This window comes from Bacteroides sp. AR20, assembly GCF_964250605.1.
GTDB classification, from domain to species: Bacteria; Bacteroidota; Bacteroidia; order Bacteroidales; family Bacteroidaceae; genus Bacteroides; species Bacteroides uniformis.
Genome location: NZ_CAXUGK010000032.1, coordinates 1 through 56603 on the forward strand (window position 1 = coordinate 1; position 56603 = coordinate 56603).

The window sequence follows — 56603 nt, forward strand, 5'->3', positions numbered from 1 at the left end:
TTCCTCTCTGAAAAATAAATGTTTTTATTGCTTATTATCCGCACCCAAAAAGTTGCATTTATAAGTTGAACTCAAGATTTCATACTTGTAGACAACATAGTCATTGATTGATGGCAGAGAGATTTCCAGCCTTCCTTTCTTTCCGGTTACTGCTGTCATAGCTTTGCCGTGTCCCATCAGTGGGATACATCTTACTGTGACACTTTCTGGCAGCCAGGTTTCGACTTCTGTAGTCCCTTCTGGATGATTTTCACGGTACACAATCAAGTATCCTCTATCTTTCTTTAGAGACTGGAAGCCGGTCCAAGAGCGTCCCGACGGTTCATCTCCTATGGGTAGGATAGTGCCGGAATGCATGTCATGCTGAAATTTCTTGTAGGCTTCTGTATGTTCTCGTAATGTAAATGCTTCCTCGGGTAGATTGGTACCTTCCATCCAGGCAAGCGGCTGTCCTGCTAAAGTCGTAGCAAACAGATATTCAAATGAATAGTTTTCCGGAGCGAAGACTTCTCCTTTATATTTATCCGTATTTCTCCATTTGTTCAGGAACTCTATTTGCAGCTTTTCTGCCGGAACATATTTGGAAAGCATCCAGAGGTTACGCAAAGTCCAGTAAGGATAGTAGTTCTGCCAGTCGGTATAACGGTTTTCCAGAAAGATATTTCCATATTCATTGAACATGTGGTAGCCTCCGCGGCGGCTGGCTGTCGCATCAAGGTTGAAAATCACTTCCTCGTCCGTCTCTTCCAGCACTTTGTTGAATAAGCGGTGCAGGTTTGTTTCGGCTTCTTTACTGGGAATGGTGAGCCCGTCTATCTTGAATACTTTGATGCCGTATTCGCGATAAAGGCTGATGAGTGCTTGCGCATCTTTCTGCCAATCGGCAAAATCATTTTGTATGCTGGGATTGAACCAAAGACCGATTTCAATACCTAATTCCTTGCCACGTTTTACGATGGGATGCAAACCACGTGGATACTTTTGCGGGTCGGGTTTCCAGTAGTCTTTATTGTCCCAAATGTTCTTGAATGAACCGCGGGCTACAGCTGAATTAGGGCTTTTACCTATTTGCCAGCCATCATCAATCTGGAAATGGGTGATTCCCAGACGGGCGGCGCGTTCCAGTTCTTTCAAACAGAAGGATTCGTTTACTTTTGAGTCCTGGCTACGGTCTCCCCAGGTGTTCATCATAATCATCTCGTCGCGGTCGGCCCGGTAAGTACGTATATTCTTCTGATATGAACGAAGCGTTTGTAGTCGGCTCAGTTCACCTTCTCCGTATATTCCCAATACGCATCCGTATGTTTGGGTCCAACGGTCGGGAGTCACGTCTTTCTCGGTAATGCCCAGGCCAGTTACTGTAAACTTTCCGAAATCAGTCAGAAAATCCTTTCCTTGATAGGCTAATTGTACCGAAGAGCAGGGAGCCTCTTTTAAAAAGAAGATGCCACAGTTGTCCTCGCCATTAAAGGCAAACAGCAGATTGCCGCGATATCCCAGTTTGCGATAGGAAATAATCTCTTTCTCGAAAAACAGGTTGTTGTGCCAGTCGGTCACATCGGAAAATTCCACGCTGCGAGCGTGCCAATGTTGTCCTTGGAAATGGAACTGGTCTAGTACAGCGGTTACTTCTTTAGATTTCATGTCTTCGGCGAATTCAATATTCTTCCGGTCGGCTGCACTAACTTCTCTGCCTCCGAAAATACTGTTTACTGTTCCTCTTAAATAGGTGTCGCAGGCTATGGCTGGACAATCATCATAAATACGATATACCCGTTTTATATCTAGCTTCTCCAGGCTGAAAGAAACTTCTACTTTCAGATAAGCGGGAAATATTTTAGTCTCTTTTACGGGAACTACTTTGAGTGAACCGTTTGATGGTTGCGGCAAATTTTTCGTTACTCTGAAATCTGGAGTAAGGCTGTGGTTCTTCCATGATTTTCCATTACTCTTGTCGGTCAGGCGGTAAGTTATGATATTTCCCCCGTTCCACAAAAAGGTACGTTCGACCAAATTGTTTCCGATGGTTAAAGTGTCATTTCTCAGAAGGCCGTAGCAGGTATCTTGTGCGTGTAACGAATATCCTCCGAAAAGGACAAATAATAATGTTAGAATATTTTTCATGATATGCGTGTTTTATTAATACTTAAATTGTAGTATCAACGTGTTTCTTACTTCTTGTTTTTTTCAATGACAAATATACGAGGCTTTTTTAATAATTTTTGTTCATTGAACTTCTGATTATCGGGAATCCCTTCTTTTTTTCCTACTCCCTCTTTCATCAGTGCTTTCAATTCCGGTAGGTGTTTCTGATATACTCCTCTCGGAGTGGTGTTGTACTTTTTACATAAGGAAGCTGCCATCCCGACAACTTCGCCCATCATTCCGGTGGTACGCATTACGCGGACAGTGCCCAGTGCCACATGGGTAACACTGATATTGCGGCCCGCCATAAAAAGATTCTCGATATTTCTGGAATATAGGCAGCGATAGGGCACTGCATAAGGATATATATGGATGTGTTTGGTTGCTGCTTTGAAAGGCGCATCAGGAAAGTGTGATGCATTGAGCGAATCCGGGAAATGCAGGTCGATGCTCCAGGTTGTGACGAAGGAGGCATCTTCGTGATAGACATTTTTATCTATATCATCTTGCTTTAGAATATAATCGCCCAACAATCGGCGTGACTCGCGTTTTCCGGCAATATAGGCTACCCAGTCCAATGCGCGGTTCTTATATTTCTTGTTGTCCTTTAATTCATTTTTCAGAAAACTCCAATTAGAATAGATGACCATTAAGCCATAATCACGTATACGTTCGAAGTCGTCGATTTGATTGAAGTTCATGCCGGTTTCCCATTTCCATTCACCCATCGTCACTTTTTCGCAATTTTTTTCATTGAATTGCAGACCGTACGAGAAAATAGGGAAACGGGTAGGTTTACCTTTGTCTGCAGAGTACCATTGTACGGATGAACCCATTGTCATTTTGTCCGGTTGAATCGGTGCCAGCTCTTCTCCGTATTCGGCACGGGATTCGCGTCCCATGTTGTAGTCTGCACCGGCCAGATACCCGATGGTGCCGTCTCCGGTACAGTCGGAGAACAATGGTGCTTTCAGTTCCACTTCTTTTCCATTCTCTATATGCTTGATGATGACAGATTCTATTCTGTTGCCATCGGGCTTTACAGATATGGCCCGGTAGTTGGCATAAAGGGTGATATTCTTTTCATTGGCGATAAAAAGCTCCTTCTTTTCATCTTCATAGTTTGCGGCAGGTTTGGCATTTCCTTCTTTAGAATGTCCGAATTCTCTTATCATACGTCCCAGTCCGGAATTGGGGCCTACTCCGATATTGCCCCCTAAGTGAACCCTGACTTCAGAGCTATTATTGCCGCCAAGTACTGGGCGGTCGTTGATTAATGCCACTTTGCATCCCAATCTGGAAGCGGTTGCGGCTGCACACATACCGGCTATACCGCCACCAGTTACAATCACATCATAGGAGTATTGCTCCGGTTCGGCTGGAATATCCAGCATCTTTTTACGGAAATCTGTCAGTTGTGTGGCCTGAGCGGGAGGGAGCTGCCCTTTTTCCGTAGTAAAATAAATGGCATCGCAACGGCCATTAAAACCGGTCAAATCTTTTAATGTCAGACTAGAGCTTCCTGCTTTTACAGAGACTGTTCCGGCAGGTTGCCACATCCATTGTTTGCCCTCGTCCCCTAAAACCACTGGCAACTTTTTATTGTCGACGGCTAAAGTGAATTTTCCCGGTCCTTTACCATCATACCAGGGAGAAGTCCAGTTGTAGGTGCGTACAAATACATAATATGTACCGTCTTCAGGAAAAGAAATGGTAGTGGAGGCATCCTCAACCGGGACTCCCATTCCATGAGCCATCAGATAAGGTGAACCCATGAGGTCCATGAATTGCTGGTCTACTACCCATCCCCCCTTTCTGTCAAAGCTTTCTGCTTCCACCAATAACTTGCTGGGTACTTGTTTCCTATTGCCTGAGGGCTTGTTGGCTTGTTGAAATAGTAGAACCTGCTTGTTGGGTTTTATTTCGAAAGTAATTTTGGTCCCTTTGAACAATTCCTTTAGGGTGGCTTCAAGTGGGGCATTGGATACCAGCAAATCTTTTCGGGTATCAAGATTGGGCAGTTTGTCGGTATAGAATACATTGTAGCCGCTAGTCTTTTCAATTTGAGGTATAATCTGCTTGATAGTCTGCTGGTTTATAGATAAACTGATTTGGGCAAAGTTATTTCCCCAGAAGAACAGCACTCCCAGTAATATTGAAAATCGCGTAATTATTTTATTTTGTCTCATGTCTTATCATATCAGGTTAATTACTTTTTTACTTTAAGGAAGGTACGACAAAGGCTAACCCTAATTAAGCTATTAGAGTATATTAAAACTATATTTCTCGAATGTTTAAATTTTATTGTCGCTGCCAGAAGTAGGTCATTGTGTCTGAGGTAAAAATCCTATAAAATCTATTCCATATACTTTTTGTTTTAGTTAATATAAAGGGCTATTTTACACTACTAATATATTATAATCGTATTGTCAGATTCTATCTTGTAATTAATGCCGCCAGCTTGGCTGATGTATTCCAATACATTGTTTAAACTGCCGTTTTTAATGATGCCATGATAAGTATATTGTTTGGCTTTCTCGTTTTTGAATATAAATTTGCAATTATACATTCGAGTAAGCATGGTACAAATTTCTTCAAAGGATTCACCATAGAGTGCCAGTTCGTTGCTTCTCCACAGTAAGTTGCTTGCATTAGGATGAAGCTCGCTTTTTTCGAACTGTCCATTGGTCAGGTTGCAAACGAGCCTTTCGTTTGGCTTCATATATGCCTCGTGTCTGCCGTCGTCTACTTTAACCTTTCCACTTATCAGGATTACAGCTACTGATTTATCGTCTTTATGTGCACGTATATTGAAGCTTGTACCTAACGCTTGTACATTGATGCCATTTGCTTTCACGATGAAAGGCTTTTCCTTGTCCTTTGCAACTTCAAAATAGGCCTCTCCTTCCAGGGAGACCATACGTGTTTTCTTGTTGTAAGTGTTGTCATATACAATTCTTGAATCGGAATTGATGTAGACCTTTGTGCCGTCAGCCAAAATGATGTCGGCCTTCTGCCCGTTGGATACGGACATGGTGACTTCTGTATTGGCGTCATCGGCCGGTCGTTTGACTCCTGCATAATAGGCTCCGCTTCCCACTGCCAATATGATGCAGGCAACTGCAGCATAGCGCCCAATCTGACGCAGGAAACGGTTCCTTGTTTTCAGGACCTTCGTTTCCGTGGTGGAACTTGCGTCTATCTGGCTTAAAAGTTCGGTGAACATTTCATTTTGTACGGCTTTGTCCATCGTGTCCGGAGCCAGTGCCCAGCATTGCTGATAGTATGCGGAAAATTTCTGTTGAAAATCCGGTTGCTTAATCCATGATTTCAACTGTACATCTTCTTCAGGGCTGGTCAGTCCTCGAAAGAAACGATCCAAAAGTTCAATATGACTGTCTTTTTTATCCATGTTCTGTAGTATATATCTGTATGCCTGCCAAAACACTCACGGATTTTCGTGCTTTAACAATTATTTAGAAAGTAGAAGGAGAGGAAAAGCATGATGAATTTGCGTAATTCTTCTTTCAGTAGTTTCATAGTACGGTAGAAATGAGCCTCTACGGCACGTTCCGTCAAATCTAGCTGTGAGGCGATTTCCTTGTTGGACAGTTTTCCTGCTCTTTTCAGCTGAAAGACTTCCCGTGAAACTTCTGGCAGGCTTTGCAGAAGTTGCTCTATCTGTTTTTCAATGATGGAGACGTCCATATCCATCGTATCTTCCTCGATAGCCTCTGCTTCTGTTTTCAGCTTGTTTTCTACAAATTTGTTGTGTAATAATCTTCGTTCGGTTTCTTTGTATACCATGTTGCGTGCGATGGTGCATAGATATGCCGGAAAACTTTTCTCGGTATCCAGATTACTGCGTTTTTCCCATATCGTCATGAAGCTGCTTTGGGTGATGTCTTTGGCTAATGATTTGTCATATACGAGAAGGACGATGGTGTTGTACAGCCTGGCACTGTATTTTTCGTACAATGCTTCAAAGGCAAATTTATTGCCTTCTCTCAACTTGGCTACCAATAAAGTATCATTTTCTTTCTGCATATTGATTCATCTTACATTTACGCATTCTGAATGGTAGTGTCTTTGTATAGTAAAGTACTATTCCACATAGACTCTGAAAGAATGAACTACAAAGGTGGTGTTTTTATTATTTATTTAAAAGTTTTTTGCTGAAAATATACTTTGTGTGATTATTATTTAATTCTATATTCCACGATGAAGGAGGATGGCAGAAATAGTCATTTGCAGTATAAGAAGTGGTAAACTGATGGATGGGTTTAGGGGCTTATTGTCAATACATTACATTTACAGCGTTGTTACATCCTTATGTAAAAGACGTTACATGCCGGGGAAAGACTCTTTACACACCGGGGTAAAGGCCGTTACATATCGGGGTAAAGGTAGTTACATCCTGGGGTAAATGGAGTTCCCCACTGAGGTAAATAAGTTATCCTGCTGGAGTGAATGAAGTGATATAGGCTTATCTGATGTCCGCCCCCCACATTAGTTTATTGCGAAGGGTATCAAAGAAAATATGGTTGAACCGTTTCACTACCTTTATGCTATAGTCGGCACGTGAGATGTGCAACTGGGTCGTTTCTTTGCAGGACTCGCTACGGCCGTCGATGGCAACCAAGAAGTTGTGGCTGCGGCTTTCCACATCAAGTGTAATTTCCCAGTCGTCACAAATGACGATGGGACGGACGTTGAGGCTGTGTGGAGCCACCGGGGTGATGGCGATGGTTTTACTGTGGGGCACAATGACCGGACCGCCGACGCTGAGTGAGTAGGCGGTGGAACCGGTAGGTGTGGAGACAACCAGGCCGTCAGCTTGATAGGTGGTCAACGGAGCGCCATTGATGGCGGCGTGGATACTGATCATGGACGAACTGTCCCGCTTCAATACGGCTATCTCATTGAGGGCGTAAGGGGATTGCATCAAGCGTTCATCGTCGCACCTCAGTTGCAGTACACTACGCTCTTCCACCTTATAGTGATTATTGTAGATTTCATCGAAGGTCTCTTCCATCTCTTCCGGTGAGATGTCGGCAAGGAAACCCAGCCGGCCGGTATTGATGCCCAATATGGGGATATTCTTCTTTCCTACACGGCTGGCTGCTTTCAGGAAAGTGCCGTCGCCACCGATGCTGATAACCATGTCGGCACAGAAATCATCTCCGTCAAACAATTCGGCGTCAGGTATGTTTAAATGTAAATCGGCAGTCAGGAAGTGATGGAATTCCCGGCAGATGCAGAGCTGTGCATTATGCTGTCCGAGCAACCGGAAGAGGTTTTCTGCATGCGAGGATTTCTTTGCTTGGTAGGTATTTCCGAATATGGCAAATTTCATAATCAATTCTGTTGGATTGAAGTGCAAAGATGCTATTTTTTTCTCAGAATGCTGCCAATATATAACTATTATTTGTACTTTTGTCCCAAACTATAAACCGAATTATGACTAGATTAAGCGTTAATATAAATAAGGTGGCAACGCTGCGCAATGCCCGTGGAGGTGATGTCCCGAATGTTGTGAAGGTAGCGCTGGATTGTGAAGACTTTGGTGCTGATGGCATTACGGTGCATCCCCGTCCTGACGAGAGGCATATCCGCCGTAAGGATGTATATGATTTGCGGCCGTTGCTGCGGACAGAGTTCAATATCGAGGGGTATCCTGCACCCGAATTTATGGATTTGGTCTTGAAGGTGAAACCGCATCAGGTAACTTTGGTGCCCGACAGCCCTACACAGCTGACTTCAAACGCAGGCTGGGATACCAAGACCCATTTTGACTTCTTGAACGAAGTGTTGGATGAGTTCAACAATGCTGGTATCCGTACTTCCGTATTTGTTTCCACCGATACCGAAATGATAGAATATGCTGCCAAAGCCGGTGCCGACCGCGTGGAGCTATATACGGAACCTTATGCTACGGCTTATCCCAAAGGACGGGAAGCGGCTGTAGCTCCTTTTGTCGAGGCTGCCAAGGTGGCCCGCAGCTTAGGCCTGGGGCTGAATGCCGGACATGACCTGAGCCTGGTGAATCTGAATTATTTTTATCAAAACATTCCGTGGCTGGACGAGGTGTCCATCGGGCATGCGCTGATTAGTGACGCGTTGTATCTGGGATTGGAGCGTACGGTCAAGGAATATAAAAACTGTCTTCGCTGATGAATGTAATGTTGTTATTGGCCCAAGTGGCTCCGGCACTGACTGACTCTATTGCAGGTGCCAATCCGGTACTGACACAAGTAAACGCTTCCGACGAAATGAATTTATGGAGCATGGCCATCAAAGGTGGCTGGATTATGATTGTCTTGGGTTTGATGTCCGTACTTTGTTTCTACATCTTGTTTGAACGTAATTATGTTATCCGGAAGGCGGGGAAAGAAGACCCTCAGTTCATGGATAAAATAAAGGATTATATTTTGGGTGGGGAATTGAAAGCTGCCATTGCTTATTGTCGCAGTGTGGATACTCCCTCGGCCCGTATGATTGAAAAGGGTATCAGCCGTTTGGGACGCCCGGTGAACGATGTGCAGGCTGCCATCGAGAATGTGGGTAATATTGAGGTTGCCAAACTGGAGAAGGGAATGACGATTATGGCCACGATTTCCGGTGGCGCTCCTATGCTAGGCTTCCTTGGCACGGTGACGGGTATGGTACGTGCATTTTGGCAAATGGCAAATGCCGGAAATAATATTGATATAACGTTGCTTTCCGGTGGTATTTATGAGGCGATGATTACTACGGTGGGCGGTTTGATAGTCGGTATCATAGCTATGTTTGCCTACAATTACCTGGTGACATTGATAGATGGCGTGGTCAACAAGATGGAAGCCAAGACAATGGCATTCATGGATTTGTTGAACGAACCGGCGAAATGATTAATTAAAGAATTAAGAATTAAAACTTAAAGGCGTGTTAAAACGTAGAGCTAAAATATCACCCAATTTCAGTATGGCGTCCATGACGGACCTGATTTTCCTGCTGCTGATTTTCTTTATGATAACATCTACCATGGTATCGCCCAATGCTATCAAGGTACTGCTGCCGCAGGGAAAGCAACAGACTTCTGCAAAGCCTTTGACGAGAGTCATCATAGATAAGAATCTGAATTATTATGCTGCTTTCGGAAATGACAAGGAACAGACGTTGACGCTTGAAGAGCTGACTCCTTTCCTGCAATCGTGTGCAGCGAAAGAGCCTGAAATGTATATAGCTTTGTATGCTGACGAAACAGTGCCTTACCGGGAAATCGTGAAGGTGCTGAACATTGCAAACGAGAATAAATTCAAGATGGTGCTGGCTACACGACCACCGGAAAACTAAATCGTACATTGTACATGGCTAAATTGTAAATGCAATGGTGAATCAGAAGAAGAAAGGAAAATATATAGGTATGGCAGGTGCACTTGTGGTGCATGTTGCCATTATTGCCCTTCTGATACTGGTAGGATTCACACTGCCGGAACCCTCGGAAGAAGGCGGTGTACCCGTTATGCTGGGAGAGGTGCCCGATGCACTGGGCGCTGCCGACCCTTCTTTAGTAAAGGTGGATGTCATGCCGGAGGAAACTGCTCCTCAGGTGCAGGAAACGGTGGAGCAGGACATCATTACGCAGGAAACTGAAGAAACCGTTGCCATAAAGCCCAAAGCCGAACCCAAGAAAAAGGAGGAGGTGAAGAAACCGGAAAAGACGGAAGCCGAAAAAGCGGAAGAGGCCCGCAAACTGGCAGCGGCAAAAGCCGAACGGGAACGTAAGGAAGCCGAGGAAGCTGCCCGTAAACGGGTAGCTGGCGCTTTTGGCAAAGGTGCCCAAATGGGTAGTAAAGGCGATACGGAAGGCGAAGGTATTCAAGGAAGTCCTACGGGAAATGCTCCGTCCGGAGCCACTTCGGGTACGGGAGGCTACGGCTCGTTTAATTTGGGCGGACGTTCTCTTGGTGAGGGCGGATTGCCGCGGCCGGTATATAATGTGCAGGATGAAGGTAGGGTTGTGGTGACCATCATAGTGAACCCTGCCGGACATGTGATAGCAACCAGCATCAACCGCCAGACCAATACCGTCAATCCCGCATTGCGGAAAGCGGCAGAGGATGCTGCCAAGAAAGCCCGTTTCAATGCGGTAAGCGGCTTGAACAATCAGACGGGAACAATAACGTATTATTTTAATCTAAAATAAGAGGAGGAACAATTATGGGTACAGTTTATGTTTTTTTTGCCGACGGATTTGAAGAAATAGAAGCTTTTACTTCTGTGGATGTGATGAGACGCGCCGGACTGAACGTAGAAATGGTGACGGTAACCCCTGATGAAATAGTGACGGGAGCACACGATGTTCCGGTCTTGTGCGATAAGAATGTAGTGAACTGCGACTTCTTTGATGCAGAGCTTGTATTATTGCCTGGCGGTATGCCGGGTGCGTCCACTTTGGAGAAGTGTGGAGAACTGCGTAATCTGGTACTGCGTTTTGCCCAAGAGCAGAAACCGATTGCTGCTATTTGTGCGGCTCCTATGGTATTGGGTAAGCTGGGATTGCTGAAAGGCAAGAAGGCTACTTGCTATCCCGGCTTTGAACAGTATTTGGAAGGTGCCGAATGTACGGGTGCTCCGGTAGAAAGAGACGGCAATATCATCACTGGTAAAGGACCGGGCGCTGCCATGGAGTTTGCATTGGCCGTAGTGGAGCTGTTGCAAGGCAAAGAGAAGGTGCAGGAACTGAAAGAAGCTATGTGCGTAACGGATTTATGATTTAAAATCATAAATCATAAATCATAAATCATAAATCATAAATGGTTCAGTATGCTCTGATTGTTGCCGGTGGCAAGGGCTTGCGCATGGGGACCGAACTCCCCAAACAGTTTCTCCCGATAGGGGGGAAACCTGTTTTGATGCGCACTCTGGAGGCGTTTTATGACTACAATGCTGAGATACGGATAATATTGGTGCTTCCCCACAGCCAGCAGGATTACTGGAGGCAGCTGTGCAGGGAGTACTGTTTTTCATTGCCGCATGCCATTGCAGATGGAGGGGAGACGCGGTTCCACTCCGTAAAGAACGGTTTGGCTTTGGTCAAGACACCTGCTTTGGTCGGTGTGCACGATGGGGTACGTCCATTCGTAGCCCGGGAAGTGATTGCACGCTGTTATGACTTGGCTGCCGGGAAAAAGGCTGTGGTTCCGGTAATAGGTGTGGTGGAGACCGTTCGCCGTATGGGAGGGAAAGGCAGTGTGACTGTCGGCAGGGATGATTATAGATTGGTGCAGACTCCCCAGGTTTTTGATGCGGAACTGCTGAAAGCGGCATACGAGCAGCCCTATACACCCCATTTTACCGATGATGCTTCTGTGGTGGAGGCATTGGGTGTATCTGTCTTTTTGACGCCGGGAAACCGGGAAAACATTAAAATAACCACTCCTTTTGATTTAAAAATAGCCACAGCTCTGATAGGTTCATGTTCGATTTAGCCACGCGTGACATAAAATATTTGTCGGGCGTCGGGCCGCAGCGTGCTTCGGTGCTCAATAAGGAATTGGGCATTTACTCCTTGCACGATTTGCTATATTACTTTCCATATAAATATGTAGACCGCAGTCGGATTTATTATATTCAGGAGATCGATGGGACGATGCCCTATATTCAGCTGAAAGGTGAAATACTAAGTTTTGAGACGGCTGGAGAAGGGCGCCAGCGCAGGCTGATAGCTCATTTCTCGGACGGTACGGGGGTAGTGGACCTGGTTTGGTTCCAGGGCATCAAATATTTGGTAGGGAAGTATAAAGTGCATCAGGAATATATTGTGTTCGGAAAACCGACCTTCTTCAATGGTAGAATAAATATGGCTCATCCGGATATAGACTCTGCTTCGGATTTGAAATTGTCGTCCATGGGGTTACAACCTTATTATAATACGACTGAAAAGATGAAACGGAGTTCTCTCAATTCGCATGCCATCGAGAAGATGATGAATACGGTGGTGCAGCAGTTGCGTGAGCCGTTGCCCGAGACCCTTTCTCCCGCTATACTTGCCGAGCATCATCTGATGCCGTTGACGGAAGCTTTGGTCAATATACACTTTCCCGCTAATCCGGATTTATTGCGTAAGGCACAGTATCGCCTGAAGTTTGAGGAGCTTTTTTACGTACAGTTGAATATCCTGAGGTATGCAAAAGACCGTCAGCGGAAATATCGCGGTTATATTTTTGAAAGGGTGGGCGAAGTGTTTAATACTTTCTACTCCCGTAATCTTCCTTTTGAACTGACCAATGCACAGAAGCGGGTATTGAAGGAAATCCGTAAGGATGTAGGCTCAGGAAAGCAGATGAACCGCTTGCTGCAAGGGGATGTGGGAAGTGGAAAGACGCTTGTCGCACTGATGAGTATGTTGATGGCGCTCGATAATGGCTTTCAGGCATGCATGATGGCACCTACCGAGATTTTGGCAAACCAGCACTATGAAACCATCCGTGAGCTGCTGTATGGAATGGAGGTACGTGTGGAACTGTTGACCGGTTCTGTTAAGGGCAAGCGGCGCGAAGCTATCCTTGCCGGTTTGTTGACGGGAGACATACATATACTGATAGGTACCCATGCCGTCATTGAAGATACGGTGAATTTTGCTTCGCTCGGTTTGGTTGTGATTGACGAGCAGCATCGTTTCGGTGTGGCCCAACGGGCACGGTTGTGGACAAAGAATGTGCAGCCTCCCCATGTATTGGTGATGACGGCAACCCCGATTCCCCGTACATTGGCAATGACGCTTTATGGCGATTTGGATGTGTCTGTCATCGATGAATTGCCTCCCGGACGTAAACCGATTGTCACTCTTCATCAGTTTGATAGCCGTCGGATAAGCTTGTATCAGTCCATGCACAAGCAGATTGCCGAAGGCCGGCAGGTCTATATTGTCTACCCGCTGATTAAGGAAAGCGAAAAGATTGACTTGAAGAATCTTGAAGAAGGGTATCTGCATGTTTGTGAAGAGTTTCCCGAGTGTAGGGTTTGCAAGGTACATGGAAAGATGAAACCTGCTGAAAAGGATGCTCAGATGCAATTGTTCGTATCCGGCGAGGCACAGATAATGGTGGCTACCACCGTGATTGAGGTAGGTGTAAATGTGCCCAATGCTTCGGTGATGGTGATTGAGAACGCCGAGCGTTTCGGGCTGTCCCAGCTTCATCAGCTTCGGGGACGTGTAGGACGTGGAGCTGACCAGTCCTATTGTATCCTGGTTACCGGCTACAAGTTGGCGGAGGATACAAGGAAGCGTTTGGAGATAATGGTGCGGACTAATGACGGCTTTGAAATAGCGGAAGCAGACTTGAAACTACGTGGTCCTGGAGATTTGGAAGGGACACAGCAGAGCGGCATTGCTTTCGATCTGAAGATTGCCGATATAGCCCGTGACGGACAACTGCTGCAATATGTCCGTGAAGTAGCGCAAACGGTGGTGGATGCAGATCCACATGGCATGTTGCCTGAGAACGAGGTCTTGTGGCGACAACTGAAAGCGTTGAGAAAAACGAACGTTAATTGGGCTGCCATTAGCTGAAAAAACGGTTAAACATGCACTTTTATTGCATTTTATGTTGTAAAACATGTTTGCTTGTAAATCTCCTATCTATAGGGGATTAAGACATCTTTGCGAGCTTTACAGTTTCCTCCTCTTCGAAAAAATAGTTAATGACTGATGTCGTTTTTCAGAGAGAAATGTTACCTTTGGGAGAATTTTTGAAAATCAATCTGGATATTCGCGTAGAACAAGTGGTGTTTGATTTGCCGAGATGCTTGCAACGGATATCAAAATGAATGACGAAACGGATGAATTTTAATTGGATAAAAACTGCTTTATTGGCTGCGACGGCAATGGTTAGCTTGAATTCTTTCTCGCAAGACCTGATTGCCCGCCAGGCCCCCATCGACAGAAAACTTAAGAGTGTAGATTCACTGGCTTTGCAAAAACAGATACGTGCGGAACAATCATTGTATCCGGGTTTGGATTTGTATCCCAACTGGAATAACGAATTCGTACAAGCCTATGGCAATGCGATTGTGCCTGAGAGCTATACATTTGATTTGACCGGTTTTTGTATGCCTACTCCCAATACCCGTATCACAGATGTATTCGGTTACCGTCCCCGGAGAAGAAGAGCTCATTATGGTTTGGATATCAAGGTGTATGTAGGCGATACAATCCGTGCGGCTTTTGATGGAAAAGTACGCGTTGTCAAGAATCAAGGTCGTCGTGGATACGGCAAATACGTCGTTATTCGTCACGACAATGGCTTGGAAACAGTTTACGGACACTTGTCTAAACAATTAGTTGATACAAACCAGTTGGTAAAAGCCGGCGAACCGATTGCATTGGGAGGAAATACCGGACGTTCTACCGGTTCACACCTTCACTTTGAAACCCGTTTCTTGGGTATTCCCATCAATCCTGCGCTTATGTTTGATTTTGAAAAGCAGGATATCGTAGCTGATTCCTATACTTTCCATAAGACAAAAGGCTCTTCCGGTACGGCGTGTAGCATGGCATCGGGTGAAGGTCTGTTCTATAAGGTAAAGAAGGGAGACACATTGGGACGGATTGCAGCACGTCAGGGAACCTCCATTGACAAGCTTTGCAAACTGAACAGAATTACGCGTAAAACAATCCTGAGGCCGGGACAAGTATTGCGCTGCTCATAAAAACGTAAACAATCTCTATAGAGGAGGGTACTTTAATAGATTTTAGAGTGCCCTCTTTTTCTTTTTCTTTAATTATTCCTATCTTTGCAGCGCACTGTGAAAAAAGGAAATGAAAGATACCAAGCAACAATTTGAACATGTCATTGCGGTTTGCCGTGACTTGTTCTCTAAAAAACTTCATGATTACGGTCCGGCGTGGCGCATTCTTCGTCCGTCTTCCGTAACAGATCAGATATTCATCAAAGCCAACCGTATCAGAAGTATTGAAACGAAAGGGGTGACTTTGGTAGACGAAGGCATCCGTTCTGAATTCATAGCTATTGTCAACTATGGAATTGTAGGGCTGATACAGTTGGAACTTGGTTATGCCGAAGCTGCCGATATGACCAATGAAGAGGCATTGGTGCTGTATGACAAATATGCCAAAACCTCTTTGGAGTTGATGCTTGCCAAAAATCATGATTATGATGAGGCTTGGCGTAGTATGCGTATCAGTTCGTATACGGATTTAATATTGATGAAGATTTACCGGACAAAGCAGATTGAAAGCTTGTCCGGGGAGACTTTGGTTTCGGAAGGTATTGATGCCAATTATATGGATATGATTAACTATTCCGTATTCGGCTTAATTAAGATTGAATTTGGAGATTGACAAGAAACATATTGTCGGGAAAGTTTGGGTGAACCTCTGCCGTTTTCTGCTGGGGGCTTTGTTCATATTTTCCGGATTTGTGAAAGCTGTTGATCCGTTGGGTTTCTTCTATAAAATTCAGGATTACCTGACGGCTTTCGGCATGATTTCCTGGTTTCCTTCTTATGCGCCCTTGCTGGTAGGGATAGTGTTGTCTGCCATAGAGTTCAGTGTAGGTGTTTTCTTGTTTTTGGGTATACGCCGGAAGGTGGCATCTGCATTGGCATTATTGCTGATGGTTGTAATGACTCCGCTGACACTTTATCTGGCTTTGGCGAATCCGGTATCCGACTGCGGATGCTTCGGTGATGCGTGGATATTGACCAATTGGCAGACTTTCGGCAAGAACGTAGTATTGTTGGTGGCGGCAGTATCTGTATTCAAGTGGCAGGATTTACTGGTACGTTTCATTACTCCGAAGATGGAGTGGATGATTTCCATGTATACGTTTCTATTTGTGTTTGCGTTGTCCTTCTATTGCCTGGAGAATTTGCCGATACTTGATTTCCGACCTTACGGAATTGGAGCGAATATCAAGGCGGGCATGGAAATTCCGGAAGGTGCTAAACCAAGCGTGTTTGAAAGCCGGTTCATTTTGGAAAAAGGAGGAAAGCGTCAGGAATTTACATTGGATAACTATCCGGACAGTACATGGACGTTTGTAGAATCGCGTACGATACTGAAGGAAAAAGGTTATGAACCTCCCATTCACGATTTTTCCATGATGAGTCTGGATACATGGGAAGATATAACGGACAGCGTACTGTCGGATAAAGGATATACGTTTCTGCTGGTTGCCCATCGGATAGAAGGAGCGGACGACAGTAACATCGACCTTATCAATGAAATATACGATTACAGTGTGGAGCATGGTTATGGCTTTTATGCCTTGACTTCATCTCCGGAAGACGAGATAGAATTGTGGCGTGACAAGACTGGAGCAGAATACCCTTTCTGCCAGACAGATGATATTACGCTGAAGACCATTATCCGTTCAAATCCCGGTTTGCTGTTGGTAAAGGACGGAACAATTTTGAATAAGTGGAGTGACAACCGGCTGCCTGATGAATATGTGCTGACCGATAGCCTGGACAAGTTGGAATTGGGCAAGCAGAAGCAGGAAAGTGACTTACAAACAATAGGCTATGTGTTGCTGTGGTTCATCCTTCCTCTGATGATGGTGCTTTGTGTCGATATTTTAGTCGTAAGGCGCCGGGAGAAACAACGCCTCAGACAACAATAGTATCAAATAGTAAATAGTAAATTGTCAAATAGTAAATACATTAACCCTTTTAATAATAAAACAAAATGAGAAAAAACATTGTTGCAGGAAACTGGAAAATGAACAAAACCCTCCAAGAGGGTATTGCTCTTGCAAAAGAACTGAATGAAACATTGGCTAACGAAAAGCCTAACTGTGATGTAATCATCTGTACTCCGTTTATCCACCTGGCATCTGTTACTCCTTTGGTAGACGCTGCCAAGATTGGTGTAGGTGCAGAAAACTGTGCAGACAAGGAGTCAGGCGCATATACCGGCGAAGTATCAGCTGCTATGGTTACTTCTACTGGTGCAAAATATGTCATTCTGGGTCACTCTGAACGTCGTGCTTACTATGGTGAAACAGTTGCTATTCTGGAAGAAAAAGTAAAATTGGCTTTGGCTAACGGTCTGACTCCGATTTTCTGTATCGGTGAGGTATTGGAAGAACGTGAAGCAAACAAGCAGAATGAAGTGGTAGCCGCTCAGCTGGCTTCTGTATTCTCTTTGTCTGCCGAAGATTTCTCTAAGATTATTTTGGCTTACGAGCCGGTTTGGGCTATCGGTACCGGTAAGACTGCTACTGCAGAACAAGCACAGGAAATCCACGCTTTCATCCGTTCCTTGATTGCTGAAAAGTATGGTAAGGAAATTGCTGACAACTGCTCTATCCTTTATGGTGGCAGCTGTAAGCCTTCTAATGCAAAGGAACTGTTTGCCAACCCGGATGTTGACGGCGGTCTGATTGGTGGTGCTGCCTTGAAGGTTTCTGACTTCAAGGGTATCATCGATGCCTTTAATTAAATAGTTGAAAGCTGAAAGTTGAAAATGGATTGCATGTCGTATCTGCATAACTGTTTTCCATTTTCAGCTTTCCATTTTCCGTTATATAAAGATATTGACTCATGAAAAAGCTTGGTTTACTTTTGGTTGCATGTTTCGCTTTTGCAACGATTTCTGTAGCGCAGAATAATATTGTGAAAAGCCTGGAACGTAATGTGCCGGGACAAGGCAAGGTGACTATCCATCAAGATGCACGCATTGCGGCATTGATAGGTTCGGAGTATGTTCCTGCCGGTTCGGATGAGCAGAAAGTGATTAAAAGTTCGGGTTACCGCATACAAGTTTATGCAGGGAATAATACCCGTCAGGCCAAGAACGAAGCTTATGCGGTAGCTACCCGCATCAAGGAACATTTTCCCGAACTTACAGTTTATACCTCTTTCAATCCCCCCCGTTGGCTGTGCCGTGCAGGAGATTTCCGCAGTATCGAAGAAGCGGATGCCATGATGCGTCAGTTGCGGGCTACTGGTGTATTCAAGGAAGTTTCTATCGTGAAAGAGCAGATAAACATCCCCTTATAAAGAATTATCATGTTAGGAAAAGAAGAAATTGTATCTCCTTCATTAGATGAATTGAAGGAACATTATCACCGCATCCTTACTCTGTTGGGTGAAGATGCCGGACGTGAAGGTTTGCAGAAGACACCTGAACGGGTGGCGAAGGCCATGTTGTCGTTGACGAAAGGGTATCATATGGACCCGCACGAGGTACTCCGTTCAGCCAAGTTTCAAGAAGAATACAGTCAGATGGTGATTGTGAAAGACATTGATTTCTTCTCGCTTTGCGAACATCACATGCTTCCCTTCTACGGAAAGGCACATGTGGCATATATTCCTAACGGCTACATTACCGGACTGAGCAAGATAGCCCGCGTAGTGGATATTTTCTCTCACCGCCTGCAAGTGCAGGAACGTATGACTCTCCAAATAAAAGAGTGTATTCAGGAGACGCTGAATCCGCTGGGGGTTATGGTTGTTGTGGAAGCCAAACACATGTGCATGCAGATGCGCGGAGTAGAGAAACAGAACTCCATTACCACTACATCCGATTTTACCGGAGCATTCAACCAAGCGAAGACCCGCGAGGAATTTATGAATTTAATCAGGCATAATTCTTGACGGAGAACTCCCCGAATTGAATTTAAAAATTCAGGATGACTCTGTCTCCCAGCCGCTTTGCCATGATGCTTTTTACTTTGTTCAATTCGTTGTAGCGCTCCATGATGCTGTTACACTGGGTTTCATCATTGGCTATGGCAGGGTTCTGTAACGCAAATAGGGTATGCTTCAATTCTTCGCAGACGATGGCATATTTGAAGTTTATCATTAACCGTGGAATTAGCTCATAGAGGCGTTCTTCGTCCGTCACCATTTGTTCTATCTGTGATTTCCTTAACTGATAGCGGTTGCTGATAAGCTCCACGCTCAGCTTGCTGATGACGGGGTCGGGATGCGCCACAAAATACCGTTCGGCGGTAAAACCCTCATTGTGGATACGTTCGGCAGCCTCTGTCAGGATTTGCCGGTGAAGCGGATTGTGGAAGGCAAGTTCGTCTTCTTTTAAATCATTGACTATATATTCAGTTACAGTGATAGGGGTTTCCTGCCCCTCTTCATTGGTGACATTGCACATCACCCGCTCACCATAGAGCACTACCATCTTCAGAATAAGTCGTTCGTATTTATAGAACTCCTGGCCCTCCTTGCCCTCCTGTGGGATGAAGGATACATATTCTTCCTCGGGTGGAAAAGGTGGAGGTGTTTCGGAAGGGAGACCGGCAGGCAGTGATTGGGACGGATAGCCAGCTTGTTGTGCGTCGGGGCTGGTAGCTGTAGCTGCAGTATGACTGCCATTGACACCTGCTTCTGCATTGGCTCTTGCGGCATTGGCCGACCGACGCTCGCGTTCTGCTCGCTCAGCTTGTTGCTCGGCTTGCTTTTCGCGACGCTTGGCAACCTCAGAAACCAGCAGTTTATCTTCTACGTGCAATAATTGGGCGCACTCCTTGATATAGACATCACGCACAATGGCTTCGGGAATGATGGAAATGCTCTGCACAAGGTTTCCGATAAACTCGGCACGCTTGATGGGGTCTTTTCCTGCATCTTCCAGCAACAGATTGGTTTTGAAGCGGATAAAGTCCGTTTCATTCTCTTGTATGAAGGCCTGGAACTCCGTCGCATTGTGTTTGCGTGCAAAGGAGTCCGGGTCGTCACCGTCGGGCAGGAGGCAGACTTTGACGTTCATGCCTTCTTCCAGCAACATATCAATACCTCGGATAGAGGCCTTTATACCGGCAGCGTCACCGTCGTAGAGCACTGTCATATTGTTGGTGAAACGATGAATCATCCGGATTTGTCCGGGTGTCAATGCCGTGCCCGAAGAGGCAACCACATTCTCTATGCCCGATTGGTGCATGGAAATGACATCCGTATAACCTTCGACCAGAAAGCAACGGTCTTGTTTCACAATGGCTTGTTTGGCAAAATATATGCCATACAGTTCATTGCTTTTATGATAAATTTCCGATTCAGGCGAGTTGACGTACTTCACCTTGACGCCTTTGGTGGCGCCGGCAAGCACACGTCCCCCGAAAGCCACCACCTTGCCGGAGAGAGTGTGTACCGGAAAGATGACCCGCCCCCAGAAGCGGTCGCGCAGTCGGTGGTCGTCCGTCTCGTAGCAGAGGCCGGTCTTGACAAGATAATCCTTTTTATAGCCTTTTTTCAAAGCTTCCTGGGCAAGGGCATCGTGGCTCTCGGTACAATAGCCCAACTGGAACTTCTCGATGATGTCATCCCGGAAGCCGCGGCTGCGGAAATAGGCCATGCCGATACTCTGTCCGTCTACGTGGTTCTTTAGGATATTCTGGAAGTAGTCACGGGCAAAGTTGTTCACAATGAAGAGGCTTTCCCGTTCGCTCTGTGCTATCTTCTCCTCGCTGGATAGTTCGCGTTCTTTGATTTCAATGCCGTATTTTTTTGCGAGATATTTCAGCGCCTCAGGATAAGACATCTGTTCGTGCTCCATGATGAAATGCACTGCATTTCCTCCTTTTCCGCAGGCAAAGCACTTGCAGAGCCCTTTGGCGGGGGATACATAGAAAGAAGGGGTTTTGTCATCGTGGAAGGGACACAGTCCTACATAATTCACGCCGCGTTTGCGCAGGGTAACGAAGTCCGATACGACATCGTATATTTGTGCGGCATCGAGAATTCTGTCTATAGTGGGTTGGTCTATCATGAAAGCGGTTCTATTAACAGTGCAAAGATAAAAAAAATCCCTCGTTGAGGACGAGGGAACCTGATGTTTTCACAATGGACATTTTTTCTATTTAATCTTTTCTCTGATTTTGGTCAGATACTTCTTCATGCCTTCCGCATCCTTGTTGTTGATGATTTCCAGCAGATTCTTCAGTTCCAGGCGGATGTTCTCCACTTGTGAGGGAGTGCGCGGGTTGAAGAGAATTTCTTGGAGCAAGTAGTCATCTTCACTCAGCAGTCCTTTGGCAATAGCCATGTGCTTCTTGAATGTAGTGCCTGGAGCTTCCTGGTGTTTCATTACCGCTGCAAACACGAAGGTGGATACAAACGGAATGGACAGCGAATAGGCTACAGTCTCATCATGCTCGTCGAATGTATATTCGAAGATGTTCAGTTTCATTGTCTGGTAGAGGTCCTTGAAGAAGATTTTTCCCAAGTGGTCACCTTCGCTGATGATGATCGCATTCTCTGTATTCAGATTGCTGAGACTGGCAAAAGTAGGGCCGAACATGGGATGTGTCGATACATATCGGAAACCGCTTTCTTCGTAAAATTTCTTCAATCCGGTCTTTACCGAAGCAATGTCACTGATGATGCAGTCCTTAGGCAGTACTGGCAGCACTTGGCGGAAGGCGTCCAGTGTGTATTTCACCGTAGCGGCATTGATGACCAGTTCCGGCTCGAACTCCTTGATTTCCTCCAATGTAGTGAAGCGGTAGGTGTTGTAGACAAAACGCAGTTGGTGCGGGTTGACATCGAACACAGCCGTCTCGTGCTGGAAACTCAATATATCTGTAAAGAAAGAGCCCATTTTTCCGGCCCCAAGTATAAGTATTCTCATGATGTTTAATGTGCTAATGTGCTAATGTGCTTATTGCCATGCGGCATCACTGCGCAGCCAATAAGCACATTGGCACATTAAATAATTACTTATTTATAATTTCCATTTGTTGCCTCACACTTTCTTCGTGTATCGCCTCAAATACCTTTTTGATGAATTCAGCATCCATGCCACACAATGCGCCTTGCGAGCCGCGTTTCTCGAGGATTTCGTTGTAGCGTCCGGTTTGCAGGATGGTCATGTCATGCTCTTTTTTGTATGTACCGATTTCACGTGCCACACGCATCCGTTTGGCCAGCTCCTGAATAAGATTGTTGTCGCATTCGTCTATCTGCTTGCGCAATTCGCTGAGGTTCTCGGTGCTTTGTGTTTCCTTGCGGATGACCAGCAGGTTGAGGATGTAATCCAGCACATCCGGGGTGACTTGCTGGGCTGCATCGCTCCAGGCACAGTCCGGGTTGCAGTGGCTCTCGATAATCAGTCCGTTGAAGCCCAAATCCATAGCTTGCTGGCAGAGTGGAGCAACCAGTTCGCGCTTTCCACCTATGTGGCTGGGGTCACAGATAATAGGAAGGTTGGGAATTCGGCGGCGCAGCTCAATGGGGATATGCCATTGGGGCAAGTTACGGTAGAGCTTTTTGTCATAGCTGCTGAATCCGCGGTGGATGGCACCCAGGCGTTTCAAGCCTGCATTGTTGATACGTTCCAAAGCTCCAATCCACAGCTCCAGGTCAGGATTTACCGGATTCTTCACCAGTACCGGGATATCTACGCCTTTCAGTGCATCGGCAATTTCCTGTACGGCGAAAGGATTGGCGGTGGTACGTGCACCTACCCAAAGAAGGTCAATTCCGGCTTTCAGGCATTCGTATACATGTTTGGCGGTAGCAACTTCTGTTGAAACGTACATGCCGGTTTCTTTCTTTACCTCCTTCAGCCATGCAAGGCCGTCTACGCCTACTCCTTCGAAGCCGCCCGGTTTGGTGCGCGGTTTCCAGATGCCGGCACGGAATAGCTTGAGGCCTTTGTCTGCCAATTGTTTGGCGGTGCTCATTACTTGTTCTTCGGTTTCGGCACTGCAGGGGCCGGCTATTACCATAGGGCGTTTGTCTTCAACACCAGGTAATGTGATAGGTTCTAATTCGAGTTCCATATTCTTTATTTGTTTAATAATATTCTTTAATTATGCTTTTTCTTCCTTGTGACGTTTCCCCCCTTTTCAGAAGACCTTCTGAGCAAGGTCCCGGAGATTTAGTAAAACGTCGGAGAAGATTTACTAAATCGTTCCTCCCGTTTTAGTAAATCTCCGGTGGAGTTTTAGTAAACGGGATTCCGGCTTTAGGGTGTTCATCTCTTACTTGTAAGCATTTATTTCATGTCCTTGATACGCTTCAATGCTTCTGCCAGTTTATTGTCCTTACAGCAGAGGGAGATGCGGATATATCGTTTCCCGTTACTTCCGAAGATAAATCCGGGAGTAATGAACACTCTGGCTTTATGCAGCACGTGTTCAGTCAGTTCTTCCACGTCTGTACAGCTGTCGGGTATCTTGCCCCAGAGGAACATGCCTACCTGGTTTTCGTCGTAGGTGCAACCCAGGGTATGCATGATTTCTCCTGCCAACTGACGGCGGTTGCGGTAATTCGCGTTGTTGCCGTCATACCAGTCTTGCTCTGCTTCCAGGGCAGTGGCGGCTGCCAGTTGCATGGCACGGAACATACCGCTGTCGATGTTGCTCTTTACTTTCAATATCCATTGCACGAAGTCGGCATTCGAGGCAAGCATGCCGATACGCCATCCCGGCATGTTGTGGCTTTTGCTCATGGAATTGAATTCTATGCAGCACTCTTTGGCACCCGGAATGCTGAGGATGCTGATGGGATGTTCGTTCAGGATGAAACTGTAGGGGTTGTCGTTTACGATGACGATGTCCTTGCGGCGTGCGAAGTCCACCAGTTTCCGGTACAGTTCCGGTGTTGCGTTCGCCCCGGTGGGCATATTGGGATAGTTGGTCCACATCAGTTTTACACGGCTCATGTCCATCCGTTCCAGCTCGTCGAAGTCGGGCATCCAGCCGTTTTCTTCTTTCAAGTTATAGTTCACGACCTCGGCACCCAGAATCTTGCTTAATGAAGTATAGGTGGGATAGCCGGGATTGGGAACCAATACTTGTTCACCGGGGTTGACAAAGGCCAGCGTCACGTGCAGGATGCCTTCTTTGGAGCCGATGAGCGGTTGTATCTCTGTGTTGGGATTCAATGCTACACCGTACCATTTTTTGTACCAGTCCGCAAAACCGCGGCGCAGTTCGGGGATACCTACGTAGGGCATGTAACCATGTCCGTCCGGATTGCAGGCAGCTTCGCAAAGTGTCCGGATTGTCTTTTCGGAAGGCGGCATGTCGGGGCTTCCGATTCCCAGACTGATGACATCCATTCCTTCGGCATTCATTTGTGCCACTTCTTTCAGCTTCTTCGAGAAGTAGTATTCGCTTACGCTTGCCAGGCGGTCGGCAGGCTTTATTCTACACGTTTGATTTTCCATCTTCATATTCTCCTAATATTTTCAGTTCTTTGGTCAGCGGTGTGATGGCCGCAATGGATTGTTTATATCTCAGTACATTGTCGAAGACGACATCTACGTAAAACTGGTATTCCCATTCACGCCCGATGATGGGCAGTGATTGTATCTTGGTCAGGTTGATGCGGTAGAAAGACAAAATAGACAATACCTGGGAAAGGCTTCCTTCAGTATGGGGAAGTGTGAATACCATGCTTGCCTTGTTGACGTCCTTGCTGCGATGCCGGTTCAGTTCATCTACTTGCCAAGGGTCGGCTACGACCAGGAAACGGGTGAAGTTATGTTTGTTGGTTTCGATACCTTCCTGCAGGACCTTCATGCCATAACGCTCTGCAGCAGCTTTGGAGCAGATAGCTGCATGGCCTTTCAGATGTTCCTGTTGGATGATTTCGGCACTGCGGGCGGTATCTTCGCCTTCCACCACTTTGATTCCGGGGTGTTGTCCCAGGAATTCACGGCATTGCATCAGGGCGATAGGGTGGGAGTTGACTTCGGTAATATCATCCCAGTCTTCATCGGGCAGGCAGACAAAACTATGGGAAATACGTAGCTTGTACTCGCCGACAATCTGTGCGCCACTTTGGCGTAATAGCTCATTGTTATGCAGCAAACTGCCTGCAATGGTGTTTTCTATTGCCAGCATTCCTATGGTCTGACTGTCTTTTTTGATGGCACCGAACACGTCTTCAAAGTTGGCGCAACAGATTAACTCTATTTCTTCTCCTTCGAAGTACTTGTGTGCGGCGATGTCGTGATACGAGCCTAATGTTCCTTGAATGGCTACCTTTTTCATTATTTTTATTTTCTTGGTTATGCTATAAAAAAAATCCCGCTTCCATACGATGGAGCGGGATTCTGTATATTTACTTGTTTCTCTATTCAGTCCTTAAGCATCACTGTCACTTGATACATACAAACTCCCGCTCTACTTTCTGGCTAAAGTAAAAGTAAAAAAAGAAGTAATATGCATAAGTAAATGACTTCATACTTGTATTCTCTGTTTTTGAATTACGTGACAAAAGTAATGCTTTTCTTTTATATACAAACAAAAAACAATGTTTTTTTTAGGGATAGTAGCAATTTAACTTATTTCCCTTTAACTTGTACAATGACTTGAACCGGACGATGGTCGGATGAAATGGTGTCTTCTATGACTTTCCGGTATTGTACGTCAAACCGATACCCATTCTTGGAATAGCCGTAGATGTAGTCTATACATCGGTTGGGACGGTCTGCCGGGAAAGTATAAGAGGTTGTGTCATTGAGGGTGGCAAAATGTTTTGCCAATTCCAGCTGGGGAGCGCTTGCTGGTGCAGAGTTCATGTCGCCTGCCATAAAGATGGGCTTATCGACGTTTTGCAAGGCTTTTTCTATCAATGGTACGGCAAGGAACTGGTCTTCTGGAGTGAGGGACTGGTGTGTGGCACAAAATACATAATCTTTAAATTCTGCAATAATGAGGGTACGTTTTTCTTCCCGTCCGGGCATTGGAATGATTTTGTATTTTATGGGTATCTCTCTGGAGAGGATTCCGATGCCGTAGCTTCCACCCTGAAAAGGAATGGCTGCTGCATAAGTCCCGTGCATTCCGGTCAGTTTTTCTAGTTCTCCGAGAGCATGGATTCCTTTGTTGCGCACCGTAACACTGTCAAGTTCCTGCAGGGCGACTATGTCCGGAGAAGTTTGACTGATAACATTGGCAATGCGTCGGTAATTGTACTCCTTGTCCATACCGATGCAATTATGTACGTTATAGGACAATATGTTCACTTGCTGTGCATGGGCAGGTGCGAACATCAGTACAAAAAGTACTGATAGAAATAAATTTCGTTTCATTGGCGGCAATAATTGAATTTGTTATAATCCTAGGATATTACCGGTACTTCCCCCCGGTTGGTTACCATATTGTCCGTTAAAGTTCTGTATCTCTTTAGGATTGAGTTCCAGTCCTTTCTTCATGTCTTCTGCAGAACCTTCCTTGTCGCCGTTCAGCAACTTGGCACGTCCGCGCTCATGATAGGCCTCTGCGAAATTAGGGTTCAGTTCTGTGGCTTCCGTAAAGAGCTCGATGGCTTCTGCCAGCTTGTTTTGGGTGATGTAAAGCTGTCCTAAGTAGAGGAAGGCTTGTTCGTTGAAGGGATTCAACTCCGTCACTTTCTGATAGCTGCTTTCTGCTTTTTCTTTGTTTCCCGTAGCTTCTTCTATCTTTCCGCGGAGCAAGATGGCACTTTCGTCTTCCGGGTCTTGTGCCAGAATGGTGTCTATGTCTTCCATCGCTTCCTTGTATTGCTGCATTTGGACCAGTGCTTCGGCACGGAGCAGACGTGCTTCGATGAAATCATCTTTCAGTACGATGGCTTTCGTAAGATGAGCGATGCACATGATGCCGTCCCCTTGCCCATTGTCTGCTTTGCCTAGCAGGTAGTGTGCCATGGCGTTGCCTTCTTCTATTTCGATAGCTTTCTTTGCCGCTCCTGCCATGGCGGGATAGTCTTCCTGCATGTAGCATACGTTGGCTAGACTGAGGTAGGTGGAGGTATGTTCCGGCTCTATTTCGGTCATACGTTCCAGCAGTTTGTGTGCCTCGTCCAGTTCGTTGGTCTGGGTGTAGACTTGGGCAAGGTAGCCCATGGTCTCAAAGTCTTCCTGAATGGCAAGGGCTTCAGTGAAGCATTTGATGGCGTAGTCTGTACGGCCCATGCGTTGTGCACGCATACCGTCATACTTGAATATCTCAAAATTCTTCTGCTCGTTTTTTTGTTTCTCATTTGCCGGACTGTCTGACTTGCCGGAGAAAAAAGATTTAAAGAATCCCATAGGTGATTAAAAATTAAAGAATTAAAAATTAAAAAGGAAAAGGAGGGGCATGGCTGATAAGAGATGTTCCTCTCAGCGGCAGGACATTCTTTTCCAACGGCAAAAGTAATGAATTATTTTTTGATTTGAAGCATTCCGTTGACAGCAATTACCTTACCTTCGTCCAACAATTCATGTAACACATCGATGAGCATGTTTTTATCGTCCGGTATCTGTTCTGCCAAAGTGGCTGGAGTTTGTGGTTTATCAGATAGGGCTTGAAGAATCTTTCCAGAAAGTTCCTTTTCCGAAAGGTGGCCGGAAGGTTTCTTGTTCTTCAAATTGATGCAAGTGTCGCACTGCCCGCAGTTATGCTCGTTCTTCTCTCCGAAGTAGTGTAGCAGCATTCGACTACGGCACACGGTATCGCTGCTCACGTAATCCAGCATGGCACTTATGCGTTTCTCATACCGCTCTTTGCGTTCCTCGTACACGGCGGGAGAGATTTGCAGGTGGCGCATTTCAACCCTCTCTCGCGTGTATATTATATATGGTGTCTTTTTGCGGGGGATGTAACTGACGATACGTAGCTTGGCTAGGTGGATGAGCTGTTCATACACTTGCCGGCGTGTGAGTCCAGTGCGTATGGCCAGTGAATCTTCATTGATGAAAGCATGGTCTGTGAAGACCCCGGTATAGGAGCGGAGAATGGTTTGGATGAGTTTGTCCATATCTTCGCCGAGCTCTCTCAGTTTATAAAGTTCGTCTCGACGGATAGTGAACAGTAGCCGGGATGCATTGTCTTGTTCGTCTGTATATTCCAGGTATCCCGCTTGTGTCAGAATCTTCAAGGCACTGTCCACGGGAACGGGGAAGTACTTGAACTTTCGGCAAAAGTCTTCTATATTGAACTCGCGTACACAGCCTTGTCCGTCTCCCATTGCCATCTGGTAATAGTATTGAAGATGCTCATATACTTCCTTTATATACTCTTTTTCAGGAAAGGTGTCGGGAATGCGTTTGTGCAGTGTTGCCTTATCCGACTTGGCGTAAAGGATGACCGCGTAGGCTTTTTGTCCGTCCCTTCCGGCACGTCCTGCTTCCTGGAAGTAGGCTTCTATGGAATCGGGCAGGTCCATGTGGATGACAATCCGTACATCCGGTTTGTCGATACCCATACCGAATGCATTGGTGGCGACCATGACGCGGCTTTCTCCCGTCTGCCAGCGTTGTTGGCGGATGTCTTTGGTGGCATCGTCCAGTCCGGCATGGTAGAAATCTGCGGTGATGCCTTCGTTGTGCAGCAGTTCGGTAATTTCCTTGGTGCGGCGGCGGTTGCGCACATAGATGATGGCGCTTCCGGGCATACGGCGCAGGATGTGCAACAGCTCTCCCGTCTTGTTTTCCGTCTTGCGGACGATATAGGCAAGGTTTTTGCGTTCGAAACTCATGCGGAACACATTTTCCTCACGGAAATGCAGACGGGCCTGGATATCTTTCACTACTTCCGGAGTGGCGGTGGCTGTCAATGCCAGGATGGGTACGCCGGGCAGAAGTTCGCGTATTTCGGCTATCTTCAGATAGGCGGGACGGAAATCGTAGCCCCATTGCGATATGCAGTGGCTTTCGTCTACCGTAATCATACTGATTTTCATCTTCTGCAGTTTGGTGCGGAAGATTTCAGTATCGAGCCTTTCGGGGGAGATATAGAGGAACTTGAAATTGCCGAATATACAGTTCTCCAGTGTGACGATGATTTCCTGCCTGCTCATGCCTGAGTAGATGGCAAGCGCCTTGATTCCCCGCTTTTTCAGGTTTTGTACCTGGTCTTTCATGAGGGCAATCAACGGAGTGATGACCAGGCAAAGTCCTTCTTTAGCAAATGCCGGAACTTGGAAAGTGATGGATTTTCCTCCTCCCGTGGGCATTAGTCCCAAAGTGTCCCGTCCCTCGGTAATGCTGTTGATGATATCTTCCTGGATTCCCCGGAAGGTATCGTATCCCCAGTATTGCTTCAGAAGCCTCACCCCCAATCCCTCCCCCATAGGGAGGGGAGTTTTGAAGTTACTACTGCTGCTCATGGTCTTATTGAACTTTCTTGCTACTTCTTATCGTTGAATTGATATTCTTTCCTTCTCTATGCTAATAGTAGTGATTACTAATCTTATAGCATCAACCAATTTTCATCATTTCCTTAATATAAGGAGACTATTCTTATTCCCCTCCCTGTGGGGGAGGGGTTAGGGGAGAGGCTTTCAGTTCGGCTTTATGTCTTCAATCTGCAACTGCACTTCACCCCTCTTATGAGTATTCTCTTCAATGGAATAGCAGATGTCGAAGGAACGTTTGGTCTTGATGAAGCGTACGTGGGAACTTTGCCCGAAAGCGATGCCGTTCATTACATTGTTCGATTTATTATCCACCAGTTCTAGCTTGATATGTTCCTGGTCGCGGCCTACGACTTTGCTGGTACCATAATCATAGACATTGTGCGTACAGAAAATGGGTTTGGCATTGTCCGGTCCGAATGGATTGAATTTCTTCAAGTCGCTGAAGAATTTCGGAGTGATGTCTCTGAAATCAATCTCGGCATTGATGTCGATGACGGCGCATGTCTGTTCCGGCAGGATATTTTGTGATACGAACTCTTCGAAGCGTTCGATAAAGGCCGGTACATTTTCCACCTTCATGGAAAGACCGGCGGCGTAGGTATGACCTCCGAAGTTTTCCAGAAGGTCGCGGCAGTATTCAATGGCTTTGTAGACATCGAATCCGGAGACGGAACGGGCAGATCCGGTTGCCATGTCATCCGTACGTGTCAGTACTACTGCCGGCCGGTAATAGATTTCCGTCAGCCGGGAGGCTACGATGCCGATGACGCCTTTATGCCAGTCTTCATTGTACAATACGATGGAACGTCGGTCGGCAAGTCCGTCCAGGTCAGCTACAATCTTGTTGGCCTCCTCGGTCATGGTCTTGTCCAAGTCCTTGCGTGTCTCGTTGTATTGGTTGATTTGTCCGGCTTTCTCCAGGGCAAGAGAGAAATCTTTTTCAGTAAGCAAGTCAACAGCTTCTTTCCCGTTCTGGATACGTCCGGAGGCGTTGATGCGGGGACCTATTTTGAATACAATGTCACTGACGGTGATGTCCTTGTCCGTCAGTCCGCAGACATCAATGATTGCTTTCAGGCCTACGCTGGGATTACTGTTCAACTGCTTCAAACCGTGGTAGGCGAGAATGCGGTTTTCACCCATAATGGGGACAATATCCGATGCGATACTGACGGCGCAGAGGTCCAGTAAAGGGATAAGGTGATGGAACTCGATACCGTTGTTGAGGGCAAATGCCTGCATGAACTTAAAGCCTACACCGCATCCGGACAGATGTTCATAAGGATAGGTGTTGTCTTCCCGTTTGGCATTCAGAATGGCTACAGCAGGGGGCAGTACATCATCGGGGACATGATGGTCGCAGATGATGAAATCAATGCCTTTCTCCTTGGCGTATGTGATTTCTTCGACGGCTTTGATACCGCAGTCCAATACAATAATCAAACCTACACCACTCTCTGCGGCATAGTCTACTCCTTGGATTGAAACTCCATACCCCTCATTGTAACGGTCGGGGATATAGTAGTCGATGTTCGAATAGAACTGTTGAATAAACTTGTAGACCAATGCCACAGCCGTGGTACCGTCTACGTCATAATCTCCATAAACAAGAATGCGCTCTTTCTTTCCCATTGCCTTGTTCAGGCGCTCTACGGCTATATCCATATCCTTCATCAGGAATGGGTCGTATAAGTCCGGTAGTTGGGGGCGGAAAAACTTCCGGGCATCCGCTGCCGTTGTTATTCCCCGCTCCACCAGCAATTTTCCCAATATTGGGCTAATTCCCAATTCTTGGGCCAGTTGTTGGCTTGCTTCTGCCTGTTCGGGTGTAATGGGTTGATAATTCCATTTGTGAGTCATTTTATATATTATTTTTTCTTTTTCTATCTCAAGATGTTGGGGAAGTAGAGGGGGGCAATACGTGCACTTTTCTCCAACAAGGTGTAAAGGTATGAAAAACTCTTGAAACGGAGGTGAATTCTGCGGAAAAACTTTATAAGTATATGTATTCTCCACTAAAAAACTTTATTTTTGTATCCATTAAAAAATATCGCTATGCTTGTTTTTATCTCTTGTGCAAAGACCATGGCAGCGCGCTGCTCTGTTGTCGTGCCCGAAGTCACAGTCCCGAAATTCGAAACGGAGGCTGTGCGGAATGCGTTGGAAATGTCGCAGTATTCAGTATCCGAATTGGAAAGGCTTCTTCGGGTGAATACCAAAATTGCTGCCGAGAACCGTTTGCGTTTTCATGATTTCTGTTCGGAGGAGAATCGTTCGATGCCAGCCGTTTGCGCCTACACGGGAGCTGTTTTTAAACGCATTCTTCCGAAAGATTTTTCAGCGGAGGATTTTCGTTATGCGCAAGAACATCTACGTATCACTTCTTTTCTTTATGGGTTGCTTCGCCCGCTGGACGGTATCAAACCCTATCGTTTGGAAGGAGATGTCCGTTTGCCCGAAAAAGGTGGAATATCCATGTTTGATTATTGGAAGCCTTTGTTGACGGATTACTTCATAGAGGAAATTAAAAACTGTGGCGGTGTTCTCATTAATTTGGCAAGTGCTGAAATGAAAGATTTGTTCGACTGGAAGCGGGTGGAGCAAGAGGTGCGTGTTATTACGCCCGAGTTTCAAGTTTGGAAGGCCGGACAGCCGAAGACTGTCGTTATCTATGCCAAGATGTGTCGCGGAGAGATGACGCGTTTTATTGTCAAGAACCGTCTGGAGTGTCCTGAGGAGTTGAAATCCTTTTCTTGGGAGGGCTTCGTCTGGGATGAGATACGCAGTACGGAGAATGTATGGCATTTTTCGTTAGGTACATTTATGTAATGAAAAGGTACATTACGTTTGGCTCAGATGTTACTATATGTTGCTTTCGATGTTTGCGCAAAATGAAGAACTAAATACGCAATTTAGGATGAGGGAAAAGAATGAACTCTCTACATTTGCATGCAGTAAACTTAAAAGCAATATACTATGAAGAGAAACGGATTAAGAACAGTTGTTGTATTAGCTTTGACCATATTTCTATTGAATGCTCCGGTTTGTGCTACAGCTTCCAGATTGCAGGATACTTGTGCGGAGGCGCGGGATGAGGTTGCACTGCGGCCTGAGTGGATGAGGATTCTCCATGATACGCTTCCTATATGTAAGATTTCTATTCCTGGTTCACACGATAGCGGTAGTATCAAAGGAGGGCATATGTTGAAAACACAAGCAACAGATATTCCTGCTCAATTACGGCAAGGCATCCGTGCTTTCGATATCCGTTTGGAAAAGAAGGGTAATAAACTGGGGGTGTTTCACAGTCATGCCTTTCAGGATATATATTGGGAAGATGATGTTTTACCTGCTTTTATACACTTTCTGCAAACATATCCTTCTGAGACTTTGATTGTTTCCTTGAAAAAGGAAGGGGGAGAATTGCGGGATTATGCTTCTCTGCTGTCCGTTTCTTTAAGCAGCCCTGAGTATCAAAGTTATTTCGTGATGGACTTTCGCCCTGAACTGACGCTGAAAGATTGCCGTGGAAAGATTCTTTTCCTGCATAGGGATCATGCTATGGATAATTATCCTGGAGCAGCATGTGTAGGTTGGGAGGATGACAGTACTTGCCTGCTCACTCTTCGCAATAAAGATGGTAAGGAAGGAGTGGCTTTGCTCGAAGATAAATATCAATATGAATCGGGTGAGGAGGCCGGGAAGAAGGTAGGGGTTTGTGTCCGTAATATTGAAGGGATGTCTGCTGAGCCGGTTTCCTCACGTCGGTGGGGAATTACTTTTGTAAGTGCGACGGGGCTGCCCTTGGGAACCCCTAAAGTCTTTGCTGATAAGGTAAACAAGCCTATTGCTGACTATTTAAAACAAAAGAATAGCCGGAATTGCGGTATTGTTTTTATCGATTTTGTCAGTGAACCTGGAGGAAAAGATTTGGTGGAATATTTGATTGACAGTAATGTTTGCGCAAAATGAAGATTTATATGCGCAATTGGGAATACTGAAAAAAAAACATTTTCTTAATTTTGCACATGTTGAACACCTTAATGTTATATACTATGAAACTGTCAATAGATTTAGGAGGAACCAATATTCGAATAGCCCAAGTGGAAAAAGGGAACTGCTTGAATAAAGTGTCGGTTCCATGTTTAGCTCAGCAAGATGCTTCTACTGTGCTAAACCAGCTTTCCCAGCTTATTCGGAATATGATGAATGAGCAGGTAGATGGTATCGGTATCGGTGTCCCTTCAATTGTTGATCCGGAGAAAGGAATTGTATATAATGTAGCAAATATATCTTCTTGGAAAGAAATACACTTGAAGGAGATTTTGGAGAACGAATTCAAGGTGGCAGTTGCCATTAATAATGATTCCAACTGTTTCACTTTGGGGGAGAGCCTATACGGCGAAGGAAAATCTTATACCAACATGGTAGGCGTTACTATTGGGACCGGAATTGGAGCTGGCGTTGTCATTGGCCGTCGTTTGTATGGTGGGCAATATATGGGAGCCGGTGAGATAGGCTCATTTCCTTATTTGGACTCTGATTTTGAACACTATTGCAGTAGTTTCTTGTTTAAACGTTATGGCACTACCGGTGCGGTAGTAGCTGAAAAAGCCCAGCAAGGAGAACAAGCTGCATTGGAGATTTGGAAAGAGTTTGGGAGGCATTTGGGTAATCTTATAAAGGCAATTCTTTTTGCCTATGCTCCCCAGGCTATTGTTTTAGGAGGCGGTATTGTATCGGCTTTTCCTTTCTTTAAAAATGCTATGGAACAAACAATGCAAAGTTTTCCCTACAAGATTATATCGGATAATGTGAGTGTGGTGGCTTCGCATCAAAAGGATTCCAGTTTATTGGGTGCTGCCGCTCTTCTTGAGTAATAATCCCTATACGGTTTGATTGAAAATAATAAATATTTTGCAGTTATATTATTTTACGCATAAATAAGGACTGTTAGAGAATTGTTCCTTTTGTAATAACTATGTAATTCTGCTTTCTGACCTTTGTGGCGGAATTATAATTTTCTATATTATAAACTTTAAATTTTGAATGCATGAAACAAGTAAATCTTAGAATCTATCGAACGATTCTGACCCTATTGTTGGGACTGTTCTTGTCGGCAGGTGCTTATGCACAGCAGATTTCTGTGAAAGGAACAGTAAAGGATCAGACTGGCGAACCTGTGATTGGTGCCAATGTGTTAGTAAAGGGGACGACTAATGGAGTGATTACGGACGTTGACGGAAACTTTAATGTTTCGGCCGATAAAAACGGCGTATTGGTAATCAGTTTTGTCGGCTATGTGACTCAGGAAGTACCAGTGGCAGAAAAACAAATGGTAATTGTGCTTAAAGAGGATACAGAACTTCTGGATGAGGTTGTTGTATTAGGGTATGGTGCGAATACACGTAAGCAGGACTTGTCTGCTTCAGTGGGTGTAGTAAGTAATACTGAAGAATTGGCTGCTCGCCCGGTAACTTCTACCGAAGGCATGCTGCAGGGACAGCTGGCAGGTGTTACCATTACGGCCGATGGTGGCGACCCAACTTCTTCTCCTAACATTGTGATTCGTGGTCAAGGCTCACAAGATGGAGACAATGTACTTTGGGTTGTGGACGGTGTTCCCGGTGCACCTATCTCATCCATGAATGATATTGAAAGTATCGTTGTTTTGAAGGATGCTGCTTCTGCTGCTATCTATGGCGCACAGTCTGGTGCAGGTGGTGTTGTGTTGGTAACTACCAAAAAAGCGAAACAAGGTGCTCCTTCGTTGACTTATGACGGCACTTTTGGTATTCGTCAGGCTACCAATTTGATAGAACCACTGAATGCGGAGCAGCAGATTGAGATGCGTAAGATATCTCATCAAAATGCAGGACTTTCGCTTCCAGTCGGTTGGGATGTTACCAAAAATCCATGGATAGGTACGACTCGTACTGATTGGATGGATGAGATTTTCCGCACTGCCTTCTACCAACGTCATAACGTAGCGTTGAATGTAGGTTCTGATAATTTTTCAAATCGTATATCTTTTGCTTACGATAATGATGAAGGTGTTTTGATTAATACTTTCAAGAAGAATCTTACATTACGTTATAATGGTAAAATGCAGCTGAACAAGTGGGTGAGCGTCAGTGAGGATTTTGTATGGCAGAACACTACCCAACGTTCCAAAGCTACGGATAACGATGCTTATACAGGACCTATCCTTTCGGCTATCTACATGCCGGCAAGTGCCACTGTCTATAATCCGTTGGACGGAAGTTATGGTGGTGTGACTACGGAAGATCCTGCCTATATTGAAAAATATGGTTCGAATTTCTCTGATATCCACGGGGATGCTGTAAATCCGGTACGTCTATTGGAAGCAGAGAATTTGTATGACAAGATAAGTGACATATGGAGCACTACCAGCTTGGAGATAGCTAATGTACTTCCTGGATTGAAGTTTACGAGTCGTTTTACTTATAATATGAAGACTAATCATTACAAGAAGTTCAATCCTATTCGTGATGAAGTAGGTAAACCGGCTTTGTCGAATAATCTTCAAGAAACTACTTACCGTAGAGATGCTTGGAAGACGGAAAATACCCTGACTTATGATAAGACATTCGGTGAACATACGGTTGGTGCCTTGTTCTCGACTACGGCAGATCATTCTGAAACGCGTGGACTGGAAGTGACGGGTAAGGATTTTGCGGATGAATCGGAATTTTTACAATACATGGCGTATGCAGGATCAGTGACAGCATCTGACTATTTGACTGGACCTGATGCCAATGTGTCGTTGATTGCCCGTTTGGCTTATTCTTATAATGACCGTTATTTTGCTACTGCATCTTGGCGTCGTGATTATGCTGGACGTTTGCCTAAGGAAAATAACTATGGTGATTTCCCTGCAGTGACCCTTGGATGGAAAATATCTAATGAAAAATTCTTTAAGAAGAGTGATTTTATCAGTTTGCTGAAATTGCGTGCTTCTTGGGGGCGTGTAGGTAATTTGAGCTCTATAGGGCTTAATTATAAGTCTGCTTTGTTGAAGAAAAGCTCGTGGACAGAACAAGCACAATATGGTCCTGAGGCAAATAATATCTGGAATACTTTGATTTACAACGGCTCTGCGTTAAATCCTGATTTGACCTGGGAAACTTCAGAACAGACTGACTTGGGCTTGGATGTTGAGATGTTTAAAAACCGTTTGTCGGTATCATTAGACTATTTTGATAAACGTACTTTTAATTTGATTCAGACACAATCAATGGGGTGGCCTTCTACTATGGGACTCGATGCCATGTTAATCAATCAAGGTGAAGTGCGTAACCGTGGCTTTGAGATTCAAGCTAATTGGAGCGATAAGATTAACAAAAACCTTTCTTATTTCGTATCGGGTAACTTCTCGTATTTAAAGAACTGGGTATCAGATATAGGTGTGAAGGATGCGGATGGCAATCCGGGTTTGTGGCCTAATGATAAAAGGTTCCGTAGCATCCCTTATATGATGCAGAGTACGGAAGGGGAACCTCTGAATTCCTTCTACTTGATTAAGACAGATGGTTTGTTCCAAAGTGATGCAGAAGTTGCCGAGTGGAATGCTAAACATGGAACATATGTGACCAATGATAATGGTGAAAAAGAGTGGGTAGGTATTCAGCCGAATGCCAAGGCTGGTGACTTGAAGTTTGTGGATCATAATGGCGATGGTAAAATTACGGATGCAGACCGTCAGTATATGGGTAGTGCGACTCCGAAGACGACTTTTGCCTTTACATTGGGAATGACGTGGAAAAAACTTTCTTTCAGTGCCATGTTCCAGGGAGTAGGTGGAGCAAAAGCTTTATATGTAGGAAAGTACATGCTGTTGAGTGATGTAGAAGGAAACTTTAACCGTTCCAGCGAGATATTGAATGCTTGGAGTCCTACAAATACCGGTTCTGATATTCCTCGTTTGTCAAAGAATGACCCGAATGGAAACTTTACGACTGCATCTGATTGGTATTTGGAGAATGCTTCTTATCTGCGTTTGAAGAATGTAACCCTTTCTTATGATTTAAGCGATGTATTCCGCAAGTGGTCTCATTTGAATGACCGTAACAGCCGTTTGTCTGTGTACTTCAGTGGTGAAAATCTTGCTACTATCACTGGATATTCTGGTATGGATCCTGAATGTGGTGGCTGGGATGCTTTGAAATATCCGGTATCTCGCGTATTATCTGTTGGTGTAAAATTGACTTACTAATAATTAATAGAGAAGAATGATTATGAAAAAAAATATATTATTTTTTGCGATGTCTGCCACATTGCTTATGAGTTCTTGCAGTGACTTCCTTGATGTGCAACCAGAGGGAGATGCTACTACAACGACTTATTTTACCAATGACCTGCAGGCTATTGATGCTGTAGATGCATTGTATGAAAGATTTCATCAGGAAGCTGTATATGGACGCGAACTGTTTTGGGAACAAGGTGCCGCGTGCGACGTTGTGTGGGGAAAGACCCGTGATTTTCCAACACTTGCTACATTGAAATATACAGGAGACGAATCCCCTTTGCGTACTATTTTTGATACTATGTACAAAGTGATGGCACGTTCCAACTGGGTAATACAAGAGTTGCTTAAGAAAGGGAAAAGCACCACTTTGAGTGATATTGAAAAGAGAAGTCTCGGTGAAGCTTACTTCACTCGTGGATGGGCTCATTTCTTGATCGCTTATCGTTACGGTCTTGATACACAAGGGGTACCTTTTGTCCGTTATGAAGATTTTGAAGGTGGCTATGACAATTCTATTCCTCCTCAGCAAGCTTCGGTCATCGATAATTATAAATTGATTATCTCGGATATGGACAAGGCAATAGAGTATTTGCCCCGTTTTGAAGAGTATGGAGATAATGATAGAGGACGCGCGCACGATGCGGCTGCAGTAGCTTTTAAAGCTAAAGTTTATGCTTATTGGGCAACTTGGGATGCTACACAATGGGGAAATGTAATCAGTATGGTCAATGAACTGGAAACTGCTTACGGACGTGATTTAGCCGGTACTTATGAAGAGTTGTTCTCTTCTGATTTCTCTAAATGGTGGAATAAAGAGTATATTTGGACTATTCCTGGAAATGGTGGCTCTCAAGGTGGCGGTTCGGAGTTTCCGGGAGTTGTCCTTGAGAACAAAGGCTGGGGACAGTATAATGGCTGGGGACAGAACAAGCCGTCTTATGATATTTACGAAGAGATGTTGAAAGACGGAGCTGGTAATGACCGTTTGGTTCGTACGGTTTTAGAGTATGGTCAGGAATTTCAATTCTTGGGTGAATCCCGTGCTTTTTATTCAAGCTCGGATATTGAATCCGGTTTTATGATTAATAAATACATGGATCCCTTTAAGTATGAAGATGCAGCCAATAAGGGGTATATCAATACAAACGGAGACTGGCCGACGGTACGTATTAATTTCCCGGTTATCCGTTTTGCAGAAATGTTACTTTTCCGTGCGGAAGCTTATTTGATGACTAATAAAGCGGACTTGGCTACGGCTGATTTGAATCGCATTCGTAAACGTGCTAATGTTGCATTATTGACGGGCACTGCTACTATGGCTGACCTATATCATGAACGCCGTTGTGAATTGGCATTTGAGTTTACAGACCATTTATATGATTTGAAACGCTGGTATCGCTCAGGCAATACTGAAATAAAGGCTTTGGCTGTTGCCGAATTGAATGCCCGTCCGCGCGTACGTCATTATGCCAACCGCCAGGACCCTGCTTCCACATTCGTTGTAGGTGAGTATGAGGATTATACGGATAAGATTGCTTATCAGGATTACATGATCGTATTCCCTTATCCTTCGGTTCAGATTACCAAATCTGATGGTAAGTTAAAACAGAATCCTCATTATGATTGATATTTTCTCTGAAAGAGATAAAATATAAAAAAAGACCTCATTGCCATTGGTCTAATCTGCAGGGGTTGGTATTTTCGGGTATTGATCCTTGCAGATATTTCTTCTTTTTCTTTCATTTGCAAAGGCTATTCATAAAATCATTTTAATATACGGAGAGACGGCATTCCCGACAGTCTGCAGCGCTCTTCAAATATACAGTCTGATGAAATTAAAAACTCTTATATGTGCAACTACTGCCTTTTGGGCTTGCTGCTCTTGTACATCCGGTGAACTATCTCCCGTAGACTATGTAGACCCTTTTATAGGTACCGGCTTTCATGGGCATACTTATCCGGGGGCAACCGTTCCGTTCGGGGCGGTACAGTTAAGTCCTGACACGCGTGCCGGAAACTGGGATGCTTGTTCGGGGTATCATTATAATGATACGACTCTAAAAGGTTTTTCACACACACATTTAAGTGGGACCGGATGCATTGATCTTGGGGATATACTGTTTCGTCCTACTACGCTGAAACCGGATTTGACTACGGAAAGCATTTACCAGCCAGCGGCTTTTTCCCATAAAGACGAAGATGCTTCTGCCGGATATTATTCGGTTGTTCTGAAAGAAGAAGGAATAAAAGCTGAATTGACGGTAACGGCACACGCCGGTATGCACCGCTATACGTTTCCTTCCGGCAAAGAAGCATCTATTATTATAGATTTGACTCATTTGCTTGATAACGAATATATTTATGAGGCTGAACTTGAACAGACTGCCGCCAACGAAATAACAGGTATGCGCAGAACCAGGGGATGGACGGACAATCAGTACGTTTATTTTGTAGCCCAGTTCTCGAAACCTTTTCAGGCCATAGACTTTATACAGAATAAAAAGATGGTTTCTGCAGGAGTTAAGTTGAACGGTACCGATTTGCAGGCTTGCTTGTCCTTCGATAATAGTAATGGAGAGCCGGTTATAGCCAAAGTTGGATTATCCATTGTCAGTGAAAAGAATGCACGTGAGAATTTGGAAACCGAGGTGATAGGTTTCGATTTTGATGCCGTGCGTAGTGCTGCCCGTTCCGCTTGGGAACAAGCTCTCTCTGCTATTACGGTAAAAGGCGGCAATACGGACGACTTGAAGAATTTCTATACAGCCATGTATCATTCTATGGTTGTACCCAATGTCGTGAGTGATGTCAATGGTGAGTACCGCCGTCATAATATGGAAATTGGGCAATTGCCAAAAGGCAAAGTGCAATATTCTACATTTTCGCTTTGGGATACTTTCCGTGCATGGAATCCGTTGATGACTTTGATTGATACAACTTTGGTCAATAATATGATAAATTCCTTTCTGGACATTTACGAATCTTCGGGTGAACTTCCTATCTGGCCGCTTTCTGCCGGAGAGACGGGAACTATGATTGGTTATCATGCAGTGTCCGTTATAGCAGATGCTTATATGAAGGGTATTAGAGGATTTGACGCGGAAAAGGCGTTGGAAGCTATGGTAGTTTCTTCTGAAAAGAACAAAAAGGGAGCTGATTACTATATTCAGAATGGCTTTATTCCTTCTAATATAAAGAAAGAGTCCATCTCTTGTTTGCTGGAGTTTGCCTATGATGACTGGTGTATTGCACGTATGGCTCAGGAAATGGGTAAGGATGATATTTATCAAAAGTATATTCAACGTTCCCAGAACTATATCAATGTTTTTGATGGTAATACAAAATTCTTCCGCCCCAAGCGGATGGATGGGAACTGGGAAACTCCCTTCAATCCTATTGAGGTAGGTCGTGCCTATACGGAAGCCACAGCCTGGCAGTATCGCTTCTTTGTACCTCACGATGTAAGCGGTATGGCACAACTGTTTGGTGGTAAGAAAGAGTTTATTACCGCACTCGATTCTATCTTTACAGTAGAGTCGGATGTACATGGCGATTTAGTGGATATTACCGGACTGATAGGTCAATATGTTCATGGCAATGAGCCGAGCCATCATATCGCCTATCTGTACGATTACGTCGGACAGCCTTGGAAGACGCAGGAAATGACACGCCGTCTGCTCCATGAAATGTACGCTCCTACGCCTGAAGGAATCATTGGTAATGAAGATTGTGGACAGATGTCCGGTTGGTATATATTATCCAGCTTGGGTATTTATTCAGTTTGTCCGGGAAGCAATGAATTTGCACTGACTACTCCTCTATTTGAGAAAGCGGTTGTCAACCTGGCAAATAGAAAGACTTTGACCATCCTTGCCAACAACCCGAAGAAGAATGTCTATATCACAAAAGTAGAATTGAACGGACAACCGATAGATGTAAATTTTATTACTTATGCACAGTTGATGGAAGGTGGAGAACTTCGTTTTACTTTGTCCGACAAGCCGAATATGGAGAGAGGTGTTTCCTCTGAAGCATCCCCTTATTCCTATACTAAAGATGAAGTCGTTTCCATTCCCTATGTGGATAAGGATTTGAACTTGTTTATGGATAAGGTAACGGTTGCATTGGCCACAACAACCAAGGATGCCGAAATCAGATATACATTGGATGGCAGCGAGCCCACAGAGCAGTCGGCATTGTACGAGCAGCCTTTTGAACTGGACAAGACCACTTTAATAAAAGCCAAAGGATTCAAGGAAGGTCTCCGCTCAAGCAGAACATTATCCATATCGGCAACGAAAGCTGAATTAAAGGCTGCTCTTTCTGTAAATCCTACTCAGAATGGTACATCTTATAAGTACTTTGAAGGCACTTACCAGAAAGTGGCTGATGTAGAAAAGTCACCGTTGCTGGAGTCTGGTGTCATGCCCGAACCTTCTATTAAGGGTGCTAAGCAGGAGGATCATTTCGGTTATATCTTTTCTGGATTGATAAATGTTCCCGAAGATGGGGTCTATACTTTCCAGACCCGTTCGGACGATGGCAGTGTCTTGTACATTCACGATGAGCAGGTAGTCAATAATGATGCTTCCCATGCTGCAATTCCTGCTACCGGAATGGTCGCGCTGAAGAAAGGTTTTCATCCTTACAAGCTCTATTACTTTGAAGATTATGAAGGTGAGTATTTGAGCTGGGCTTGGAAACTGCCTTCTGCCGAGAAGTTGGCACCCATCCCTGCATCGGCTTTATTTGTGAAATAATAGTTTAATATATATGCTATGAGAAAGTTATTTTTGTTATTTTTACCTTTGTTCGCTGCATCATGCGGACAGGTGAAGCAGCAGGCACCTGCACCAGAGCCCGTTAATGTCATGAGTTTCAATATTCGCTATGACAATCCGGAAGATAGCTTGGACAACTGGCAATACCGTAAAGACCGCGCGGCAAATGCCATCCGTTTTTATGATGTGGATATATTGGGTACGCAAGAAGTACTTCATAATCAGTTGGAAGACCTTAAACAACGATTGCCGGAATACGGAGTCATCGGTGTAGGTCGTGAAGATGGAAAGGAAAAGGGTGAATATAGTGCACTCTGGTATAAGAAAGATCGTTTCAACTTGCTGGATTCTGGCTATTTCTGGTTGAGCGAGACTCCTGAAGTTGCCGGTTCCAAGGGCTGGGATGGAGCTTGTGAGCGTATCGCTTCATGGGCAAAACTGCAAGATAAAGTAAGTGGCAAGGAGTTCTTCGCATTGAATACTCACTTGGATCATGTAGGTGTTGCTGCACGTCGTGAAGGTATAAGCCTTATGCTGGATAAAGTAAATGAGTTGAGTGGTAACTTACCCGTAGTAGTAACGGGCGACTTTAATGCTAGTCCGGAATCGGATGTCATCAAACACGTGACTGACCCTTCCAATCCGGAACACTTGATAGATGCACGCCAGGCATCGGCAATTGTTTATGGTCCGGCATGGAGTTTCCATGATTTCGGAAAGATTCCTTACGATAAACGTCCGCTGATTGATTACGTTTTTGTACGTAATGGACTGAAAGTTTTGAGGTATGGTGTATTGGCTGAAACAGAGAATAATGCTTTCCTCTCCGACCATGCCCCTATTTTAGTAACGGTTGAATAATAAAACAATAATTATGACTAAGATATTAAGAATATGTATCGTTATGCTCTTGGCAGTCTTGCTACTGCCGGTAGAGTTATCGGCACAAAGCCGCCGTGATAAAGAACAGACCTATGTTTTGGACCAACCTTATGAGGTGACAAAGATTACCCCTCCCCAGGGCAAGAAGATAAAGAATGTCATCTTGATGATTGGTGATGGCATGAGTCTTATGCACGTATATTCTGCCTGGACAGCCAATCGAGGCAAGTTGTTTTTGGATAACTGCCAGGTAGTGGGTTTGTCTAAAACCTATTGTGCCAACAAGCTGATTACAGACTCGGGAGCGGGTGGAACAGCCATAGCTACGGGGCGGAAGACAAACTATCATTCTGTGGGTGTAGATACCGAAGGACGTCCTTTGAAATCATTGGTAGACCTGGCTGCTGCTAAAGGTAAATCGACCGGTATAGCGGTGACTTGCCGTCTGTGGGATGCCACTCCTGCTGATTTTTGTTGCCATAACAAGGATAGGGATGCGGAAGCTGAAATCGTAGCAGATTACGTTAATTGCAGTGCCGATTATGTATTCGGTGGAGGTGCCAAGCTTTTCGAAAACCGTGAAGATGGACGTGACTTGTTTAAGGAACTACGCGATAAAGGATTTCAGACTCCTCGCAGTTGGGATGAATTGGCTGGCATAAAGAGTGGTAAGGTATTTGCCGTACCTTATCCGGTCGATACTCCTCTTCCTGCTGAACGTGGCGACCTTTTGGCACGTGCTTCATTGAAAGGTATCGAATTGCTGAACCAAAATAAAAACGGTTTCTTTATGATGATAGAAGGTTCGCAGCTGGATGACTACGGACACTTCAATGACATTGATTTGCTGATGCAGGAAACACATGACTTTGACCGTACTATCGGTGCCATTTATGAATGGGCTGCCAAGGATGGAGAAACATTGGTAGTAGTTACTGCAGACCATGAGACTGGTGGACTTACGTTGGTTGATGGAGATTTGGCAGAAGGCAGAATCGTATGTAAGTTCTCTACCGGTGGTCATAGCGGTGTAATGGTACCAGTGTATGCTTTTGGTCCCGGTGCAGAGGAGTTTACAGGGATTTTTGAAAATACTGCTATCTTTGACAAGATAAAAAAACTGCTCAATTTGTAATTTAAAAAATAACTATTTCCTATGTTGAAACACATTTTATTGGTAAGCTTGCTTTCTTTTTCCACTCTCCCTTTGCTGAAAGCTCAGAGCTGTGGCAATGATGAAAAGTATCATTTGCCTTATAAAAATACATATGTAAAGGAACCGCTGGTCACTGAAAATGAGTATCGTGTGGCAAAACCTGAGACGATTGTGCCGAAAAGCTTCGAAGAAGCTCGGCAGATTCTTCCCAATCCCATTTGGGGTGGACATGACAAGGAACTTGAAATGTATTGGAAGGCATGGGAAATAGCTATCGGCAATATTCGTGCTCCTCAAGCAGGCTCGGGTTTTGTCTCAAGCTATTTGGATACAGCTTATAATGGTAATATCTTTATGTGGGATTCCTCTTTCATTCTGATGTTTGCCCGCTATGGTACCCGTTTCTTTCCTTTCCAGAATACGCTGAACAACTTTTACGCCAAGCAGCATCCCGACGGTTTCATTTGCCGTGAAATAAAGGCGGATGGTGCCGATTGCTTTGAACGCTATGATCCGGTGAGTACCGGACCGAATTTGATGCCTTGGTGTGAGATGGTCTATTTCCATCAGTTTGGTGATACGGAACGCCTGCACAAGATATTTCCGGTACTTTGTGCTTATTATAAGTGGTTGAAATTGAACCATACTTGGAGAAATGGAACCTACTGGTCAAGCGGATGGGGGACCGGCATGGATAATATGCCCCGTGTTCCGTCGGAATACAGCCCTATCTACAGTCACGGGCATATGATTTGGTTAGATACAAACCTACAGCAATTATTTACTGCCAATTTACTACTTGAGATGGGCTTTTATCTGGAACGTTGGCAAGAGATAGAAGAGTTTGAAGACGAAGCCAAAATGCTGGGAAAATATATCCATGACAATCTTTGGGATGAAAAGACCAGTTTCCTTTATGACCAGTATGCTGACGGTACGCTCTGTACAACCAAGGGAATAGGTGCCTATTGGGCTCTGTTTACTGATGTATTGGATTCTGTACAGTTGGACCGCATGGTGAAGGAATTGGATAATCCTGCCACATTCAACCGGAAACACCGTATTCCTTCTTTGTCTGCCGATAATCCCAAGTACAAGGAGAATGGCCGTTATTGGCAGGGTGGCGTATGGCCGGGAACTAATTACATGGTGATGCAGGGCCTTGTGCAGAAAGGTTATGGTAAACTGGCACGGGAGATTTGTTTGAATCATTATGCCCAGGTGTTTGAGGTCTATAAGAAGACTGGAACTTTTTGGGAATATTATGCTCCGGAAAGTGCTGAGCCGGGATTTATGGCAAGGGATAATTTTGTGGGTTGGGCAGGACTTCCTCCTATTGCTGAATTGATAGAATTTATTATCGGTATTCGGGGAGATTATGCCAAAAAGCAGATTATCTGGGATATGAATTTGACGGAGATTAACGGCATAGAACGCTATCCTTTTGGTCCCGAAGGGCTTATCTCCTTAAAAGCTGAAGCACGCCGTTCTGCAAGTGATGAACCCCGTATCACAGTAGATTCTAATATTGATTTTGAACTGTGTGTACTCTATGGTGGAAAAGAGAAAAAGATAAATGTGACATCCGGTAAGCATACCTATTAAAGAAGAAATCAATCATGAAAAACAATATGTCAAGACGCCAATTTCTGAAGACTGGCGGGCTTGCCTTGGCTGCAATGACCTTTCAGCCCGCTTCCGTATTATCTTCATCCGGGACTTTCAGCCAGAGATATGTTTCGTTGCGTCCTTCTGCAAGCAAAAGGAGCTTCATTTCGAAGGCAGTAGATGCTGCTATTGAAGAAGCAAAGCCTAAAATAAAGGACGAGAAGTTGCGTTGGATGTTCGAGAACTGTTTTCCCAATACGCTTGACACTACTGTCAGATATAGAGTGAAGAATGGCAGACCAGATACTTTCGTCATTACAGGTGATATAGATGCCATGTGGCTGCGCGACTCTTCAGCGCAAGTATGGCCCTATCTGCCGTTGATGAAGAAAGATAAGGACTTGCAGTTGATGGTGGCAGGACTTGTCAACAGACAGACTGAATGTATCTTGATAGACCCGTATGCCAATGCCTTCAACGACGGGCCGTTGGGCAGCTATTGGGAAACCGACCATACACAACATATGGTTAAGGAACTGCATGAACGCAAATGGGAGATAGATTCTTTGTGCTATCCCATTCGTCTGGCTTATCATTATTGGCAATACACGGAAGACACGTCTGTGTTCGATGAAAATTGGCATAAAGCTATGCTGCTGGTGGTCAAGACCTTTAAAGAGCAACAGAGGAAACAAGGCTTAGGACCTTATAGCTTTACGCGCGATTGCGACCGCCCTACAGATTCGCAGATTAACAACGGATGGGGAGCACCGGTAAAGCCGGTCGGCTTAATCGTTTCTTCTTTCCGTCCGTCAGATGATGCTACACAATACGGTTTTCTGATTCCTGCTAATATGTTTGCGGTTGTGTCATTGCGCCAATTGGCTGAGATAGAGGATAAAGTTTATGGAAACAAGGACTTCTCCGGCAAATGTATAGCGCTGGCAGATGAAGTGGATGCAGCTATCCGCAGGTATGGTACTTTCAATCATCCGGTTTGTGGACGTATTTATGCTTTTGAGGTCGACGGTTTTGGTAACGCGCTTTGTATGGACGATGCCAATGTACCCAGTTTGCTGGCTGCGCCTTATCTGGGTTATTGTTCTTTTAAAGATGCGATTTACCAGAATACCCGCAAAATGATATGGAGTGACAATAATCCTTATTTCTTTAAAGGAAAAGCCGGTGAAGGGGTAGGAGGTCCTCATGTGGGATTGAATTATATCTGGCCGATGAGCATCATTATGAAGGCTTTTACAACGGATGATTCCGAAGAAATACGTGCTTGTCTGAATCAACTTCGTGATACGGATGGAGGGACGGGCTTTATGCATGAGTCTTTCCATTCGGAGGATGCCGCGGACTTTACTCGTTCCTGGTTTGCCTGGACAAATACTTTGTTCGGTGAACTGATACTGAATACAATCAAGGAATATCCCAACTTATTATCCCAAATACTATGAAGATAAGATATTGGTTACTGGCTATGTCATTCATTTTTCTCTCTTGTGGGAGAGTGGCTGATGATGTAGCGGCAAACTATGGTATTATACCCATGCCGAATGAACTTGCTCCAATGCAGGGAGTGTATGTCCTGCAAGGGGAAAAAACAGTGGCTGTCCCTTCCGGGGAAGCCGCGATGAAAGTTTTTCATTATTTGGAGGATGCGTTGAAAAACACTTCTGTAACGCTGAAGGGTATTTCGGAAACGGGAAAGGCCGATATTTGCTTATCTATAGATAATTCCTTGCCCGATGAGGCCTATACATTGGAGGTTTCTTCCGATAGGATAAATATATCTTCCAATGAAACTGCCGCTGGATTTTTTTATGGTGTCCAGTCTTTGCTGCAGCTCATGCCGGTAGCCATTTATGATGGTGACCGGAAATACGAAGGAAAGATTAGGATTCCTGCTGTCAGCATTACGGATGCTCCCCGTTTCCCTCATCGTGGGGCTATGATGGATGTAGGACGTAATTTTCTGCCCAAAGAGGAAGTGCTGAAGTTTCTTGATTTGATGGCATTCTATAAATTGAATAAATTCCATTTTCATCTGACAGATGACCAAGGATGGAGAATAGAAATAAAGAAATACCCGAAACTGACTGAAATAGGTTCTTATCGTAAACAGACTCAGATAGGACACTCTGATTATTATTTTCCACGGCGTTACGATGGAAAAGAAAAGAGAGGCTATTATACGCAGGAAGAAATAAAGGAAATTGTGAAGTATGCATCCGACCGTTTCATTACGGTCATTCCCGAAATTGAAATGCCGGGACATGCATCCGCAGCACTGGCTTCCTATCCGGAACTTTCTTGCGGACTGGGAAAGACTTATGTGGTGCGTGATTATTTTGATGTTTTTGATGAGGTCTATTGTCCCAAAGAGCATACATTTGAATTCTTACAAAATGTGCTGACCGAAGTTATGGAACTCTTCCCCAGCCATTATATCCACATTGGTGGAGATGAGTGTCCCAAGAAAGCATGGAAGAAGTGTGCCCATTGCCAGCATTTGATGAAGTGGGAAGGTCTGCCCAACGAAGAAGCTCTGCAAAGTTGGTTTATCCATCGGATTGAGCAATTTGTGAACAGTAAAGGGCGTGACATCATCGGGTGGGATGAGATTCTGGAAGGAGGGCTTGCCCCTAATGCTACCGTCATGTCATGGCGTGGCGAGAAAGGAGGTATCGAAGCGGCTCGCCAACGGCATAAAGTCATTATGACACCCGGCAAAAAGTGTTATTTGGATTACTACCAGGAAAGTCCGGAATTTGCCCCGTTGGCTATCGGCGGTTTTCTTCCGTTGGATACGGTGTACAATTATAACCCGCTTCCTGCTGAACTGACTCCGGAAGAACAAGCTTATATAATAGGTGTACAAGCCAATATCTGGGGAGAGTACATACAGACTCCCGAATATTTTGAATATATGGCTTTCCCCCGTTTGCTGGCTATGTCAGAGGTGCAATGGACACAGCCGGAACATAAGGATTTCGAGTCGTTTGCCCGTAGGCTGGATAAGGAGTTTGAACGATTGGATTATTGCGGAGTGAATGCTTGCCGCAACTTCTATGAAGTCAATCAGGCTGGTGCGTGGAACAAGGCGCAGCAGACTTATGAGGTGACTTTGAACACCTTCTGTCCGGATGCCGATATTTACTATGCGGTAAATGATTCAACGGTCAACACTTCATCTTCCCTTTATAAGACTCCGATACCGTTGGACGAGGATGCAACTGTTTATTCGGCAGTTTACAGAGACGGTAAGCCGCTAGGGAAAGTGACCCGCAAGAGTTTTGCTGTAAACAAGGCAACCGGATGTGACTATACTTGTAATCCTGAAGCAGGATGGGAACACTTGAATAAAGGCTTCGGGCTGACTGATGGACGACGTGGCTATGCCCGCGACATGCGTCGCTGGATTAGCTTCTACCAGGATACTGTACAGATTGTAGTGGAACTGAAGAAACCTCAAAAAGTCAAGGAAGTTGCCTTTTCTTCTTTATGGCGGCCGGTAAATGAGATATGGCCGGCAAGAGCGATGAGTGTTTCTGTTTCAATGGATGGTCAGACTTTTATTCCGGTGGGCACTAAACAGCTGACTTATGATTTTACCTTGACGGAAGGCACTCGCTTCCCGGCATCTCTTTCATTTGCCGAAACGGAAGCTGCATTTGTCCGCTTGGAATTATTGAGTGGTGGCTTGTGCCCGAAAGGATATTTTCATGAAGGGTTGCAGAGTGAGTTGGCAATAGATGAAATAGAAATATATTAATCTCAAGAAATTATGAAGAAAATAGTTGTTCTTTTAGTTGTACTGTTGGGCTGTATGCCGGTAACGGCTTTTGCGCAGAAGCAATTCTTTTTTAAGGATGGCAGGTTTGTAGTAGCACAGTTTACAGATTTGCACTGGATGCCGGGTTCTGCAAAGTGTGCCGAAACGGCAGCTACTATCCGTGCTGTCCTGGCAGCCGAACATCCGGACATTGCTATACTGAGTGGGGATGTGGTGACCGATGACCCTGCTATGGATGGATGGAAAAGTGTAGTGGATATTTTCAATGAAGCCAAGATGCCTTTTGTGGTGATGATGGGAAACCATGATGCAGAATACTTGACGCGCAATGAAATCTATGATTTCCTCTTGAAGTCTCCCTACTATGTGGGGGCAAAAGGCCCTGAAGATATTATGGGATGTGGTAATTGTGTGATTTCTATTTATAGTCCGGAGAAGAAGGACCAGGTAGAGGCATTGCTCTATTGCATGGATTCCAACGACTATCAGCCTAATAAAATCTATGGTGCTTACGACTGGATTCATTTCGACCAAATAGAATGGTACAGAAAGCAAAGTAAACACTTTGCAGAGAAGAACGGTGGTAATCCCGTTCCTGCTTTGGCCTTTTTCCATATTCCGCTGATTGAATACAACGAAATCAGAGGTGACGGGAAAACTTATGGCAATGACAAAGAAGGTGGAGTTGCCTCCGCTAACATCAATTCCGGTATGTTTGCTTCCTTCCTTGACATGAGGGATGTAATGGGAGTATTTGTAGGACATGACCATGATAACGATTTTATAGGAATAGATAAAGGTATTGCATTGGGATACGGACGGGTGACCGGTGCGGATGCGTATGGAGAGTTGACGAGAGGAGCCCGTATCATTGAACTGTACGAAGACCAATTCAAATTTGACACATGGATTTCCACTCCTTCGGGAAGGGAGGCTGCCTACTATTACCCTTCAGGTCTGAATTCGGATGAGGAGCAGAGTATGGCTTATTTGCCGGCTACGGGGACTTCTCCCAAGAAGCAGGGCGTGGCATATACCTATTATGAAGGCAAATGTAAACGTGTTGCCGATATTGCCGCCTGCAATAAAGTGAAGGAAGGGGTGATGAAGAACTTCTCGGTTGAAGAAGCAGCCGTCCCTGATCATTTTGCTTATGATTTCCGTACGTTGGTGAAAATTCCAGAAAGGGGAGTATACCGTTTCTATACTTTTTCCGATGATGGTTCTAAACTATACATAGACGGTAAATTGATTGTTGATAACGACGGTGGACACAGCGGACGCCGTGCCGAAGGGAAAGTCGCTCTCGAAGCAGGGTACCACGAGTTGCATCTGCTGTATTTCGAAGATTACATGGGCCAGGAATTGGAAGTCGGGTATTCGGGACGGAATGTTCTGGAAACCGTGTTACCTGATACCATGTTATTTGTACCAGATTAAATCAGCGCTGGTAACTCTTTGTCTGGTACTCTTTCCGATATTCATTGGGAGAGACTTTCTTCAAAGCTTTGAATTGGCGGGACAAGTTCTTCAGATTGTTTATTCCGACTTGTTCCGCCACATCTGCAATCGGAGCATCACTGGCCAACAGCAATTGGGCAAAGCGTTCCATCCTAAGGTTGAAGATATATTTGTGGATGGACTGCTGGGTGACTTGCTTGAAACGAATCTCCAATAAACGGCGTGATAATGGTACTTGTTTCACTATATCCGATACGGTGATATCAGCCGCTATATTCTGATGGATATATTTCAGAGCGGTTTGGATATGGGCATCGGTGGTGGAATAGAAGTCGGTCGAAAGCCGGTTGATGATATTGACTGGTTGGAGCACTACGTCCCGATAAGTGGCCTCCTCATCATTCAATAGATGTTCTATGAGGGCGGCTGCCTCAAATCCGCCTCTTACAATATTTTGGCTGATACTGGATAGGGGAGGGTCTGAAAGATTGCATATAATCTCATCATTGTCGACTCCTAATATTGCTATCTTGTCGGGCACTCTGATGTTGTTGACTTTACAGATTTCCGTAATGCGGTTACCTTGATTGTCGTCGCAAGCCATGAGTGCCGTAGGTTGTGGTAATGACTTTAACCAGTTGAGCAGGGGCGGTGCTTCATAAAACCATAAGTCATCAAGGGATTGGTCCTGATAAGAATAGAAATTGTTTCCAAACCCTTGGGCTGCTATACATTCATAGAAACCCTCGCAGCGTTCTTGTGACCATACCGTATCGCGATAACCGTAGAATGCGAAGTTCTGAAAGCCTTTACTCAGAAAAAACTCTGCTGCCATTCTGCCGGTCTTGCGGTAATCGCCGGTGATGTTTGGAATATTGCTGAACCTTGATTTATAATCCTGGGCCAATGCGATAATTCCGTTTTCACGGAATAGCTCCACATTGTCATCATTGTCAAATCTGCCGATGATTGCATCTGCCTGCCATGTCTTTGCCCATTTCAAGACTCCTTCTATACCATGACTGTTTTTGTAGGAGGGTGGCATACGGCATACTACCCATGGCTCATGGCTTTTGGAATAGGCCAATACCCCCTTTAGCAGATTGTACGAAAAGGACTCTGTAAAATCGGTCAATAATATCAATCGAATCATAGCAGTTGACTAAATGTAACTGATTGTTACTTATACAAATGTTAGCTTAATTGACAAATATAGGATTTTATTTCTTTTTCTTCAAATCTTTTCCCTCATATTTGCAGATTGCTTCAATCCATTTTTCTTCCAGTGGTTTGGATTCGTGTTTGGCGAGGTCGAAGGCTACCATGACGGAGGTACATACGCATTTTACTTCTTGGGTTTCCGTATCAATGACCCGTTGGGCGAGGTGGAAGCTTTTGGTTCCTATCTCAGTGACGGCAGTTTGCACGGCGATATGGTCTGAGCCGTAAATCTGTGCGAGGAAGTTTGCTTCAATATGGACGACAACGATACCATCCTTTTCCCAATCTACATCCGGGCATACGGAAGCGAAATATTCCGTTTTTCCTAAATCATAAAAAGAGAAGTAAACAGTGTTGTTTACATGGCCGAATTTGTCGACGTCATTGAAGCGTAGTTGTATGGGCAGGGTGTGGTTAAATTGAATTTCTTCCATTGTTTTCTCTTAAACTTTGTTTATAATCGCTGCAAAAATACTATTTTTGCGTGTTAATCCGTGAACTTATATATCAAGAAATGATAGAAGACATCAAAAAAGCCTGCCAGGTAATGAGCGAAGGTGGGGTAATTCTGTATCCGACAGATACGATTTGGGGTATAGGTTGTGACGCTACCAATGAAGAAGCGGTGCGCCGTGTATATGAAATCAAGCAACGCTCTGACAGTAAGGCGATGCTGGTATTGGTAGATTCTCCGGTAAAGGTGGATTTCTATGTGCAGGATGTTCCGGAGGTTGCCTGGGATTTGATAGAACTGGCTGACAAGCCCCTTACCATAATTTATTCCGGAGCGCGTAATCTGGCTCCTAACTTGCTTGCCGAAGATGGTAGTGTAGGTATCCGTGTCACCAGTGAGGCATTTTCAAAACGGCTTTGCCAGCAGTTCCGCAAGGCGATAGTCTCTACTTCTGCCAATGTCAGTGGGCAACCGTCTCCCGGTAACTTCAGTGAAATAAGTGAAGACATCAAGTCTGCGGTGGATTATATAGTAGGATACCGCCAGGAGGAAACGGGACGCCCGAAACCGTCCAGTATCATCAAGTTGGGCAAGGGCGGAGTCATTAAGATTATTCGCGAATAAAAGGAAAAATGGCAGAGGACAAGAGGGGTTTGTTGCAGCGCTTCATCATATGGCGCGAAAAGAATATCAAGGAAAAGCAGTTCATACTGATTCTCAGTTTTCTTGTAGGTATCTTTACGGCATTCGCCGCACTGATACTGAAAGTCATCATACACTGGATACAGAACTTCCTGACGGATAATTTCAATGCGACGGAAGCCAACTACCTTTATCTGGTCTATCCGGTAGTGGGTATCTTCCTGACCGGATTGTTTGTCCGCTACGTGGTGAAGGACGACATCAGTCATGGTGTTACCAAAATCCTATACGCCATCTCGCGGCGGCAGGGACGCATCAAACGGCATAACACTTGGTCGTCCATCATAGCCAGTTCCATTACCATCGGTTTCGGTGGCTCGGTCGGGGCGGAGGCGCCTATTGTGCTGACGGGTTCGGCTATCGGTTCCAATCTGGGAACCATCTTCAAGATGGAGCATCGTACGCTGATGCTATTGGTGGGATGTGGTGCTGCCGGTGCGGTTGCAGGCATTTTCAAGGCGCCGATTGCCGGTCTGGTATTTACGCTGGAGGTACTGATGATAGATTTGACAATGTCCTCCTTGTTGCCGTTGCTGATCTCTGCGGTGACGGCTGCAACTGTTTCCTATATCGTGACGGGTACGGATGCCATGTTCAAATTCCATCTGGACCAAGCTTTCGAACTGGAGCGTATTCCGTATGTCATTATGCTGGGTATCTTCTGCGGATTGGTTTCCCTTTATTTTACCCGGGCCATGAACTCTGTGGAAGGCGTGTTCGGAAGGTTGAGAACTCCCTATAAGAAACTGATAATGGGCGGTGCCATGCTGAGTATCCTGATATTCCTTTTCCCACCGTTGTATGGCGAAGGTTACGATACAATAGAATTGTTGCTGAATGGGATGAGCAATGCCGAATGGGACACGGTGATGAATAATTCCTTCTTCTACGGGCACGGCAATCTGTTGCTGATATACCTCATACTGATTATTCTGTTCAAGGTCTTTGCCTCGAGTGCCACGAATGGCGGGGGCGGTTGCGGCGGTATCTTCGCACCTTCGTTGTATCTGGGTTGTATTGCCGGTTTTGTCTTTTCACATTTCAGCAATGAAATAGAGATGACGGCTTATCTGCCCGAGAAGAACTTTGCCTTGATGGGAATGGCGGGGGTCATGAGTGGGGTCATGCACGCTCCGCTGACCGGCGTGTTCCTCATAGCCGAGCTTACGGGAGGATACGACCTGTTTCTGCCACTGATGATTGTTTCTGTCAGTTCCTATCTTACCATCATCATGTTCGAGCCTCATAGTATCTATTCCATGCGTTTGGCCAAGAAAGGAGAACTGTTGACGCACCATAAGGACAAGGCCATCCTTACCCTGATGAAGATGGAGAATGTGGTGGAAAAGGATTTTGTGACCGTGCATCCCGAAATGGATTTGGGCGAACTGGTAAAGGCCATTTCTGCCTCGCATCGCAATGTCTTTCCCGTGACGGATAAGGAAGGGGTGCTGATTGGCATTGTCTTGTTGGACGATATCCGGAACATTATGTTCCGCCAGGAGTTATATCATCGCTTCACGGTGGGAAAACTGATGACTTCGGCTCCGGCACGTCTGTATGATACGGACAGTATGGAGCGGGTGATGCGTACCTTTGATGATACGAAGGCGTGGAATCTGCCGGTGGTGGATGCGGAAAACAAATACTTGGGCTTCGTGTCCAAGTCGAAGATATTCAACTCGTACCGTGAAGTATTGGTACATTTTTCAGAAGACTGAGGACTTTTTGGTATTTACTATTTTACTATTTACAAGTTACTATTTGCCGTTCGGGGTGATGGGGCATTGTAAATCGCAAAGAAGATGCTTCGTACATTGTAAATGGTAAATTGTAAATGGGCAAATGAGTTGCCTCGCAAATGGTACATTGTAAATGGTAAATTGTAAATGAAATGGTGGAAAAGAAGAATTTGAGGATTGTATATATGGGTACTCCCGACTTTGCGGTGGAGGCTCTTCGTTGTCTGGTAGAAGGAGGTTACAATGTGGTGGGTGTCATTACGATGCCCGACAAGCCTGCCGGACGGGGACATAAGCTCCAATTCTCTCCGGTGAAACAGTATGCACTGGAACATAATCTTCCGCTTCTTCAGCCGGAGAAGCTGAAGGATGAGGCTTTTGTGGAGGCGTTGCGTGCATGGAAGGCCGATTTGCAGATAGTCGTTGCCTTCCGCATGTTGCCGGAGGTGGTATGGAACATGCCGCGATTGGGCACCTTCAACCTGCATGCTTCCCTGCTTCCGCAGTATCGCGGCGCAGCCCCCATCAACTGGGCGGTGATTAATGGTGATACGGAAACGGGCATCACCACTTTCTTCCTGAAACATGAGATTGACACCGGTGAGGTTATCCAGCAGGTACGGGTACCCATTGCCGATACGGACAACGTGGGTATCGTCCACGACAAACTGATGCTGTTGGGCGGTCGCCTGGTGGTAGAAACCGTAGATGCCATTCTTGCCGGTACAGTGAAAAGTATTCCTCAAGAAGAAATGGCCGTCGTGGGTGAACTGCGTCCGGCACCGAAAATCTTCAAAGATACTTGTCGTATTGACTGGAACCGCCCGGTGAAGCGTATTTACGATTTTGTACGCGGCCTTTCTCCCTATCCTGCCGCTTGGACGGAGCTGGTCCAACCCGGTGGAGAATCTGTTGTGGTAAAAATCTTCGAGACGGAGAAAATAGGGGAATCCCATCAACTGGTTCCCGGAACCTTGCAGACAGACGGGAAGACCTATATCCGCGTTGCTGCCGAAGATGGCTTTGTCGGCATCTGCTCCCTCCAGTTTCCGGGCAAGAAGAAACTGAAAACGGATGAACTGTTGCGCGGCTTCCGGTTGACGGAAGGATACGTGATGAAATAACTGATTGTCATTCAATGACTTCCTACTGCAAACTTACTGCATACCTTTTGCAGTGAGAGTTTTGATTTCCAATGTTAGGCTGAATTAAATCTTTTCTCTATATTTCCTCTATGAAAAGCAAGACCGCGACTATCTTTGTGAGTGGAAACGAGTGTCTATTCCTTTCTACATCTTT

General features: G+C 45.1%; 44 protein-coding genes. 28 read left to right on the plus strand and 16 right to left on the minus strand.

Features of this window, described 5'->3' with window-relative positions:
• Positions 1 to 24: 24 nt before the first annotated feature.
• The 5 genes from ACESTD_RS15015 to ACESTD_RS15035 all read right to left on the minus strand — a co-directional run bounded on the left by ACESTD_RS15015 (position 25) and on the right by ACESTD_RS15035 (position 7501).
• Complete coding sequence (locus ACESTD_RS15015) at positions 25 to 2124, minus strand: alpha-galactosidase (RefSeq protein WP_373158970.1); 2100 nt, start codon at positions 2122 to 2124, stop codon at positions 25 to 27.
• 47 nt (positions 2125 to 2171) lie between these two features.
• Entirely contained in the window at positions 2172 to 4334 is a 2163-nt protein-coding gene (locus tag ACESTD_RS15020; protein ID WP_373158971.1) for an FAD-dependent oxidoreductase, read from the minus strand.
• 218 nt (positions 4335 to 4552) lie between these two features.
• Complete coding sequence (locus tag ACESTD_RS15025; RefSeq protein WP_009037867.1) at positions 4553 to 5557, minus strand: FecR family protein; 1005 nt, start codon at positions 5555 to 5557, stop codon at positions 4553 to 4555.
• A gap of 53 nt (positions 5558 to 5610) precedes the next feature.
• A complete protein-coding gene (locus tag ACESTD_RS15030) occupies positions 5611 to 6192 on the minus strand; it encodes an RNA polymerase sigma factor (protein WP_005829818.1) in 582 nt (193 codons plus the stop codon).
• A 439-nt stretch (positions 6193 to 6631) separates the two neighbouring features.
• Positions 6632 to 7501: an NAD kinase gene (locus ACESTD_RS15035; RefSeq protein WP_347764037.1), complete on the minus strand. Its 870-nt coding sequence runs from the start codon at positions 7499 to 7501 to the stop codon at positions 6632 to 6634.
• 104 nt (positions 7502 to 7605) lie between these two features.
• Here ACESTD_RS15035 and ACESTD_RS15040 point away from each other — a divergent pair, with 104 nt between their 5' ends.
• The 13 genes from ACESTD_RS15040 to folE all read left to right on the plus strand — a co-directional run bounded on the left by ACESTD_RS15040 (position 7606) and on the right by folE (position 18753).
• Entirely contained in the window at positions 7606 to 8319 is a 714-nt protein-coding gene (locus tag ACESTD_RS15040; protein ID WP_373158972.1) for a pyridoxine 5'-phosphate synthase, read from the plus strand.
• Positions 8319 to 9035: a MotA/TolQ/ExbB proton channel family protein gene (locus ACESTD_RS15045; protein WP_005833356.1), complete on the plus strand. Its 717-nt coding sequence runs from the start codon at positions 8319 to 8321 to the stop codon at positions 9033 to 9035. Before ACESTD_RS15040 ends, ACESTD_RS15045 begins: the two co-directional genes overlap by 1 nt.
• Positions 9036 to 9069: 34 nt before the next feature.
• Positions 9070 to 9480 (plus strand): biopolymer transporter ExbD, encoded by a 411-nt coding sequence (locus ACESTD_RS15050; protein WP_272185295.1) that lies wholly within the window; start codon positions 9070 to 9072, stop codon positions 9478 to 9480.
• Positions 9481 to 9514: 34 nt separating this feature from the next.
• The gene (locus ACESTD_RS15055) at positions 9515 to 10333 is read left to right on the plus strand and encodes a TonB family protein (RefSeq protein WP_373158973.1); all 819 of its coding nucleotides are present in this window, start codon (positions 9515 to 9517) and stop codon (positions 10331 to 10333) included.
• A gap of 14 nt (positions 10334 to 10347) precedes the next feature.
• Positions 10348 to 10902 carry a DJ-1 family glyoxalase III gene (locus ACESTD_RS15060; RefSeq protein ID WP_005829959.1) on the plus strand — a complete coding sequence of 185 codons (555 nt, stop codon included), beginning with the start codon at positions 10348 to 10350 and terminating at the stop codon, positions 10900 to 10902.
• A gap of 41 nt (positions 10903 to 10943) precedes the next feature.
• The gene (locus tag ACESTD_RS15065; protein ID WP_005829961.1) at positions 10944 to 11618 is read left to right on the plus strand and encodes a 2-C-methyl-D-erythritol 4-phosphate cytidylyltransferase; all 675 of its coding nucleotides are present in this window, start codon (positions 10944 to 10946) and stop codon (positions 11616 to 11618) included.
• Positions 11606 to 13702 carry an ATP-dependent DNA helicase RecG gene (gene recG, locus ACESTD_RS15070; protein ID WP_005829964.1) on the plus strand — a complete coding sequence of 699 codons (2097 nt, stop codon included), beginning with the start codon at positions 11606 to 11608 and terminating at the stop codon, positions 13700 to 13702. The genes ACESTD_RS15065 and recG overlap by 13 nt, the downstream gene beginning before the upstream one ends.
• A gap of 269 nt (positions 13703 to 13971) precedes the next feature.
• Positions 13972 to 14841 carry a peptidoglycan DD-metalloendopeptidase family protein gene (locus ACESTD_RS15075; RefSeq protein WP_373158974.1) on the plus strand — a complete coding sequence of 290 codons (870 nt, stop codon included), beginning with the start codon at positions 13972 to 13974 and terminating at the stop codon, positions 14839 to 14841.
• A 109-nt stretch (positions 14842 to 14950) separates the two neighbouring features.
• Positions 14951 to 15493, plus strand: a complete 543-nt coding sequence (locus ACESTD_RS15080) for a DUF1599 domain-containing protein (RefSeq protein WP_005829969.1) — start codon at positions 14951 to 14953, stop codon at positions 15491 to 15493.
• Complete coding sequence (locus ACESTD_RS15085) at positions 15483 to 16775, plus strand: BT_3928 family protein (protein ID WP_373158975.1); 1293 nt, start codon at positions 15483 to 15485, stop codon at positions 16773 to 16775. The genes ACESTD_RS15080 and ACESTD_RS15085 overlap by 11 nt, the downstream gene beginning before the upstream one ends.
• Before the next feature lie 65 nt (positions 16776 to 16840).
• Positions 16841 to 17596: a triose-phosphate isomerase gene (gene tpiA, locus ACESTD_RS15090; protein WP_373158976.1), complete on the plus strand. Its 756-nt coding sequence runs from the start codon at positions 16841 to 16843 to the stop codon at positions 17594 to 17596.
• 101 nt (positions 17597 to 17697) lie between these two features.
• Positions 17698 to 18156 carry an SPOR domain-containing protein gene (locus tag ACESTD_RS15095; protein ID WP_005829980.1) on the plus strand — a complete coding sequence of 153 codons (459 nt, stop codon included), beginning with the start codon at positions 17698 to 17700 and terminating at the stop codon, positions 18154 to 18156.
• 9 nt (positions 18157 to 18165) lie between these two features.
• A complete protein-coding gene (gene folE / locus ACESTD_RS15100) occupies positions 18166 to 18753 on the plus strand; it encodes a GTP cyclohydrolase I FolE (RefSeq protein ID WP_005829983.1) in 588 nt (195 codons plus the stop codon).
• A gap of 22 nt (positions 18754 to 18775) precedes the next feature.
• On the opposite strand, the gene dnaG is transcribed toward folE, so the two are convergent.
• The 9 genes from dnaG to recJ form a co-directional block, all read right to left on the minus strand.
• Positions 18776 to 20878, minus strand: coding sequence for a DNA primase (gene dnaG / locus ACESTD_RS15105; protein WP_373158977.1), 2103 nt, complete (start codon positions 20876 to 20878; stop codon positions 18776 to 18778).
• A gap of 87 nt (positions 20879 to 20965) precedes the next feature.
• On the minus strand, positions 20966 to 21739 hold the full coding sequence (locus ACESTD_RS15110; RefSeq protein ID WP_008664194.1) for a prephenate dehydrogenase/arogenate dehydrogenase family protein: 774 nt from the start codon (positions 21737 to 21739) through the stop codon (positions 20966 to 20968).
• A gap of 85 nt (positions 21740 to 21824) precedes the next feature.
• Complete coding sequence (locus ACESTD_RS15115; RefSeq protein ID WP_005829998.1) at positions 21825 to 22892, minus strand: bifunctional 3-deoxy-7-phosphoheptulonate synthase/chorismate mutase type II; 1068 nt, start codon at positions 22890 to 22892, stop codon at positions 21825 to 21827.
• A gap of 215 nt (positions 22893 to 23107) precedes the next feature.
• Complete coding sequence (locus ACESTD_RS15120; RefSeq protein WP_022401362.1) at positions 23108 to 24289, minus strand: pyridoxal phosphate-dependent aminotransferase; 1182 nt, start codon at positions 24287 to 24289, stop codon at positions 23108 to 23110.
• The gene (locus ACESTD_RS15125; protein ID WP_005830004.1) at positions 24264 to 25112 is read right to left on the minus strand and encodes a prephenate dehydratase; all 849 of its coding nucleotides are present in this window, start codon (positions 25110 to 25112) and stop codon (positions 24264 to 24266) included. The genes ACESTD_RS15120 and ACESTD_RS15125 overlap by 26 nt, the downstream gene beginning before the upstream one ends.
• Positions 25113 to 25405: 293 nt before the next feature.
• Positions 25406 to 26155, minus strand: coding sequence for an endonuclease/exonuclease/phosphatase family protein (locus ACESTD_RS15130; protein ID WP_034522804.1), 750 nt, complete (start codon positions 26153 to 26155; stop codon positions 25406 to 25408).
• A 21-nt stretch (positions 26156 to 26176) separates the two neighbouring features.
• Positions 26177 to 27136: a tetratricopeptide repeat protein gene (locus ACESTD_RS15135; RefSeq protein ID WP_005833337.1), complete on the minus strand. Its 960-nt coding sequence runs from the start codon at positions 27134 to 27136 to the stop codon at positions 26177 to 26179.
• Positions 27137 to 27249: 113 nt separating this feature from the next.
• Positions 27250 to 29160, minus strand: a complete 1911-nt coding sequence (locus ACESTD_RS15140) for an ATP-dependent DNA helicase RecQ (RefSeq protein WP_373158979.1) — start codon at positions 29158 to 29160, stop codon at positions 27250 to 27252.
• A 210-nt stretch (positions 29161 to 29370) separates the two neighbouring features.
• The gene (recJ, locus tag ACESTD_RS15145; protein ID WP_005833333.1) at positions 29371 to 31086 is read right to left on the minus strand and encodes a single-stranded-DNA-specific exonuclease RecJ; all 1716 of its coding nucleotides are present in this window, start codon (positions 31084 to 31086) and stop codon (positions 29371 to 29373) included.
• Between the two features lie 195 nt (positions 31087 to 31281).
• On the opposite strand from recJ, the gene yaaA reads away from it, so the two are divergent.
• The 12 genes from yaaA (at position 31282) to ACESTD_RS15205 (ending at position 51164) form a co-directional block, all read left to right on the plus strand.
• Entirely contained in the window at positions 31282 to 32055 is a 774-nt protein-coding gene (yaaA, locus tag ACESTD_RS15150) for a peroxide stress protein YaaA (RefSeq protein ID WP_005830017.1), read from the plus strand.
• A 147-nt stretch (positions 32056 to 32202) separates the two neighbouring features.
• The gene (locus tag ACESTD_RS15155; protein WP_005833330.1) at positions 32203 to 33198 is read left to right on the plus strand and encodes a phosphatidylinositol-specific phospholipase C; all 996 of its coding nucleotides are present in this window, start codon (positions 32203 to 32205) and stop codon (positions 33196 to 33198) included.
• Positions 33199 to 33281: 83 nt separating this feature from the next.
• A complete protein-coding gene (locus ACESTD_RS15160; protein WP_005833328.1) occupies positions 33282 to 34106 on the plus strand; it encodes an ROK family protein in 825 nt (274 codons plus the stop codon).
• 173 nt (positions 34107 to 34279) lie between these two features.
• A complete protein-coding gene (locus ACESTD_RS15165; RefSeq protein ID WP_005833326.1) occupies positions 34280 to 37462 on the plus strand; it encodes a TonB-dependent receptor in 3183 nt (1060 codons plus the stop codon).
• Positions 37463 to 37484: 22 nt separating this feature from the next.
• Entirely contained in the window at positions 37485 to 39122 is a 1638-nt protein-coding gene (locus tag ACESTD_RS15170; RefSeq protein ID WP_117749093.1) for a RagB/SusD family nutrient uptake outer membrane protein, read from the plus strand.
• 202 nt (positions 39123 to 39324) lie between these two features.
• Positions 39325 to 42255 (plus strand): GH92 family glycosyl hydrolase, encoded by a 2931-nt coding sequence (locus ACESTD_RS15175; protein WP_057097591.1) that lies wholly within the window; start codon positions 39325 to 39327, stop codon positions 42253 to 42255.
• Between the two features lie 18 nt (positions 42256 to 42273).
• On the plus strand, positions 42274 to 43137 hold the full coding sequence (locus tag ACESTD_RS15180) for an endonuclease/exonuclease/phosphatase family protein (RefSeq protein WP_195288548.1): 864 nt from the start codon (positions 42274 to 42276) through the stop codon (positions 43135 to 43137).
• Positions 43138 to 43150: 13 nt separating this feature from the next.
• A complete protein-coding gene (locus ACESTD_RS15185) occupies positions 43151 to 44293 on the plus strand; it encodes an alkaline phosphatase (RefSeq protein WP_195288547.1) in 1143 nt (380 codons plus the stop codon).
• Positions 44294 to 44314: 21 nt separating this feature from the next.
• A complete protein-coding gene (locus ACESTD_RS15190) occupies positions 44315 to 45919 on the plus strand; it encodes a trehalase family glycosidase (RefSeq protein ID WP_120382037.1) in 1605 nt (534 codons plus the stop codon).
• A gap of 14 nt (positions 45920 to 45933) precedes the next feature.
• On the plus strand, positions 45934 to 47385 hold the full coding sequence (locus ACESTD_RS15195; RefSeq protein ID WP_195288546.1) for a glycoside hydrolase family 125 protein: 1452 nt from the start codon (positions 45934 to 45936) through the stop codon (positions 47383 to 47385).
• Entirely contained in the window at positions 47382 to 49703 is a 2322-nt protein-coding gene (locus ACESTD_RS15200) for a glycoside hydrolase family 20 protein (protein WP_195288545.1), read from the plus strand. The genes ACESTD_RS15195 and ACESTD_RS15200 overlap by 4 nt, the downstream gene beginning before the upstream one ends.
• A gap of 12 nt (positions 49704 to 49715) precedes the next feature.
• Positions 49716 to 51164, plus strand: coding sequence for a PA14 domain-containing protein (locus ACESTD_RS15205; protein ID WP_117958858.1), 1449 nt, complete (start codon positions 49716 to 49718; stop codon positions 51162 to 51164).
• Between the two features lies 1 nt (position 51165).
• Here the strand turns inward: ACESTD_RS15205 and ACESTD_RS15210 are convergent, their stop codons facing one another.
• Both ACESTD_RS15210 and ACESTD_RS15215 read right to left on the minus strand, forming a co-directional pair.
• Complete coding sequence (locus ACESTD_RS15210) at positions 51166 to 52338, minus strand: DNA-binding transcriptional regulator (RefSeq protein ID WP_117865986.1); 1173 nt, start codon at positions 52336 to 52338, stop codon at positions 51166 to 51168.
• A gap of 67 nt (positions 52339 to 52405) precedes the next feature.
• On the minus strand, positions 52406 to 52840 hold the full coding sequence (locus ACESTD_RS15215; protein WP_005830048.1) for a thioesterase family protein: 435 nt from the start codon (positions 52838 to 52840) through the stop codon (positions 52406 to 52408).
• Positions 52841 to 52920: 80 nt separating this feature from the next.
• Between ACESTD_RS15215 and ACESTD_RS15220 the strand changes: the two genes are divergently transcribed.
• From ACESTD_RS15220 to fmt, 3 genes are all read left to right on the plus strand, one after another.
• A complete protein-coding gene (locus ACESTD_RS15220; protein WP_005830050.1) occupies positions 52921 to 53484 on the plus strand; it encodes an L-threonylcarbamoyladenylate synthase in 564 nt (187 codons plus the stop codon).
• An 8-nt stretch (positions 53485 to 53492) separates the two neighbouring features.
• The gene (locus ACESTD_RS15225) at positions 53493 to 55283 is read left to right on the plus strand and encodes a chloride channel protein (RefSeq protein WP_005833317.1); all 1791 of its coding nucleotides are present in this window, start codon (positions 53493 to 53495) and stop codon (positions 55281 to 55283) included.
• Between the two features lie 173 nt (positions 55284 to 55456).
• A complete protein-coding gene (fmt, locus tag ACESTD_RS15230) occupies positions 55457 to 56428 on the plus strand; it encodes a methionyl-tRNA formyltransferase (protein ID WP_373158978.1) in 972 nt (323 codons plus the stop codon).
• Positions 56429 to 56603: the final 175 nt, after the last annotated feature.

Bases quoted from the DNA above. Each gene is read 5' to 3' on its own strand.
- ACESTD_RS15020 (WP_373158971.1), bottom strand. From the start codon at position 4,334: ATGAGACAAAATAAAATAATTACGCGATTTTCAATATTACTGGGAGTG.
- ACESTD_RS15130 (WP_034522804.1), bottom strand. From the start codon at position 26,155: ATGAAACGAAATTTATTTCTATCAGTACTTTTTGTACTGATGTTCGCA.
- ACESTD_RS15095 (WP_005829980.1), top strand. From the start codon at position 17,698: ATGAAAAAGCTTGGTTTACTTTTGGTTGCATGTTTCGCTTTTGCAACG.
- tpiA (WP_373158976.1), top strand. From the start codon at position 16,841: ATGAGAAAAAACATTGTTGCAGGAAACTGGAAAATGAACAAAACCCTC.
- ACESTD_RS15180 (WP_195288548.1), top strand. From the start codon at position 42,274: ATGAGAAAGTTATTTTTGTTATTTTTACCTTTGTTCGCTGCATCATGC.
- folE (WP_005829983.1), top strand. From the start codon at position 18,166: ATGTTAGGAAAAGAAGAAATTGTATCTCCTTCATTAGATGAATTGAAG.
- ACESTD_RS15195 (WP_195288546.1), top strand. From the start codon at position 45,934: ATGAAAAACAATATGTCAAGACGCCAATTTCTGAAGACTGGCGGGCTT.
- ACESTD_RS15185 (WP_195288547.1), top strand. From the start codon at position 43,151: ATGACTAAGATATTAAGAATATGTATCGTTATGCTCTTGGCAGTCTTG.
- ACESTD_RS15135 (WP_005833337.1), bottom strand. From the start codon at position 27,136: ATGGGATTCTTTAAATCTTTTTTCTCCGGCAAGTCAGACAGTCCGGCA.
- ACESTD_RS15170 (WP_117749093.1), top strand. From the start codon at position 37,485: ATGAAAAAAAATATATTATTTTTTGCGATGTCTGCCACATTGCTTATG.
- ACESTD_RS15160 (WP_005833328.1), top strand. From the start codon at position 33,282: ATGAAACTGTCAATAGATTTAGGAGGAACCAATATTCGAATAGCCCAA.
- ACESTD_RS15225 (WP_005833317.1), top strand. From the start codon at position 53,493: ATGGCAGAGGACAAGAGGGGTTTGTTGCAGCGCTTCATCATATGGCGC.
- ACESTD_RS15190 (WP_120382037.1), top strand. From the start codon at position 44,315: ATGTTGAAACACATTTTATTGGTAAGCTTGCTTTCTTTTTCCACTCTC.
- ACESTD_RS15155 (WP_005833330.1), top strand. From the start codon at position 32,203: ATGAAGAGAAACGGATTAAGAACAGTTGTTGTATTAGCTTTGACCATA.
- ACESTD_RS15165 (WP_005833326.1), top strand. From the start codon at position 34,280: ATGAAACAAGTAAATCTTAGAATCTATCGAACGATTCTGACCCTATTG.
- ACESTD_RS15200 (WP_195288545.1), top strand. From the start codon at position 47,382: ATGAAGATAAGATATTGGTTACTGGCTATGTCATTCATTTTTCTCTCT.
- fmt (WP_373158978.1), top strand. From the start codon at position 55,457: ATGGTGGAAAAGAAGAATTTGAGGATTGTATATATGGGTACTCCCGAC.
- recJ (WP_005833333.1), bottom strand. From the start codon at position 31,086: ATGACTCACAAATGGAATTATCAACCCATTACACCCGAACAGGCAGAA.
- ACESTD_RS15040 (WP_373158972.1), top strand. From the start codon at position 7,606: ATGACTAGATTAAGCGTTAATATAAATAAGGTGGCAACGCTGCGCAAT.
- ACESTD_RS15055 (WP_373158973.1), top strand. From the start codon at position 9,515: ATGGTGAATCAGAAGAAGAAAGGAAAATATATAGGTATGGCAGGTGCA.
- ACESTD_RS15210 (WP_117865986.1), bottom strand. From the start codon at position 52,338: ATGATTCGATTGATATTATTGACCGATTTTACAGAGTCCTTTTCGTAC.
- ACESTD_RS15140 (WP_373158979.1), bottom strand. From the start codon at position 29,160: ATGGGGGAGGGATTGGGGGTGAGGCTTCTGAAGCAATACTGGGGATAC.
- ACESTD_RS15060 (WP_005829959.1), top strand. From the start codon at position 10,348: ATGGGTACAGTTTATGTTTTTTTTGCCGACGGATTTGAAGAAATAGAA.
- ACESTD_RS15080 (WP_005829969.1), top strand. From the start codon at position 14,951: ATGAAAGATACCAAGCAACAATTTGAACATGTCATTGCGGTTTGCCGT.
- ACESTD_RS15115 (WP_005829998.1), bottom strand. From the start codon at position 22,892: ATGGAACTCGAATTAGAACCTATCACATTACCTGGTGTTGAAGACAAA.
- ACESTD_RS15220 (WP_005830050.1), top strand. From the start codon at position 52,921: ATGATAGAAGACATCAAAAAAGCCTGCCAGGTAATGAGCGAAGGTGGG.
- ACESTD_RS15215 (WP_005830048.1), bottom strand. From the start codon at position 52,840: ATGGAAGAAATTCAATTTAACCACACCCTGCCCATACAACTACGCTTC.
- ACESTD_RS15035 (WP_347764037.1), bottom strand. From the start codon at position 7,501: ATGAAATTTGCCATATTCGGAAATACCTACCAAGCAAAGAAATCCTCG.
- ACESTD_RS15110 (WP_008664194.1), bottom strand. From the start codon at position 21,739: ATGAGAATACTTATACTTGGGGCCGGAAAAATGGGCTCTTTCTTTACA.
- ACESTD_RS15025 (WP_009037867.1), bottom strand. From the start codon at position 5,557: ATGGATAAAAAAGACAGTCATATTGAACTTTTGGATCGTTTCTTTCGA.
- ACESTD_RS15075 (WP_373158974.1), top strand. From the start codon at position 13,972: ATGAATTTTAATTGGATAAAAACTGCTTTATTGGCTGCGACGGCAATG.
- ACESTD_RS15175 (WP_057097591.1), top strand. From the start codon at position 39,325: ATGAAATTAAAAACTCTTATATGTGCAACTACTGCCTTTTGGGCTTGC.
- yaaA (WP_005830017.1), top strand. From the start codon at position 31,282: ATGCTTGTTTTTATCTCTTGTGCAAAGACCATGGCAGCGCGCTGCTCT.
- ACESTD_RS15030 (WP_005829818.1), bottom strand. From the start codon at position 6,192: ATGCAGAAAGAAAATGATACTTTATTGGTAGCCAAGTTGAGAGAAGGC.
- dnaG (WP_373158977.1), bottom strand. From the start codon at position 20,878: ATGATAGACCAACCCACTATAGACAGAATTCTCGATGCCGCACAAATA.
- ACESTD_RS15120 (WP_022401362.1), bottom strand. From the start codon at position 24,289: ATGAAGATGGAAAATCAAACGTGTAGAATAAAGCCTGCCGACCGCCTG.
- ACESTD_RS15045 (WP_005833356.1), top strand. From the start codon at position 8,319: ATGAATGTAATGTTGTTATTGGCCCAAGTGGCTCCGGCACTGACTGAC.
- ACESTD_RS15015 (WP_373158970.1), bottom strand. From the start codon at position 2,124: ATGAAAAATATTCTAACATTATTATTTGTCCTTTTCGGAGGATATTCG.
- ACESTD_RS15125 (WP_005830004.1), bottom strand. From the start codon at position 25,112: ATGAAAAAGGTAGCCATTCAAGGAACATTAGGCTCGTATCACGACATC.
- ACESTD_RS15065 (WP_005829961.1), top strand. From the start codon at position 10,944: ATGGTTCAGTATGCTCTGATTGTTGCCGGTGGCAAGGGCTTGCGCATG.
- ACESTD_RS15205 (WP_117958858.1), top strand. From the start codon at position 49,716: ATGAAGAAAATAGTTGTTCTTTTAGTTGTACTGTTGGGCTGTATGCCG.
- recG (WP_005829964.1), top strand. From the start codon at position 11,606: ATGTTCGATTTAGCCACGCGTGACATAAAATATTTGTCGGGCGTCGGG.